At 35.4% G+C, this 57,144-nt stretch carries 74 protein-coding genes (1 of these 74 cut by a window edge); 14 read left to right on the plus strand and 60 right to left on the minus strand.

What is annotated here, in order from left to right; translation table 11 throughout:
• Both PSR14_RS23890 and PSR14_RS23895 read right to left on the minus strand, forming a co-directional pair.
• Positions 1–400, minus strand: the 5' end (the start) of a protein-coding gene (locus PSR14_RS23890) for a helix-turn-helix domain-containing protein (RefSeq protein ID WP_169509423.1). Its footprint begins 464 nt before the window's first position; only the first 400 of its 864 coding nucleotides appear in the window; the start codon lies at positions 398–400; its stop codon lies off the left edge, out of view.
• Positions 401–415: 15 nt separating this feature from the next.
• Positions 416–535 (minus strand): DUF3961 domain-containing protein, encoded by a 120-nt coding sequence (locus tag PSR14_RS23895; protein WP_127057650.1) that lies wholly within the window; start codon positions 533–535, stop codon positions 416–418.
• A gap of 134 nt (positions 536–669) precedes the next feature.
• On the opposite strand from PSR14_RS23895, the gene PSR14_RS23900 reads away from it, so the two are divergent.
• Positions 670–888 (plus strand): helix-turn-helix domain-containing protein, encoded by a 219-nt coding sequence (locus PSR14_RS23900; protein ID WP_169509422.1) that lies wholly within the window; start codon positions 670–672, stop codon positions 886–888.
• A 44-nt stretch (positions 889–932) separates the two neighbouring features.
• Here PSR14_RS23900 and PSR14_RS23905 read toward each other — a convergent pair whose 3' ends face one another.
• The 4 genes from PSR14_RS23905 to PSR14_RS23920 all read right to left on the minus strand — a co-directional run bounded on the left by PSR14_RS23905 (position 933) and on the right by PSR14_RS23920 (position 3,279).
• Entirely contained in the window at positions 933–1,550 is a 618-nt protein-coding gene (locus PSR14_RS23905) for a replication-relaxation family protein (RefSeq protein ID WP_169509421.1), read from the minus strand.
• A complete protein-coding gene (locus PSR14_RS23910; RefSeq protein WP_038357138.1) occupies positions 1,492–2,673 on the minus strand; it encodes an FtsK/SpoIIIE domain-containing protein in 1,182 nt (393 codons plus the stop codon). The genes PSR14_RS23905 and PSR14_RS23910 overlap by 59 nt, the downstream gene beginning before the upstream one ends.
• Positions 2,674–2,791: 118 nt before the next feature.
• Positions 2,792–2,974 carry a hypothetical protein gene (locus PSR14_RS23915; RefSeq protein ID WP_001982935.1) on the minus strand — a complete coding sequence of 61 codons (183 nt, stop codon included), beginning with the start codon at positions 2,972–2,974 and terminating at the stop codon, positions 2,792–2,794.
• 2 nt (positions 2,975–2,976) lie between these two features.
• Complete coding sequence (locus tag PSR14_RS23920; protein ID WP_169509420.1) at positions 2,977–3,279, minus strand: hypothetical protein; 303 nt, start codon at positions 3,277–3,279, stop codon at positions 2,977–2,979.
• Between the two features lie 158 nt (positions 3,280–3,437).
• Here PSR14_RS23920 and PSR14_RS23925 point away from each other — a divergent pair, with 158 nt between their 5' ends.
• Entirely contained in the window at positions 3,438–3,632 is a 195-nt protein-coding gene (locus PSR14_RS23925; RefSeq protein WP_169509419.1) for a helix-turn-helix transcriptional regulator, read from the plus strand.
• Between the two features lie 57 nt (positions 3,633–3,689).
• Positions 3,690–4,019 carry a hypothetical protein gene (locus PSR14_RS23930; protein WP_169509418.1) on the plus strand — a complete coding sequence of 110 codons (330 nt, stop codon included), beginning with the start codon at positions 3,690–3,692 and terminating at the stop codon, positions 4,017–4,019.
• Positions 4,020–4,057: 38 nt separating this feature from the next.
• Here PSR14_RS23930 and PSR14_RS23935 read toward each other — a convergent pair whose 3' ends face one another.
• From PSR14_RS23935 to PSR14_RS24145, 43 genes are all read right to left on the minus strand, one after another.
• On the minus strand, positions 4,058–5,113 hold the full coding sequence (locus PSR14_RS23935; protein ID WP_169509417.1) for an N-acetylmuramoyl-L-alanine amidase: 1,056 nt from the start codon (positions 5,111–5,113) through the stop codon (positions 4,058–4,060).
• Entirely contained in the window at positions 5,110–5,349 is a 240-nt protein-coding gene (locus tag PSR14_RS23940) for a holin (RefSeq protein WP_169509416.1), read from the minus strand. The genes PSR14_RS23935 and PSR14_RS23940 overlap by 4 nt, the downstream gene beginning before the upstream one ends.
• A complete protein-coding gene (locus PSR14_RS23945; protein ID WP_044798117.1) occupies positions 5,349–5,585 on the minus strand; it encodes a hemolysin XhlA family protein in 237 nt (78 codons plus the stop codon). The genes PSR14_RS23940 and PSR14_RS23945 overlap by 1 nt, the downstream gene beginning before the upstream one ends.
• Positions 5,586–5,623: 38 nt before the next feature.
• On the minus strand, positions 5,624–9,616 hold the full coding sequence (locus PSR14_RS23950; protein ID WP_406644069.1) for a phage tail spike protein: 3,993 nt from the start codon (positions 9,614–9,616) through the stop codon (positions 5,624–5,626).
• Complete coding sequence (locus tag PSR14_RS23955) at positions 9,613–11,103, minus strand: distal tail protein Dit (protein WP_406644070.1); 1,491 nt, start codon at positions 11,101–11,103, stop codon at positions 9,613–9,615. Before PSR14_RS23955 ends, PSR14_RS23950 begins: the two co-directional genes overlap by 4 nt.
• Positions 11,104–11,117: 14 nt before the next feature.
• Entirely contained in the window at positions 11,118–14,972 is a 3,855-nt protein-coding gene (locus PSR14_RS23960) for a phage tail tape measure protein (protein WP_406644071.1), read from the minus strand.
• A 222-nt stretch (positions 14,973–15,194) separates the two neighbouring features.
• On the minus strand, positions 15,195–15,512 hold the full coding sequence (gene gpG / locus PSR14_RS23965) for a phage tail assembly chaperone G (protein WP_169509481.1): 318 nt from the start codon (positions 15,510–15,512) through the stop codon (positions 15,195–15,197).
• Between the two features lie 49 nt (positions 15,513–15,561).
• On the minus strand, positions 15,562–16,170 hold the full coding sequence (locus PSR14_RS23970; protein WP_169509480.1) for a major tail protein: 609 nt from the start codon (positions 16,168–16,170) through the stop codon (positions 15,562–15,564).
• Positions 16,171–16,530, minus strand: a complete 360-nt coding sequence (locus PSR14_RS23975; protein WP_169509479.1) for a DUF3168 domain-containing protein — start codon at positions 16,528–16,530, stop codon at positions 16,171–16,173.
• Complete coding sequence (locus tag PSR14_RS23980) at positions 16,527–16,964, minus strand: HK97-gp10 family putative phage morphogenesis protein (protein WP_098639025.1); 438 nt, start codon at positions 16,962–16,964, stop codon at positions 16,527–16,529. Before PSR14_RS23980 ends, PSR14_RS23975 begins: the two co-directional genes overlap by 4 nt.
• Positions 16,957–17,280 (minus strand): phage head closure protein, encoded by a 324-nt coding sequence (locus tag PSR14_RS23985; protein WP_169509478.1) that lies wholly within the window; start codon positions 17,278–17,280, stop codon positions 16,957–16,959. The genes PSR14_RS23980 and PSR14_RS23985 overlap by 8 nt, the downstream gene beginning before the upstream one ends.
• The gene (locus PSR14_RS23990) at positions 17,277–17,567 is read right to left on the minus strand and encodes a head-tail connector protein (RefSeq protein WP_098345856.1); all 291 of its coding nucleotides are present in this window, start codon (positions 17,565–17,567) and stop codon (positions 17,277–17,279) included. The genes PSR14_RS23985 and PSR14_RS23990 overlap by 4 nt, the downstream gene beginning before the upstream one ends.
• Before the next feature lie 17 nt (positions 17,568–17,584).
• Positions 17,585–18,763, minus strand: coding sequence for a phage major capsid protein (locus tag PSR14_RS23995; RefSeq protein WP_169509477.1), 1,179 nt, complete (start codon positions 18,761–18,763; stop codon positions 17,585–17,587).
• A 38-nt stretch (positions 18,764–18,801) separates the two neighbouring features.
• Entirely contained in the window at positions 18,802–19,422 is a 621-nt protein-coding gene (locus tag PSR14_RS24000; RefSeq protein WP_001982892.1) for an HK97 family phage prohead protease, read from the minus strand.
• Positions 19,385–20,683 carry a phage portal protein gene (locus PSR14_RS24005; RefSeq protein WP_001983089.1) on the minus strand — a complete coding sequence of 433 codons (1,299 nt, stop codon included), beginning with the start codon at positions 20,681–20,683 and terminating at the stop codon, positions 19,385–19,387. Before PSR14_RS24005 ends, PSR14_RS24000 begins: the two co-directional genes overlap by 38 nt.
• A gap of 15 nt (positions 20,684–20,698) precedes the next feature.
• Entirely contained in the window at positions 20,699–22,396 is a 1,698-nt protein-coding gene (locus PSR14_RS24010; protein ID WP_061129384.1) for a terminase large subunit, read from the minus strand.
• Positions 22,393–22,878: a phage terminase small subunit P27 family gene (locus PSR14_RS24015; RefSeq protein ID WP_042513014.1), complete on the minus strand. Its 486-nt coding sequence runs from the start codon at positions 22,876–22,878 to the stop codon at positions 22,393–22,395. Before PSR14_RS24015 ends, PSR14_RS24010 begins: the two co-directional genes overlap by 4 nt.
• 100 nt (positions 22,879–22,978) lie before the next feature.
• A complete protein-coding gene (locus tag PSR14_RS24020; RefSeq protein ID WP_169509476.1) occupies positions 22,979–23,362 on the minus strand; it encodes an HNH endonuclease in 384 nt (127 codons plus the stop codon).
• A complete protein-coding gene (locus PSR14_RS24025) occupies positions 23,362–23,628 on the minus strand; it encodes a hypothetical protein (RefSeq protein WP_169509475.1) in 267 nt (88 codons plus the stop codon). Before PSR14_RS24025 ends, PSR14_RS24020 begins: the two co-directional genes overlap by 1 nt.
• Positions 23,621–23,965 (minus strand): hypothetical protein, encoded by a 345-nt coding sequence (locus tag PSR14_RS24030; RefSeq protein ID WP_169509474.1) that lies wholly within the window; start codon positions 23,963–23,965, stop codon positions 23,621–23,623. Before PSR14_RS24030 ends, PSR14_RS24025 begins: the two co-directional genes overlap by 8 nt.
• A 31-nt stretch (positions 23,966–23,996) precedes the next feature.
• Complete coding sequence (locus PSR14_RS24035; RefSeq protein WP_406644243.1) at positions 23,997–24,149, minus strand: hypothetical protein; 153 nt, start codon at positions 24,147–24,149, stop codon at positions 23,997–23,999.
• 14 nt (positions 24,150–24,163) lie between these two features.
• Positions 24,164–24,418 carry a hypothetical protein gene (locus PSR14_RS24040; protein ID WP_169509473.1) on the minus strand — a complete coding sequence of 85 codons (255 nt, stop codon included), beginning with the start codon at positions 24,416–24,418 and terminating at the stop codon, positions 24,164–24,166.
• A 19-nt stretch (positions 24,419–24,437) separates the two neighbouring features.
• Positions 24,438–24,629, minus strand: coding sequence for a hypothetical protein (locus PSR14_RS24045; RefSeq protein ID WP_001982927.1), 192 nt, complete (start codon positions 24,627–24,629; stop codon positions 24,438–24,440).
• Between the two features lie 105 nt (positions 24,630–24,734).
• Positions 24,735–25,136 carry a hypothetical protein gene (locus PSR14_RS24050; RefSeq protein ID WP_169509472.1) on the minus strand — a complete coding sequence of 134 codons (402 nt, stop codon included), beginning with the start codon at positions 25,134–25,136 and terminating at the stop codon, positions 24,735–24,737.
• 13 nt (positions 25,137–25,149) lie between these two features.
• Positions 25,150–25,374 carry a hypothetical protein gene (locus tag PSR14_RS24055; RefSeq protein ID WP_169509471.1) on the minus strand — a complete coding sequence of 75 codons (225 nt, stop codon included), beginning with the start codon at positions 25,372–25,374 and terminating at the stop codon, positions 25,150–25,152.
• A 132-nt stretch (positions 25,375–25,506) separates the two neighbouring features.
• On the minus strand, positions 25,507–25,722 hold the full coding sequence (locus PSR14_RS24060; RefSeq protein WP_169509454.1) for a hypothetical protein: 216 nt from the start codon (positions 25,720–25,722) through the stop codon (positions 25,507–25,509).
• 6 nt (positions 25,723–25,728) lie between these two features.
• Positions 25,729–25,953 (minus strand): hypothetical protein, encoded by a 225-nt coding sequence (locus PSR14_RS24065; protein ID WP_169509470.1) that lies wholly within the window; start codon positions 25,951–25,953, stop codon positions 25,729–25,731.
• 119 nt (positions 25,954–26,072) lie between these two features.
• On the minus strand, positions 26,073–26,468 hold the full coding sequence (locus tag PSR14_RS24070; protein WP_098756281.1) for a sigma factor-like helix-turn-helix DNA-binding protein: 396 nt from the start codon (positions 26,466–26,468) through the stop codon (positions 26,073–26,075).
• A 173-nt stretch (positions 26,469–26,641) separates the two neighbouring features.
• Entirely contained in the window at positions 26,642–26,764 is a 123-nt protein-coding gene (locus PSR14_RS24075; RefSeq protein WP_169509469.1) for a DUF3983 domain-containing protein, read from the minus strand.
• Positions 26,765–26,916: 152 nt separating this feature from the next.
• A complete protein-coding gene (locus tag PSR14_RS24080) occupies positions 26,917–27,105 on the minus strand; it encodes a hypothetical protein (RefSeq protein ID WP_169509468.1) in 189 nt (62 codons plus the stop codon).
• 704 nt (positions 27,106–27,809) lie between these two features.
• Positions 27,810–28,121, minus strand: a complete 312-nt coding sequence (locus PSR14_RS24085) for a hypothetical protein (protein WP_169509467.1) — start codon at positions 28,119–28,121, stop codon at positions 27,810–27,812.
• A gap of 210 nt (positions 28,122–28,331) precedes the next feature.
• Positions 28,332–28,682, minus strand: coding sequence for a BC1872 family protein (locus tag PSR14_RS24090; protein WP_169509466.1), 351 nt, complete (start codon positions 28,680–28,682; stop codon positions 28,332–28,334).
• A gap of 285 nt (positions 28,683–28,967) precedes the next feature.
• A complete protein-coding gene (locus tag PSR14_RS24095) occupies positions 28,968–29,414 on the minus strand; it encodes a dUTP diphosphatase (protein ID WP_369008972.1) in 447 nt (148 codons plus the stop codon).
• Positions 29,415–29,568: 154 nt separating this feature from the next.
• On the minus strand, positions 29,569–30,045 hold the full coding sequence (locus PSR14_RS24100) for a hypothetical protein (RefSeq protein ID WP_169509464.1): 477 nt from the start codon (positions 30,043–30,045) through the stop codon (positions 29,569–29,571).
• Positions 30,042–30,788, minus strand: a complete 747-nt coding sequence (locus PSR14_RS24105) for a sigma-70 family RNA polymerase sigma factor (protein ID WP_169509463.1) — start codon at positions 30,786–30,788, stop codon at positions 30,042–30,044. Before PSR14_RS24105 ends, PSR14_RS24100 begins: the two co-directional genes overlap by 4 nt.
• Positions 30,781–31,008: a hypothetical protein gene (locus PSR14_RS24110; protein WP_169509462.1), complete on the minus strand. Its 228-nt coding sequence runs from the start codon at positions 31,006–31,008 to the stop codon at positions 30,781–30,783. Before PSR14_RS24110 ends, PSR14_RS24105 begins: the two co-directional genes overlap by 8 nt.
• Entirely contained in the window at positions 31,001–31,888 is an 888-nt protein-coding gene (locus PSR14_RS24115; protein ID WP_169509461.1) for an ATP-binding protein, read from the minus strand. The genes PSR14_RS24110 and PSR14_RS24115 overlap by 8 nt, the downstream gene beginning before the upstream one ends.
• A gap of 11 nt (positions 31,889–31,899) precedes the next feature.
• Complete coding sequence (locus PSR14_RS24120; RefSeq protein ID WP_169509460.1) at positions 31,900–32,673, minus strand: conserved phage C-terminal domain-containing protein; 774 nt, start codon at positions 32,671–32,673, stop codon at positions 31,900–31,902.
• Positions 32,674–32,833: 160 nt separating this feature from the next.
• Positions 32,834–33,487: a hypothetical protein gene (locus tag PSR14_RS24125; RefSeq protein ID WP_169509459.1), complete on the minus strand. Its 654-nt coding sequence runs from the start codon at positions 33,485–33,487 to the stop codon at positions 32,834–32,836.
• Positions 33,488–33,554: 67 nt separating this feature from the next.
• Positions 33,555–34,301 carry an ORF6C domain-containing protein gene (locus PSR14_RS24130; protein WP_169509458.1) on the minus strand — a complete coding sequence of 249 codons (747 nt, stop codon included), beginning with the start codon at positions 34,299–34,301 and terminating at the stop codon, positions 33,555–33,557.
• Positions 34,302–34,318: 17 nt separating this feature from the next.
• On the minus strand, positions 34,319–34,474 hold the full coding sequence (locus tag PSR14_RS24135) for a DUF6906 family protein (RefSeq protein ID WP_169509457.1): 156 nt from the start codon (positions 34,472–34,474) through the stop codon (positions 34,319–34,321).
• Positions 34,475–34,547: 73 nt separating this feature from the next.
• Positions 34,548–34,706: a hypothetical protein gene (locus PSR14_RS24140; protein ID WP_169509456.1), complete on the minus strand. Its 159-nt coding sequence runs from the start codon at positions 34,704–34,706 to the stop codon at positions 34,548–34,550.
• 95 nt (positions 34,707–34,801) lie between these two features.
• Complete coding sequence (locus PSR14_RS24145) at positions 34,802–35,029, minus strand: helix-turn-helix transcriptional regulator (protein WP_044798152.1); 228 nt, start codon at positions 35,027–35,029, stop codon at positions 34,802–34,804.
• A 169-nt stretch (positions 35,030–35,198) separates the two neighbouring features.
• On the opposite strand from PSR14_RS24145, the gene PSR14_RS24150 reads away from it, so the two are divergent.
• A complete protein-coding gene (locus PSR14_RS24150; RefSeq protein WP_000394560.1) occupies positions 35,199–35,549 on the plus strand; it encodes a helix-turn-helix domain-containing protein in 351 nt (116 codons plus the stop codon).
• 331 nt (positions 35,550–35,880) lie between these two features.
• Here the strand turns inward: PSR14_RS24150 and PSR14_RS24155 are convergent, their stop codons facing one another.
• From PSR14_RS24155 to PSR14_RS24185, 7 genes are all read right to left on the minus strand, one after another.
• Complete coding sequence (locus PSR14_RS24155; RefSeq protein ID WP_257230189.1) at positions 35,881–37,140, minus strand: AimR family lysis-lysogeny pheromone receptor; 1,260 nt, start codon at positions 37,138–37,140, stop codon at positions 35,881–35,883.
• Positions 37,141–37,273: 133 nt separating this feature from the next.
• Positions 37,274–37,441, minus strand: coding sequence for a LuxR C-terminal-related transcriptional regulator (locus tag PSR14_RS24160; protein ID WP_000659485.1), 168 nt, complete (start codon positions 37,439–37,441; stop codon positions 37,274–37,276).
• Positions 37,442–37,606: 165 nt separating this feature from the next.
• On the minus strand, positions 37,607–38,911 hold the full coding sequence (locus PSR14_RS24165; RefSeq protein ID WP_113732772.1) for a purine/pyrimidine permease: 1,305 nt from the start codon (positions 38,909–38,911) through the stop codon (positions 37,607–37,609).
• 30 nt (positions 38,912–38,941) lie between these two features.
• On the minus strand, positions 38,942–39,841 hold the full coding sequence (locus PSR14_RS24170; RefSeq protein WP_000198921.1) for a DMT family transporter: 900 nt from the start codon (positions 39,839–39,841) through the stop codon (positions 38,942–38,944).
• A 245-nt stretch (positions 39,842–40,086) separates the two neighbouring features.
• The gene (locus PSR14_RS24175) at positions 40,087–41,331 is read right to left on the minus strand and encodes an amidohydrolase family protein (RefSeq protein ID WP_001181865.1); all 1,245 of its coding nucleotides are present in this window, start codon (positions 41,329–41,331) and stop codon (positions 40,087–40,089) included.
• A 13-nt stretch (positions 41,332–41,344) separates the two neighbouring features.
• Positions 41,345–42,595: an amidohydrolase family protein gene (locus tag PSR14_RS24180; RefSeq protein ID WP_000114203.1), complete on the minus strand. Its 1,251-nt coding sequence runs from the start codon at positions 42,593–42,595 to the stop codon at positions 41,345–41,347.
• A 109-nt stretch (positions 42,596–42,704) separates the two neighbouring features.
• Complete coding sequence (locus tag PSR14_RS24185) at positions 42,705–44,270, minus strand: glutathione ABC transporter substrate-binding protein (protein WP_001211304.1); 1,566 nt, start codon at positions 44,268–44,270, stop codon at positions 42,705–42,707.
• A 334-nt stretch (positions 44,271–44,604) separates the two neighbouring features.
• Here PSR14_RS24185 and nikC point away from each other — a divergent pair, with 334 nt between their 5' ends.
• From nikC to PSR14_RS24225, 8 genes are all read left to right on the plus strand, one after another.
• The gene (gene nikC / locus PSR14_RS24190) at positions 44,605–45,504 is read left to right on the plus strand and encodes a nickel transporter permease (protein WP_000453816.1); all 900 of its coding nucleotides are present in this window, start codon (positions 44,605–44,607) and stop codon (positions 45,502–45,504) included.
• A gap of 15 nt (positions 45,505–45,519) precedes the next feature.
• Positions 45,520–46,440, plus strand: a complete 921-nt coding sequence (nikB, locus tag PSR14_RS24195; protein WP_000928487.1) for a nickel ABC transporter permease — start codon at positions 45,520–45,522, stop codon at positions 46,438–46,440.
• 14 nt (positions 46,441–46,454) lie between these two features.
• Entirely contained in the window at positions 46,455–47,471 is a 1,017-nt protein-coding gene (locus PSR14_RS24200) for an ABC transporter ATP-binding protein (RefSeq protein ID WP_001034321.1), read from the plus strand.
• A 1-nt stretch (position 47,472) separates the two neighbouring features.
• Positions 47,473–48,459 (plus strand): ABC transporter ATP-binding protein, encoded by a 987-nt coding sequence (locus tag PSR14_RS24205; protein WP_000102013.1) that lies wholly within the window; start codon positions 47,473–47,475, stop codon positions 48,457–48,459.
• Positions 48,460–48,528: 69 nt separating this feature from the next.
• The gene (locus tag PSR14_RS24210) at positions 48,529–49,302 is read left to right on the plus strand and encodes a sensor histidine kinase (protein ID WP_000958967.1); all 774 of its coding nucleotides are present in this window, start codon (positions 48,529–48,531) and stop codon (positions 49,300–49,302) included.
• On the plus strand, positions 49,299–49,994 hold the full coding sequence (locus PSR14_RS24215; protein ID WP_001101757.1) for a response regulator: 696 nt from the start codon (positions 49,299–49,301) through the stop codon (positions 49,992–49,994). Before PSR14_RS24210 ends, PSR14_RS24215 begins: the two co-directional genes overlap by 4 nt.
• Positions 49,995–49,997: 3 nt before the next feature.
• Positions 49,998–51,302 (plus strand): hypothetical protein, encoded by a 1,305-nt coding sequence (locus PSR14_RS24220; protein WP_000740013.1) that lies wholly within the window; start codon positions 49,998–50,000, stop codon positions 51,300–51,302.
• Positions 51,303–51,531: 229 nt separating this feature from the next.
• Complete coding sequence (locus tag PSR14_RS24225) at positions 51,532–51,717, plus strand: PspC domain-containing protein (RefSeq protein WP_000038791.1); 186 nt, start codon at positions 51,532–51,534, stop codon at positions 51,715–51,717.
• 70 nt (positions 51,718–51,787) lie between these two features.
• On the opposite strand, the gene PSR14_RS24230 is transcribed toward PSR14_RS24225, so the two are convergent.
• Positions 51,788–52,360, minus strand: a complete 573-nt coding sequence (locus PSR14_RS24230; RefSeq protein WP_000658051.1) for a helix-turn-helix domain-containing protein — start codon at positions 52,358–52,360, stop codon at positions 51,788–51,790.
• Positions 52,361–52,460: 100 nt separating this feature from the next.
• On the opposite strand from PSR14_RS24230, the gene PSR14_RS24235 reads away from it, so the two are divergent.
• Together PSR14_RS24235 and PSR14_RS24240 are read left to right on the plus strand one after the other, a co-directional pair.
• Positions 52,461–53,426: a multidrug resistance efflux transporter family protein gene (locus PSR14_RS24235; RefSeq protein WP_001201653.1), complete on the plus strand. Its 966-nt coding sequence runs from the start codon at positions 52,461–52,463 to the stop codon at positions 53,424–53,426.
• A gap of 143 nt (positions 53,427–53,569) precedes the next feature.
• The gene (locus tag PSR14_RS24240; protein ID WP_000913198.1) at positions 53,570–54,235 is read left to right on the plus strand and encodes an MIP/aquaporin family protein; all 666 of its coding nucleotides are present in this window, start codon (positions 53,570–53,572) and stop codon (positions 54,233–54,235) included.
• Positions 54,236–54,294: 59 nt separating this feature from the next.
• Here PSR14_RS24240 and PSR14_RS24245 read toward each other — a convergent pair whose 3' ends face one another.
• From PSR14_RS24245 to PSR14_RS24255, 3 genes are all read right to left on the minus strand, one after another.
• Entirely contained in the window at positions 54,295–54,726 is a 432-nt protein-coding gene (locus tag PSR14_RS24245; protein ID WP_000512998.1) for an Rrf2 family transcriptional regulator, read from the minus strand.
• A gap of 118 nt (positions 54,727–54,844) precedes the next feature.
• Complete coding sequence (locus PSR14_RS24250; protein WP_001225004.1) at positions 54,845–56,065, minus strand: ABC transporter permease; 1,221 nt, start codon at positions 56,063–56,065, stop codon at positions 54,845–54,847.
• Between the two features lie 2 nt (positions 56,066–56,067).
• The gene (locus tag PSR14_RS24255) at positions 56,068–56,952 is read right to left on the minus strand and encodes an ABC transporter ATP-binding protein (protein ID WP_000058124.1); all 885 of its coding nucleotides are present in this window, start codon (positions 56,950–56,952) and stop codon (positions 56,068–56,070) included.
• Positions 56,953–57,144: the final 192 nt, after the last annotated feature.

Consider the following 57,144-nt stretch of genomic DNA (forward strand, 5'->3'; position numbering starts at 1 on the left):
CTGCATCTTGCCGCTGTGACATTTTCGGTAGGACATTCGGTGTGACACTATATTTTTTTAGAAGGACATAGACGTTATGTCCATTTCCTCCTCGTAATTTCCCTTCCGTTCGAATTGTTTTATGTCTAGTTACTACCTCGAAATCCTCTAACACTTTTAATACCCTACGAACAGTTCGATCACTTATATTTAATGCCTCTGCAATTGTTCCTACCTTCAGGAAAGATACACCTGGAATCTTGCAAGAATGTCTTGCTAAAAATTTCAATACTTTTATTGCTGACTCCGATAATTTATGTGTGTGTTTGTATAAAAAAGAACATATTGCTTCATTCATCTCTTCTACTGATTGAAATGATTGTAGTTCTTTGTATTGTGTATAATTTGCTGAACTAAGCATCTTCTTACCCCCCAGTTATATAAGTACAATGATCATATTAATTACAATTAAAATTGCAGAAACTGTGTAGAAACCATAAAACCATACAAAATCTGATTTGCTTTCTAAACCAAAATAATCATTGAACTTCTCCAATTACATCGAACCCCTTTCAATATTTGTTACCACCAATATACATTATCCACTATTGGATAGTCAATGCAGGATTGAAAAAAATATTGATTATTGAATATCACTTATTGCATAATGGATATAGAGGAGTGATTATTTTGGAGAATGTAACATACATAGTTAAACCACGTTTAGGAGAAATACTGAAAGAACGTCAATTAACTCAATCTCAACTTGCAGAATTAGCAAATATACCTCAGTCTTCAATATCAAGATTCGATAAAAATGAACAGCACAGAGATATTCATTTGGTTGCAATAAGTCGCGCTTTAAAAATATCTATTGATGAACTGTTTGAAATTAAGGAAGTGAAGTAAAAAAAGAGCTAATCATTCGAAAATGATCAGCTCTTTTTTCATCATTAAGTAGTAGCGATTACATATACTTTTACAAACACATTATATTTATTTGCCAGTTCTTCTAATTTCTTTTCTCTATATTTTGTAATTGTAAAGAAATGAATAACTGGCACTTTTCCGTTATGCTTCTGTTTATAAATCTGCGTTAACTCTTCATATTTTTTTAATTTTTCATCGTTTACTATCATTTTCTGAGTACGATCTATTTCTACAGCGTGAAGTATTCTTTCCTCATCACGGAATTTAACATCTGGAATTATTTTTTTCTTTTTATTATCTTTTATATATTTAATTTCAGTTTCTACTTGCCAATCATCTGGACAATATAAATGTAACCAAGCCTCATTACGTAAAAGAGCGTGTGCAACTTTACCATGATGTACAACTTTCCCTTCACCGAACAATTTATGTCCTGACTGGTTTAAATAATATACATGCTCTTTATTGTAAACTACCTTACTTGTATAAATAGATAAATCTTTCAGAATTCGGTTTGCATTTCTTATTCCACCCATTTCATGAATACTCATTAAATGCCTTCTCGTTGCAAACTGTAGCTTTTTAATCGTCGCAAGTATCGCCATTTGACGGTTGATTTGCATATGCGTTTGCATCCTCATGTTTCTCCACCTCATATCCTTTTAAATGCTCCCACATCATCTCATTACTAATGTAAGGCACTTGTATTTCTGTAAGTCTATCGGTTTTGAAAATCGCGCGTCCGGGAATGCTTTTTATCGTTTCTAATCCCGCTTCATCTATAACAACACTTGATGCTGTTTGAGTCGGTAATCTAAAGCCTAATTTCGCATCACTATTTTGTTTTACTTGGCGCGGTAATGTATCCCCTGTCGGGTACTGTGTACAAAAAATCAATCTAAAACCTAAAGCACCACCTATGCGCGCTATATGAGAGAGCATTTGTTGACACGCTCCTAATAACCTTTGCTGTTCTTTTTTCATACTTTTATCTGGGCAAAGTTCTGCCCCTTCATCCACAATGATAAAATAACGTTCTTTAATATTTGTTTCTACAACATTCGTATAATGTCTACATTTCATATATTCCATTTTCTCTTCCATCTTCTTGAGAATATTAGTTAATATCATAAAAGCTTCTGCGGGCTTTTCAGCAATAGAAACTACCTGTTTTAAATTCTTATACGGCCCAAACTCCAAGCCACCTTTTAAATCAATAATGTATAAATTAATATGTTCTGGTTGTGCTAAAGTAAGAGAAGTAACTACATTTTTTAAAAATACCGTTTTACCCATCCGCGTCAGACCACCTAGTGTCATATGTGGTGTTTTATCAAAATCATGATAGATAAGTTTTTCTAAACTTTGGCCCATTGGAACACACCAGCTTCCTTCTGCAACCAAACCTTTAGACCATGACCATTTTTTCGGTATATCCCTATGAAACACACGAATATTTAGCTTGTAATTATCATAATCAATTCGGACAGGTTTACTTAGCCCTTCAGAGACAACATCCTCTACCTTCTGAATAATTTTACTCGGCATTCCCACAGGCAACCTATATATATAAGTTGTACTTCGATCATCCTCTTTTTGTTCAAGAAAAACTGGATACTGTAATTTATCTTCTCTACGTATCGCAATTCCGCTTACCTCAAAAAAAACTTGTATTTTCTTTCGATCACTCTCTCTTCCTTTGAGCCTTTCGCCAACTATGGCGAAAATTAAACCTGCGAATGGTACTGATAACAACTCCAGCATATAATCACTCCTTTATATCCCTCTTATAGAGGGTATATATCCCTGTTTCAGGGAATACGTGCATACAAGCTAAACTCCTTATGACATAAAGAATGAAAAGTTTCCACATCGTATTCCTTCATAGAAATAAAACGAGAACATAACGTAGAAGGTATAGAAACGAGCCTGTAAGTGTTGTGTACAAGGTGACACGTGGAAGCCAATGTGGAACACTTTTCCCCATTTTTTCTGCTGCCTTCATTGCAACTACCGACAACCCTGTTGCCGTCCAAATAATTATCGCTTCTCCAGCAAGAGTCATGCTTATTCCTCCTCTTCCTTTTCACGAAATGTAATACCCTTTCTTGTAAGGACGACATCATAACATTCCGTTAGAATTTCCCAGTTCAAAATATCTTCTTCCTCACCATATAAATCCTCTTCGACTACCTGCGATAAACTAAAATATCCTTTGTACTCTTTGTTATTAAAAACTTTATGGTTTCTCATGTGATTTAAAATTGATTCAGTTTCTGCTCTTGATCTTGATTCATTGTACATATCTCTTAATTCTTTTGAAGGATGTAAATATGGAGTTGTGTTTAAGTGATTATACTGCCAACGCATGTAACCATCTCCCTCTTGATGTCCTTAGTTCCACGTGGAATTCCTTGTGGTTTTGATATAGGTATATGAACTAGAAAACAAAAACTTGTTTGTCCAACAACAAAAAAATCAAAAGGTTTTTCAAAAAATTGATTGAATGTTTTAAAGGGAGGGATTTTATGGAGTGCAAATTAAAAATGATTTTAGCCGATAAAATGATTAAACAGTCTGCATTAGCAAAAAGAGCTGGCATAACAGATCAAACATTAAGTATGATAGTTAGAGGGAAAAGCGAACCGACATTACGAGTTGCTATGCGTATAGCAAAAGCACTTGATATGCAAGTTGAGGATATATGGAAAGACATTGATTAAGTTTTTTGCCTTTTTGTATTGTTCGGTATGATTTATTTAATTTAAGGAGGCTATTTTATGGAGTTACGTAAAACTGCTGACGGAGAAACCTTTATTATCGAATTGCAGGAAAAGAAAAGTTCTACCGGTAATCAAATAAAAAGATTTATATACTTCTCAATCGGCATATTAGGGTTGCTTATCTCAGTAGCTTTATTCTTTACTATCATCGGAATTTTACCTGCTATCGGATTAGCGTTTTTCTCAGTTATTTTCATGTACAAAGCAATGGGGAAACAACTTGTGAAATGTCCTAACTGTAGTAAAAAACAACCAGTTGTACATAAAGCTGAAGCTTTTATTTGTCATAGATGCAATAAACGTAGTCTGATTGAATGGAAACAATAAAAAAAGAGGGATTCCCAATAAGTTGGGAATCCCTCTTTTCACTTCACATACACATAGGCTTCACTTGCTGTGATATAGTATGTTGTTCCTTTACTATTGTGCACTTTGTATTGTGGGGAACCATTTACCATTACCGTTGCGTCAATCGTAAATCCTAATCCTACATCTACAGTACCTGCAACATACTTATCTTCCCACGATGGAGCGCTATAAAATCTGAGATTACTCACTTTCGACACTACACGTTTTCCAGCAACTGGACTTACAGATTCTTTCTTTTCAAATCGGATATATGATGGATTATATTTTACCCACTGATTCCAACCTAAATTTAGCCATCCGCCCTTTTCTCCCCAAACCTTATAAGCCTCTGGTTTATTTAATTGACGAATAACAGAATAGCTTGCATCTGGGCCTTTGCGTAGATTTACATTATATCCTTCAATATAAGCTACACCTTCTACATTGGCTGTTGGTTTTTCCGCTGGTTTAGAAGGTTGTTCAGGAATAGAAATACCCGTGTTATTATAAGCACGTTTTACATCTGCTCGGAATTGAGCTTCAGATATACCATGTTTTTTTAGATAATCCAGTGGATCCGTGTGAGTTGTTCCACCAAGATATTTCCTTACGTCATCATGTGTCCATAATCCTTTTTCTACTGAAAGTCCACGATCACGTAAAATTTTTGCTAGTAATTTTACATACTTGTCATAGCTTCGCTTAAACTTGCTATAATCTGAAGTCTCACAAAGTTCAACGTGTACAAAACGTGCGTTAGCAGCTGGTCCAGCGCCATACGCAATATAACGTGTATCTGCAATTTGAATAACTTCATCCCAGTCAACTGCATAATGTACAAATGCACTTCTCCAAGTACGCGTTTCATAACGTTGGATATTGATTGCTGGAGCTTCTGGAGTCGCTGTACTATGCGCCACTACACCTTCATAAGCTCCTACCCCATTTCTATATCCTTGCTTCGGCAAATCAGGAATGATCAATACTCTGTCAGCAACAGCACTTGTTGTAATGGATAACGCTAAAATAGCTGCAAAGACTACAGAAGAAATGTGTTTTAACGTTTTTTTCATTTTACATCAGCATCCTTTTTTATAATTTTTGTGTGGTCAAATAATCCACTTGCTGACAGTCCGATGATGATTCCTTGAAATACATTTGTTTTGATGTCTCCGTCCAAAAACAAAACGCCTAGCACAATGCCAAGCGTTAAATTCAATAACGGAACATATTTTGTTTGTAACCCGATTGTTTTTACAATTTGCGATAGCCCAACAACAACGCCAATTATTACAGCAAAACTAACCATTACATACCACCTCCTTTCAATAGGAAAGTGAGAACGGCTCCAATAATTCCCCCAACAATTAAACGTAAAATCCAAGTTGTATTGGCGCTGATTTTATCTAATTGTTTATTGATATTAATAATGTCTTTTTCGTTACCTGTCGTTCGAATTTCTAAGCTTTTCATTTCTAAACGAATGTCCTTGATATCTTGCTTTATTTCTTGAACATCGTTCCTCACATCTTGTAACCCTTCCACTTTGATCACCCCTTTTTAGGCAATAAAAAAAGACCAGCTTATAGCTGCTCTGGTTTCTTATCAATTAATTGTTGTAATAACTCTTCTAATCGGACTATCCGATTTTCTTGATTAGCTACTTGTGATTTTAGATTTGCTATTTCTACCTCCTGTTCTTGTACTGTTGCATCAACTTCTTGTAAACCTTTAATTCCAATGGATGCGTATGAATACAAGTGAATTCCTTTCCCGCTTTCATCCACAAACATTTCATCACATTCATCTACGATTAAACCGTAGTATGTTTTAATATCTTCTATTGTCAATGGTGGATCATTGGGGCTTTTCTCTTCTCTCATTTTGTAAAGCTCGTTTACCGCATTCTTATAATTAAATTGTCTAATTTTAAGACTTCTAATTTTTTCTAAGGCGGAAAAAGGAATATCACGGATATTAGATTTATACTCCCGTAATGAAGGAGTCATAAAATTCCCTTGAACAGCACCCCAGCCATTTTGAGTAACAGGGGATTTCAATTGAATAACTCCTGTATATCCCGCTGCACGGCTATTACGTATAGTTACATTAGGTAATCTTAAATCAGAATCTGTACTATTATCTTCAACGACTAACGAAGTTTGATACAACCCCGGTTTCCCTCTTCTGAAATACCAACTTCCATTTCCAGCGTAAAAAACATGGTAATCATTAGCGTTTAGAACACTTAGCCCGTTTCTTTGCAACTCCCAATACACAGACTTTTGGACTGCACCATCAACTATGCCATTGCTAATACCAATGCTCGCATAAGCCCCTGACCATCCTGCACCTGCTTGAGACATAAACAAAGTACCTTCTGGAGCGTTAGTCTTTTCATCTGAACCTAAGATGAAAGTCGGTTGGACTGCACCATCTGATCTTCTGTAATGCCCCAGAAATGCTCTAGCAACTCCTCTTTCATAGAGACGTATAAATTGATCATCTAAACTAACATAGTTATCCGTATTTGATGTTCTAATTTGGCAACCGCTCAGCAATCCAGCTTTAATCCACTCGGCATTAACTTTACCAACTAAATCTATTCGTGCAGCATTTAATTTAATGTTTTCTTTACTCATGTTAATGGCTGCTATTACATCATTTTCTTTTACAGATATGCTAACGCCCTTTTCAGTTAACTGAAGACGAGTTTCCATATCCCTTACATAAGATGATGTGGCAAATTGCCCATTTGCTTGCTCTTTTGTATATACCTCTATCTTTTTAGCAGAAGCATTGATACCCTGTTCATTGATAGAAAAGCGATTATCAATCAAAGTCATTTTTTGATTAAATTGCTCAGTTGCAAGCTTATTGGCTAATTCATCTAATAAATCTTGTTTATTCTGATTAACTGTTTGCTTCAACTCTGGAATCTTAAACCCCGCAACATAATCCTCTACTTGTTTAAGCTCAACTTTACCTTCAAGTGCTTTTGCAGTATTTTCCCATCCAGCTTTTGCCTCTTGCAATTGTCTTCCTTGTTCTGTCTGCGTATTTTGTATTAAAGAGACATTTTGTTTAATGGAAGTTGCATCTTTTTCTACAGTAGCAACACGATTCTCAAATCCACTTTGATTATTTTCTACTTTTGTTATTGTTTCTTTAATTCCATCTACACTTTTTTCAATCTCGATTGTTTTAGATTGAAAAGTTCCTTGTGTTACTCCATCTTCAGGAGCAAGATTCCAAGATTCAAGTAAGTCTCCGAATGTAACCATTATTCCTGTAAACGTTGCATCTACAGTTATCGTATTGGCAGTTGCTATATTTACACGTACCTCTTTCAAAGTACCTGTATATTTAGTCGTATCAAATTTAACTGAAATTCGTTTCCAGCCATTTGTTACCTCTTTTTGTGGAAAAATAGAATAATAATTTTGCTCTTTTCCATTTTGATCATAAGTAAACCGCATGTACAAACGTGGATACTCAGATGTAGAGGTTACTGTTTTTACATCCACATAGCAGGAAGCTATCCCTTTTTTATTTATAAAAGGTTCTGTTTGTAACATCTGAGTGACAAAAGCGCCATTACTTGTTAACTGCAAACCTTTCTTGATTTCTGGAACACTTGGGACTGTAACATCGACAATTTTAGTAGTAACCGCATTTGTGATTCCGCTCCAGCTGTATTTATTATTCGAAAAATCTGAGTTAATTACATAGTTTCGAACATTAACTTCTCGTGTCTCTAAACTTGTAAGCTTTTCGGTGATTTTTCCAGCCTTCTCTTCTATTTCAGTAGTGGTTTTCTTTAAATCATTTGTTGTTTGCTGTACATCAGAAATAGTCTTCTTTGTACCTTCTACAGTTGATTCAACTGTATTTAATTTACTACTAATTTCAGTATCTTTTTTCGTTAACGATTCAATAGAAGTTTTAAATCCATCTGAAGTTTGTTCTATTTGATTCACTTTTTTATTAATATTGCCTTGTTCGTTTTGCACATCAGAAATTGTCCGACTAACACCTTGTAAGCCTTCCTTCACTTCGTTAAACTGCCCTGTTGCTTGATTCTGTGCCTCTTGAACCTTTTGATTCAACTCTGTTTTTGTAGATTGAATATCTTTATTAACCTGTTCAAGTGTTTCTTGTTTAACCGATTCAACATCGGGTACAACCGATTCCCACGCTGTACCTGTCCATATTTTTAAAATACCGGGCTTTCCATTACTAATATCACGCCAAAGCGTTTTAAAAGGTTTAAGACCTGTTGTTGGCGGATTCTTGGATTCTATAATTTCAACAGTATTATTTTTAATATTCTCTTGTACTTTTTCAGCTAGTGCTTTTGCTGCTTCTGACTCCTTCTTTGCATTACTAGCGGTTTCATTAGCATCTTGAACCAATTTATCTAGCTGATCAATCATTTCTTGTTTATTACCAAGCGAACTAAGAATACGATTGTAGATTTTTCTTAGTTCCTCATTTTGATTAACTATCTCACGATAATCTCCGAATTCATATTTATCTTGTGTTGGATCTGTAAAAGATTCATCTCCAGCTATTACTCGCGCTTCAAGATATAATTCTGGTGTAAACCCTGTATCTTTAATTTTGATCGTGTCGCCTTCATTAATTAATTCGTGTTCTAGGCCGAAAATACGACCAATCGATTGTGCTTCCACTTCATAAGAGATTGAGGAATTGACACGTTTTTTCAATTCTATTTCCATAAGCGTCAGTAAACGTTTTGGAGTCATGTCTAATTCTTCTGTTTCTGGTGTATAAAAACCGAATTTATGTTGTCCGTGTTCATTCCATCTTTGAAATGCATCTGCATCTACGATATAGGGTAGACCTTTATTAATGCTTTCAATAGTGATTACCTTGTCACCTTCACCTTTTACAAACCCAACTAAAGCAGTACAAATATTACGTGTATGTTCAATACGCGTAACACCGACTAAATCTTTTCCTAATTCTATTTCTTTGCCTGTATCATGCCCGCGTTTTTGAATCATATCTACATACCAACCGATGATTCTTGAACCTTTAATCTCAACACGATATCGAATTTCCAGTTTAAATAAAGATGCAATCTTCTTTAAAAAAGTCAGTGGGTCAATATATTCATCGATGGTCATTGTATGAAATCCAGCATATTCAGTAATTCCGCGTTGCCACTTCATACCTAAGAGCGCTAAATCAATAAACTCATTAACCGTCTTACTCTCTATCCGTTGTGGTTTTATAATTCCTGATTTAGCAATTTGAATCCAAGCTCCTGAAGCATATGTGGTAATAGATCGTTTATCCGAATTTTTTTCAGTCTCTGTAATAACATATGGTACGATTCTTCCATCGCGAACTTCTTTTAAAACAAGATTCTGTTGTTGTAACGTAACTGCATGGTCTGTTCCATCAAAAGCGGTGAAATCCAACATGTCAACGTTATTTTTTAGTTCCCAATGCCGTTTGTCATCCCAATAGTCCTCTGGCTGGATAGCCGCGACGATTTGATCCGTTTTAAAATCCACAACATGCAAAATCCCGCTTGGTGTTCTCATCTATATCTCTCCCTATAACTGATTGTTGCATTTACATCAGGTGGCATGATATCGATACGATTTTCACCACGTATTACGATAGGAAAATTACTAAAGATTTCTTTTATATTGATTGCTTTCTCCCCATTGATCGTGACAAGACTTTTCTCAGTATCGATAACAATTTTATCTCCAGTATCAAAGATATATGGTTGTGCATTAGATGGAACTTTGTTTACCTTCCAAATCTTTAAATCATCAATTTGTATTTCGTTAATAGGTTGATGATTATCCCACTTACAAATCGCAATCATAACTTGTGCAATTTTACGTTCTGTCATCGGATTTCCTGTTTCATCAATCCAACGTTCTACAAGTGAAGCACCATCTTTTTCTGTACCATCTATAAACTTAGCCACATATACAGACCACACCTTACCCCGCCTAGCAATACGTAAACGTCCTCGGAATTGGTTAAATGTAGTCGAATAGAATCCACTTGTATCAACTAATTTTCGAAAACTATTGGGTGTTCCGCTATTTCCAATTGTCATATGTGCCCTTGTAATTTCAGCAGTCGCATATAGATCATTCATATTGATGCGGGATACCACATTACTCGTCTCATCTAAAAGAAGAACTTCAACACGTCCCATTTCACCTATGTTTTTGGACTTTAAAGTCACCCATGCCTCCATTTCAAAGTCTTGTAATGGGCCGCCCGGAATATTTTTCTTGGCTATGGCACCGTAGAATCCTTTCTCTTTTCCGTAATCTTCACAATACAGTGCATGACCTGCCCTTGATTTAAAACTACCTGTCCCTTTCATTTCCTCGAATTGTCCAGTAACAGGTGTCCATCCTATAGGGGTAGCCATTTCGTCCCACATGACTCTTTCTCGTTCTTGTACGGTGGTTTCTTCCACAGTCAGAGGATAGCCTATTCTAAAATAATCACGATTATGCGGATACTCTCCAAACCATACATCTAAAAAGGTACTTGGTTTTTTTACAGTCATCTCAATTAACGCTGGAGCTTCTACACTTCCTTTATTAGTAAAATAAGAAGTTGTTTCTGTAGACCACTCTTGCGTAAATTTGTGAGTATTTGTTTTCCCTAATTTATAAGGCATTGGACAAACAAAAGTAATAACCCCTCTACCTCTATTGACTATTTCGTCCAAATCGACAGAACCATCAATTAATGCTAAATAAGTCCTGTCTAACTCATCATCAAAAATAAGTTCAGCAGGTTGCTCTGTATATAACCAATCCGCTAAATCTTCTTTTAACTTTTGTAAATCTGCCATATCTTTTTTCGCTTTAATAACAAGAGGAACGTCAATACGACGTTCCTCCGTTTCTGTATTAAGTAAAAGAGCCCCTGCGCGATGAGGGACTCTTACTAATCTTCTTTTTACTGGAGCCCATGAAGGACGTTTTCTTCCAACTAGCATTTGAATATAATCTTTTCTAATATTATTAAAAGTAAAATTAAGTTTCCCCAACGTGTTCACCACCCTTAAAATTCCGCTCTTCTTTTTTGTTCACGATCTTGAAGCTTTGTAGTATAGGTGTAACTTCCGTTTGCAAGCTCTTTTCCATCTAAAACATTAGTCATGTTTACGGTTAAATTCAGTTCTTGTTCTCCAGCTGGTCTATTTGGGAATATTGTTTTTGCTTTAGGTGAATTGTTATTAGATAATTGCGGTTGCGCATATCCGTTGAAGTCGCTAAATGATGCACTACGTGGGATACTATATTGATTCGTTTGGAATCCGAAATCAAAAACAGATGGCATGTTCCCCATTTGTTTCTTAACGGTTCCAACTACATTTTTGGCTGCATCGACAACAAAACGTTTGCCTTTATCCATCCCAACGCCAACGCCCTCAGGAACTGCACTACCCAAAGGGATCATAACCTTACTTGGGCTATTTATTTCAAGCGCTCCAGAAATAGTTTTCTTAATATCACTTGCAATTTCCGCAGCCTTACTAAACAAGCCTCCTGAAGCGTCATCTATTCCCTTGCCAAGCCCTTCTATGATTGATTTACCAATAGAACGTAAATTTATAGAACTGAAAAACTTTTCAACTGTATTCCATTTTTCCTCGATCCCGCTTTTCACTTCGTTCATCTTATCTTTTACCGCTTGGACTTTTTCGCCAAATTTTCTCGAAACTGTATTTTTTATTTCCTCTACCTTGTTGCTTGCAGAGTTTTTCATATCTTCATATTTGTTGGTAACATCTGACCACATTTCTTTCATTTTTCGAATAACATCATCTTTCATAACTTGATATTTCGATTTTACTTGACCAGTTTCCCAATCTACCTGATTTGCATGTTCACCAGCTTGCGCTTTTGCTTCACTCACAATTTCTCGATGTTTATCTTTTGCTGTAGAAACTGTGCTATTATATTGACGATTCGCTTCCGCGATAGCTGCATCAGCTTCTTGTTTATTAAGTGTTCCTGACTCGTCTCGTAGACGTATCGCATACGCAATTTTATCATCGCGAGTCTTTTTCGCATCTTCAATAACCTTATCTCTTGCTTTGGCGCTATTTTCAACAACTTCAGCTGCTTGTCTAGCTGTAATTTCGCTAGCTTGCACACGCATATTTTCATAAATAACTTTTTGTTCCATTTGATTTTTAGACATATGCTGGATAGCTGTTCTATCCATTTCATCTTGTAAAGCTTGTAAAGAAATTCTTTCGGATGTAGTAAATTCACGTTTCTCATTTGCTGCTGTTTGAATAATTTCTTTAATTTTGTTTTCTTTTTCTTGTGTTTTTAACTTTTCTTGTTCGTAATGCTGATTCATTTGTTCAATCCGCTTATTTTCTTCTTCAGCAGTTAATACATAAGAATCTGCAAAAAACTTTTTAAGTCCCTCAACTTCTTTTTGTTGTCTTGCGTTTGTTTTTTCTATAATTGTGTTACCTAACTTGTCGTATTGACTAATTAGTTTCTGTGACTGTTCTTCTGTTATTACTTCATGATTCAATCTAATTTCAGTTAACTTTTGTCTAATACCATCAGACAGCTTGAAATACTCACCAAGGACTTTCTTTGTGGAAGAACTTACTCTCCCTTCTGTATTTGTAGCAAAGCGATCTACTGAAGCGATACTATCTTCTGTTGCTTTTTGATATGCTTTATATGCAACAACTCCAGTCCCGATAAGAGCGGCTGCTATTAAACCAACAGGCCCAAGAAGCACTCCTAATGCACTTCCTAAAAATCCAACCGCAGCACCAGCAAGACCCGCAGCGCCACCAGCAATTCCTAATGATGTTGCTAGCGCTCCAATCCCTGACATAACCATTCCAACTGCCGCTAAAACTACACCGATTGCAGCAGCAACAGCTGTTAAAGCAAGAACAATACCACCTGTAATTGCAATTGCTTTCTGTACGGGACCAGGTAATGCATTGAATCCATCTACAAGCTTTTGCAGGCCAGCAACAAAAACACTAACTACTGGAGCTAGCGCATCACCAATTGTCTTTTTCATTGTAGAAAATGCCGAGTCTAATAATGTAAGTCGTCCCTTTAAAGTGTCAATTTTAGTTGCCGCAACATCAGCTGCCGTAACTTTAGACATGGAATCCCACATCTCATTAACACCTTTTGCTCCTTCTTTAAAGAGAATAGTCGCACCACGTACGGCATCCGAACCAAATAATGTTTCTAAAGCCATGCTTCGTTGCTGGTCTGTCAAACCTTTCATTGATTCATGAAGTGTCCCTGAAATATTTTCTAGACTTTGAATATGCCCCTGTTGATCGTAGAATTTTGATGATAAAAAAGCTGAACTTGTTGCTAATTCGCGGAATGTGGTATCGCATTTATCATTCCATTTCGTTACTCCTTCAGTTTTCATTACATATTGTTCTAAAGCTACTTCTATATCCCCTACATTTCTGGAAGCTGGTTGAATACCGTTTTTTACTAAGAAATCAAATCCAGCTTGTGCATTATAAGTGATAAGACCCAAATCTCGCATTTTGTTATATGCTTCTTTTGTAGACGGATTTAGTCTCATTAGCATTGTTTTTAAAGATGTTCCTGCATCAGAACCTTTTAAACCGTTTTGAGCAAATACCGCTAAAGTTGTAGCTGTATCCTTAAACGTCATTCCAGCTCCCGCTGCTACCGCTGATGATGCCGCTAAACCATATTTTAATTCACGTACATCTGTTGCCGATGCGTTTGCCGCACCTGATAGAATATTAGCTGCATCCGCAACTGAAAGGTGATCAGCTTTAAATGCATTTAGAGCAGTAGAGGCAATCTCTGCCGCTTCCCCTAACTCTAATTCACCGGCTGTCGCTAAATTAAGAGCTCCCTCTAATCCACCATTAATAATATCCGTTAAACTAACACCAGCTTTAATTAATTCTTCGATCCCTTGACCAGCTTGAACACTGGAGTATTTCGTTGTTTCCCCCATGTTGACAGCTAGTTCACTTAATTTCTTCATCTCTTCCCCAGTAGAACCAGATACAGCCTTAACATTGGCCATTTGTTGTTCAAAGTTCATTGATTCTGTAATTGCCGACTTTAAACCACGCCCTATTGCATACGTCATTCCACCAAAAACAATACCGATTTGACTTCCTGCGTTTTGCAAATGATTGCCCAGCGTTTCCATACGATTCCCGAAATTTAGTAGTCGATTTCCTTGTTGCTCGAGTTCATGATTTGACTGACGTAATCCTTGTTCAAATCGATTTAATTCAGCAGTGGCTCTATGAATTTGTTCTGCGTAACGTTGCGCTGACTGACTCGCTTCTCCTTCTTCGGTTTTAGCGCGATTGTAAGCTGACTGAAGCTCCCTAATTTTCTCCTTTTGCTTATCTATCATACGAGATAGAACATCAATTTTCGCTCGCGTCTGTTCAGTTGCATTGGTGTACCCATGCATCCCTGTTGTAACCGCTTGGAATTCAGCTTGTAAAGATTTCAATGAATTATTTAATTTATCGAGTGCTGTTTGTTGAGCCTGACGATTCACTTGTTTAAGTTCATTCTCGAATCTATTTAAATCCGCAACAGCTTTATTAACTTGTGCAGCGTACCGCTGAGTTGCAGCATCATTTTCTCCTAATTTAGCTTTATTCTGATCATAAGCTTGACGCAATGCCTTAACTTTTTCTTTTTGAGCTTCAATAAGTCTGGTGAGCGTATTTAATTTTGCTTGTGTTTGCTGACTAGCGCTAGCAAAACCGCCCATTCCTGTACTTACAGATTTCAACTCATTCTGTAACGTCCTAACTGCACGACCTGAATTTGAGATGCCTTGTCTGAAATTTACGTTATCAAGGGAAAGTCTAACGACTAGATTATTTATTTCATTCGCCATAGTCTCACCTCCCTCGTTAAATAATGTTTTCCGCTGGCACTTCTATTTCATTTGAATTGGAGCCTTCGTAATTTTCATTTCCGTTTTCATGCATTTTTCGATTAAGTCTCAAATAATGCCAAATATCCATCTCATTATCAATGTGATGGTGTTTGTACCCTTGTCGCAATAAAGAGAGGTAGAGCTCGTCCATAAACTCACTGAACGTTAGCCCTCCTCCCTCTATGCGTTTGGGTTTTCTTCTTCTCCTGATCCAGTATTACCCCCTGCTGCTTCCACTGTTTCATTTATAATTGCGTTAATTACATCTGAAGTTGTCGATAAGAATTTACGGGCATCAACACCATCCCAATACTGATCTAATGTAAATTGACCATCATAAACTTTCACTACGAATTGAACCATTTTATCCATATCTTCTGGACCAGGATTGTTTGGAATTTCAGCAAGTTCAGGAGCCTGACGAATAAGGCGGGCTGGAATAAATTCTGGCATATTAAAAGTTTGTTTTTCTTTATTAATCATTAATGTTAATTTCATAGTTTTTCCCTCCTAAATTTAATAAAAAAGAGAGAGCTTTTGCTCCCTCTTACTTTCCTGCTGGTGGTTGAGCCACAGGTTTCTCATATACCTTTTTAAACCAATTATCTCCAATAGCTTTTGTAAACGTAGGTTCATCTTCATCCGCTGTAAATTTAGTTCTATCATCAAAATCACGTTCGATGAATGAACCTTTTAATTTTGTTGTTTGGAAGTTTGGCTTATCTTTTTTAGTTTCAGCTTCTTCCTCTTCTTGAGAAAGCTTCCCTTTTAATAACCAAACATATCGGTATTTTCCGTTAGCTTTTAAAAAACGCCATCCAATTGCTAAATACGGCTTTTCACCCTCTCGCTTTTCATCTAAAACACCATCTGTAACTTCTGGGAATCCCTCAATATCTGCCTTTGTTGATAATGACAGACCTCGAACTTCGATTTCTACCTCAACCTCACCATCAGACTCAGCAATTTCCGATTTTTTATTGTCGCTCCACATAATCTCAGTAGCTACTTTTTTAGATGTTTTGACCTTTACTGCACCTTCCATTTTTTTAACCGTACTATAGTCAACACCTGTTGCATCATCTTTCAATGACTTTGCATAAACTAGGCTATCCACACCGACAGTCGAACTAATTTTAATAACTTCTCCAGTCATCTATAACTCCACTCCTTTTGCGAATCGCATCGCATAATGAAAAATTTGTGTATCATCCTCATATAAATCAGCAACCGCATAACGCGAGAAACCAATACTTTTCATAATTTCATTCACTTTTTTTTGGATTGCTGTTGTACTACCTTTTGACCAAATATCAATTTGAAATGTAATTTCACTTTCGCTTTCCTCATTATCTGCAAATCCATCTGGCCTATTATCTAATTCGAAATACGTAATTCGCGGAAACTCTTCTGCTTTCTTTGCTTTACGGTAATAAATTCGTTTTCCACCTAACAATGAAACAAGCTCTTGATCATTCTCAAGAGCTTGTAAAATATCAGGTCTTAAATTTATCAAAGATTCAACCTCATTTCGTTCTTCAAAATATCTGTCATAGCACGTACAGCTTCCGCTTTCGAAGTATTAAAACCCGGCTCTATAAATGGATGTGCTGGCATTTTTGATGTACCCCACTCTAAAAACTTTCCATAGAAATATGGAGAACGGTCTGCTTTGTCTATTCCAATCTTGATTGTTTTAACACCATTTTCCATTCGTGCCTTCGTAACTCGTATATTATCAAGCAAATGTTGGCCTGTACGCCAAGGTTCACTTTTGGACGGTTTCTTAGGACTTGAACTCCTCGGTTCACTTCTTTCTGCAATCGCTTTTCGAATTTTCTCACCACCAGCTGCAAGAGCTTTATCTTCAATTTCCTCTCCGCGTAACCCCATTTGATTTAATTCAGTAACTAAACGATCAAATCCTAATAAATCTATACCATCAGCCATTCATTTCACCACGTTTCCACATGATTAATAAAGTATGACCTTGAGTCGGAATGACAGAAACAATATCATAAATCACGTTTTTGTACTTAATTTTCATATCTGCACTTACATCATCTCGATTTCTGATTTCTGTTTCTCCTTGAACCTCACTATTAGCGGCCGCTGCCTCAAAGTATTTCCTTCCTTTTAAATAAACGAAAGAGCCCCATACTGTAAAAGCATCTTTATAACCATCTATTGAATCACCGTCAGGCCCTTTTGCATTTTCATCCTTTACTTGAAATGTAAGCCTTTTATCTAATTTTGCAGGATTCATTTTCTTTCCTCCTGAGGCTCTGGAGCATATTGAAGCTGTAATATCATACTCTGAACAATGGTTCTGATTTTTTCACTGGCCTTTTCTCCTACAAGTAGTCGGTTTTCATACCAATCAGCCACTAGAAATAAACAAAGCAACTTAGCATCTTCATTTGTTTGAGTAAATGTTTTGCCAGTTGCTTTGTAAATATATAATTCAGCCGCTTTAATTAACATAGTGATAGTTTGGTCATCGTCCCCATCCACTCGAATCCATTCTTTAGCTTCTTCTAAGGTAACAAGCATTCAAATGCCTCCCTAGTTTACCCTTGAGGTTGTTCAACAGGAGCGCTTAAATCGATTTCTCCGTAAACTGCTGATTCATTATCCCACATTTGTACATCATCACGTTGAATTGCACGTAAATCTAATGTATTACGAGTAAATGCTTTACCACCTACATCTGTAGAAGCTAGTTCCATATCTTCACGTTTAAATAAAACAATAGCTTCCTTTAAATCCCCGATAATAAGTGGCGCTTTTTTATTTGTAGTTCCCTTTGTTTTTAAAAAACGATTTGAAACAACAACGACTGGATTAGTACCAGCAAATAGTTTTTTGTTTTTTTGCGTTGGGTCTGACTGTAAAATATATTTTCCATCTTTATCTTTTAATTTGTCTAAGTAATTAAACCCATCTTGATTTGTAAGTAAAATTGCATTCGGTGAAATCGCTGGGTCTAATTTAACATTTAATACATCTTTAATGTCATCCAGAGATTTGATTGCTTGCTTTGTTAACTTTTCGATTACGTTCAAGATTAACACATTACGTGTAACCTTAGATTTTTTACCTAACCAGTTAATTACATACTTTAGGATGTTTTGATCACTATCTTGAAGCAATGAACGAGATAACGGTAAAATACCCGCTCTGTCCTTCACTGCATATTGTACATTTGAGAATTTCGGGTTATCAGTTTCTGGAATTTCGCCCATTTCAGTGATTTCAACAAACGGAATCATTTCTGAATTTTTCTCTAACACTCTTGATCCTGAACGTGTACGCACTGGCTCAACAGTCACATATTGCTCAAGTGCATCAAAAGAACGAGATAATTCATTGATTTTTGTTTGAATATCTTGAGGGATAACAAGCCCTCCATCTTCCCCAGTTAATCCAGACATTGCGCGTTTTTCTAAATCATCCTCAAGAAATTCACGTTCTTCAGCATTTAATGGTTTATTGCGTAATGCTTTCATAAACACATCGCGGTATTCCATTTCACCATCTACATTACGTGTTTCAACTTCTCTTCCATTATTTCGTTGTTCCGTTTCTGCTTCATCTAATGAGCGTTGTAAATCAATTTTTTTCTGAAGTGATCGCACTTCTTCCATCATTTGTTCTGCTTCTGCCACTTTATCTTCTCCCATAAGAGAGCGCACTTCTTCCTTTTTCCCTTCTAACTTAGCTAATAATTCACGTAATTCTTTTGACATTCAAATCACTCCTTAAATTTATCAATAAAAAAAGAGCCTTATATAAGCTCTAGTTCGATTTGTAGTTTTCTTTTCCTAAACTCATCAGCTACTCGCTTTTCTCCAGCTTTAAAATCATCCAATGAACGTACACTTACTTCATTCGTTGGATATGCAGGGAATGCAACCGGTGATATTTCATATAGTTCAGCATTCAAAATCGAACGCTTATAAAGCTTTCCATTTTCACGTTCTTCCGATGACCATTTGTCTTTTGTAACCTTCATCCCAAAAGAAACTCCATCAACATCTCCACGCTTAATTAATTCCCATGCGTCATTCCCGACAGTTGTATTAGGAATATCTAATTCAAATCGTAATTCTTTCTTGTCATTTTCGATTCGTAAAGTTTTACTTTTAGTATTTCCTAATACTTGAGATGTGTCGTGAGACCATAAACCTACAACATCACGAACTTTTAAACTTTCATCAAAAGCTCCCTCAGCAATCTCTTCTACGAAAGTATCGCCCCACCAGTCACGCATTTCGGCACTTTCATTGTTATATTTTATCGATCCCGAAATTGTTCGTTTTCCCTCGTCCTCATTAACTTCACGGACTTCAATAGTCATGGGCAAAGCTCTAATTTCCTTCATTTCCTTCTTTGCTGACTTCTCCATTAGTATCACCTCCCTTCAAATATGCCTGTCCAGCCATATCAATCGGCAACATATTTCCATTAACAAGTAAACGATCCCCACCAGCTTCTGGTGGTAAATCTTCTTTACTTCTAGCTTCGTTAGGTTTAAGGAAACCGCCTTGAATACCCGTTCTGTAAGCTTCATATCTCGTTTTGATATCCGCTCTTAAAATAGCGTCTACATTGAATTTTGAATAAAACCCCTTATCCAACTCACTGTCTAAAAATAGCTTATACGTCATTTCTTGCTCATACATTGTTAAAGTCGCTTGTAATGTATCGGTATAGAATTGTTGTTGCTGCTGCTCAATATTATTTAAAGTCGCTTTACTCAAATCGTTTAATTGATGCATTTTAATGCCGAATGCAGTAGCGATTTGCCTAATAGTAAGTTCGGTATTTTCGAGAAATTGAGCATCTGACATATTTAATGAAATAGGTTGAAATTGATATCCTACTGGCATTAATGCAATACGATGGCTATTTTGAAGACCGCTAGACATTGATTCGAAATTTTCTCGGAAAACCTTTTTCGCATCTTCATTTAAATCACCGACATATTGAACTAATCCCTTTACCTGTAACCCTTGTTTGTAAAAGTTATTTATGAATTTATCAGCTGAAGCTGAATTTTCTAATGTAGACTTTAAATATTCCATTGTAGGAACACCGACAAGACCATCAAGAGTTATTCCGTTTTTAAAGTGCAGTATCTCTTCTGGTTTTAACACTCTTTGTTGTCCACCCGTATTTACTACATACCACATTTTAGTTTTGGAATTTAATAAACCAACGTCATCAATGTATACTGTCACTTTAGAAGCATCTATCGGCCATAACGCTTGGACTTTACCTTTTCTATCAAACTCTATGTTAGCGTAGCTATTGCCATATAAATTTTTTTGAGCTTCTAATGATCCGAAAAAGTTCATGCTGGACATATACGGGTTAGGCCTTAGTCTCAGTAAATTGTTGAGATAATGCTTTGTACCGCGTTGGATTCCATATTCATCTTCCTGATAAATTTTCAATGGTAACTTTGATACGGATTCAGATAGTATTTTGATACAAGCAAAGACTGTAGCAACTTTTAAAGCATTTTTTCCTTTAACGCTAATAGTACTTGGAGAAATCCCTAGCCATTCTAATAATTTTTCATCGTCTTTATTCAACTCTATTACCTGCGACGTTTGGCGTTTTTCAAAATTAAAGAACTTTTTAACAGAATCCACTATCTTCACATGTTCACCCCCTCCCTAGTTCCATAACTTGCCTAGAAAGTCTTTATTGGCAAATTCAGATACGTCAAACCTAACACTCGCTCCATACATAGCCCTAGCAAACGCATTTAATACCGCTGCTGCTGGATCAATACGATTTTTACTTATTTTTTTCGAAATCATAATGTTTTCCTGATCATCCATTTTAACAACAGCATTATTAAGCGCCCAAAAAAGGACTGGATCTCCATTATGTTTAACTTTCTTTTCGTATACTTTTTCTCGAAAAGTTTTAGTTGGAATGGATAAATTAGCAATCCTTTGAGGGATTTCTACACAAACGAACCCTTTATTCTCTAAATTTTGCGCTAGATGTAACGCATTCCATTTATCGTAATCAAACTCTTGAATTTCTTTGTCTTTTGAAAAGTTTTCTATCCAAGACTCAACAATTGTATAATCAACCATTTCACCGGGCGTTAAAGTCAAATATCCTTGTTCGGCCCATAAATCATAGCGCACCTTATCTATAGCCATCTTTTCTTTCAAACGTGCTTCAGGCATAAATGAATGTTGTCCAACAATAAAATCACCTTCATCGTCCATTCCAACCCAACCGACACTGGTTAAATCCGTTGTCATTGATAAGTCGCCACCTATCCAAAGAGTTGCACCTGAAAAATCAAGGTTATCTACTTCACATTTTTGCCATTTTGACATATCCATGTATCCGTTGTCCTTTTTATCGACCCAAATATTCATGTTTTTGGTTAAAAAGGCCCTCATCTTTTCAGGTCTATCAAGAGCAACTTTCAAATCTGAACGTATACCTTCCAAACCTTCTTCATATGTAGCTACGATTGGGTTTGCTTTTATCCAATTCGACTCATCTTTGATATCATCGTTCTTTTCCAATTCACAGATCATAACGAAATAATCATCGTTTTCTACATTTTTTGACGGGTCTAAGATGTCACTGACATACTCATACTCTCTATAACAAGGTCTTGATAAGTCGAAACCAGCTGTTGTTATGATAAACATTAACGGCTCTTTCCTTGCCACCATACCAGACGATAAAACGTCATAAATTTCATCAGTTTCATGTGCATGATATTCATCGACAATTCCAAGAGACGGGTTTTTACCATCACCAGTTTTTCTAGCTTCTTTTGAAAGTGGGACTACCACTGAACCATTCTTAAATATTTCAATGGTACTATAAGCTTCTTTCCATTTCCCTTCTAACAATTCACTAGAACTAATCCCTGTTTTTACAGCTTCATAAACTTCAGATGATTGGTCTCTTGTCCATCCGGCAATATAAGCACGTTGTTTTTCATCTCCAAGAAATGTACAAAAAGCTGCTACAATAGCAAGAAACTGAGATTTAGCATTTTTACGCGCTAACTGAATAAAAGCCTTTCTAAATCGTCTAGCTCCATTTATTTTCTTTTTGAATCCGAATATATTAGCCGCTAGAAACAATTGAAAATCAGTTAATTCTACGGATTCACCTGCCAAAATCCCTTCAACATGCTTAAATTCCTTTGCAAACCAGTAAAAATCCTCCGCTATCTCTCCATCAAAATAAAAAGGACTGTCTTCACTTTGACACTCCTCATAATCCCTTATAAATCGTTCGATGGCCCAACGATGTTTTTTACAACTATTTATTTTGCCACTTAAAATATCCTCGCAATATGCAAAAACCCGTTCCATTATCCAGTTCATATACGATCACCAAAACGCTTTTGCGCTTCACTTTGCTTTTGTTGTGAAGTATCTGCTTCTGGAATAACTAATTTTAAGCGGGATGTAATGGTCAAACCCAAATCACTAGCTGAAGAACGGCATTCATTAAATAAAAGATTTTTACTTCTTTGCATTTGAGAATACAATTTAAAGTCATCTGAAGCTTTTGTTTTTCTTAACAGACGAACCATTTTTATATACTGGTCTTTAGAATCAACGTACCTTGCCAAACTGTCTACATCTAAGTTACTGAAAATTTTCAATCTGACTAATTCAGCAGCTAAAGCATCGAATTCCTTTTTTTGTGCTGCGGTCAAATAAGAAGGAGCTTCAATTTTATCAGTATGCCCTCGTAATGCTTCTTCTTGTTTTTCTCGTCTGTTTTTCTCACTTTTTGTAATGTGATTTGATCTACCTTTTCCCTGTATAACAGAGAGTGGTTGTTTATTTCTTCCAGCCATGATTACACCCCCTTAAAAAAATATGCAAAAACGGATTTTTCTGCGAAGTTGAGGGGGCGGCGGTACGGGAAGACCGCCCTGAATGTTTTTCGACCCACCCCTACCCGTATTTCTTTTTGTCTTCTGCTGTTTTTCTGTTGTGACATGGATTACAGAGTGATTGTAAGTTTTCTAATTTTAATTTTAAACTTGGATTAACTTTTATTGGAATGATATGGTCAACCATATCTGCAACTTTAATCTTTCTGTTGTTCTTACAATGTAGGCACAAACCTGTGTCTCTCATTAGTGCCTGCTCTCTTAACCTTTCCCATGCCTTTGATTTATAGAAAGCCGTGCTCTCTTTGTCCCGTTTGAATCGGTCATAGTATCTATTCTTATCCTGCTGCGTTTCCTTTTCTTTGTATCTATGTTCCTCACAATATCTTTCACGCGTGAGATTATAACAATGGAATTCGCAGCATGGTCTAAGCGGCTTCTTCATCAGCGTTCACTTCCTCCGAGCTCATCTCCCTTGATTATGCGACCTTGAATTGAATTAGCTGTATGATTAACTGTAGACTTCGATAACAATTTACCACCACAATAGAGTTCCACTGTATCGGTTCGATTTGTGAACTTATCCATAACCTTTTCTAATTTATCCAGCGCATCTACACATTCATTAGCTGCCTGAGTTACTTCTTTAATTCCTTCTAATGCTTCAGTTGTATCCGTAGTTACTTCAATAATTAATTTGTTATTAGCCATTTTGTGAATCCTCCTTTGTTTTTACTCCCTTGATATCAGTTGCTCTAATTTTAAAATCATCCGTTGTCTGTTCAACTATAGATTCAAGAGTTACTTTTCCATCTAATGAAATACTAACTTTAGAATCCATCCCCACCGATTTACTATCGTTAATCTTTTTAATTAGTTCAGATTCTTTGACTATTTCTCGAACATTAGTTATACCAGCTTTCGTTGCTAGTTCTGCTTCTAACATAGTTACTCTTCGAACCAAATCTACAATCGTTTGTTCCAGACCAGTAACTTGAATTTTCAATTCAGCAATTCCAAATTTCATTTCGTTGTTTTGATTATCCATCATTCATCCTCCTCCAAAATAAAAAGCCCCATCACTTGGCGCTTTCTTTTTTCTTATTCACCTGTTGAAACGTCATTGGCCCGTTACAATGAGGACATTTCAAACCGTCACGTATCTTATGAGAAGTCTCTTCAAATCCGCAGTTTCTATCTAAACACCAATGCTTTGTTAATGGCATTTTCAAACTCGCTTCACCTCTCACTTTCTTCTTTCAAACCTCTTCCTTAACCGTTTCATTTCATCTTCAATAGCAAGATTCTTTTTATTGATCCGCTCATGACACTTTGCTATATCTGCTTGATACTTACGAATCTTATCATTCACGTACGCAGCTATATGTTCATGATTACAATGAGGACAAATAAAGAAACACTTCTCAATACGATTAGGGAGTTGTGTTACTTGCGGCTGCATGTCATAACTTTTATCACACTCAGAGCAATATACTTGCATTCCCTTTCACCTCATTGATCTATTGATTCTTACTTAATGAATCAATTAATATCTCACGTGTTAATTCGAATGACTGCTCTTCGTTAAATCCAGCTTCTTTAAACTGTGTAAAGGCAGCGAACATCATTTTAGCGGCCAAAGCAAAATCTAGCATAGCATTTCCTACTTGTTCATTTTGCATATCGTTTACAATTTTATTAAACCCGTTCATTCAGTGACTCTCCTTTTCATATTCCTTTTTTAATTTCTTTAATTCACGTTTGAACTTCCAGATAAAACACTTATCTTTTAACCTATTAACAAATATGGACAACATCTAAACTTGTTCCTTATTTGCAATAGGATGATTATGCTGAATGGTCTCGGTATTTAAACGTTTGTTATCGGCTGGTACATGTTCAATATGAATGTATGTCCGATTAATTTTATCAATCGATTGAGATTCCCAATCAAACGTAACACGTAACTTTCTATCTATCTGTTCACCTTTGTAATGAACTATCGGTTTAGCATCTATATCTGTTAATGTAATTGTTAGTAAAGGTTCTTTATTAGACTGTGTATTATCTAGTTGTTTGTACTTTCCTAGCTTCCAGACATCTACAAACGCACCGTTACATTTTGGACAAACAGTTAATTCTTGATATTCCTCTTCTGGTGATTGATAAGTTTTAATTTGATAGTCACAAACTAAACAACATCTACGAATATTACCCATCTATCCTCACTCCTTATTCTTCTAATAAACTATGAATAAGCTTGTTTATTGCACTTACACTAGCTTCTCTCATCTCATTTATTGTTGTATTATTAGCGATTTGTTCAGTTGTTTCAACGAATTGCTCTAATGAATGTTCACTCATACACTTCTCAAGATAATTCCCGAACTCGTCTTCACCTAATGCCACGTTAAACATACTAATAACAACAGCTATCTCAGTCTTAGTTAATTCCATCATCTTCACCTCATTTAAAAGAATATTCCGATTATATATTTACAAATAAATACAAATTGTTATAATAAAGTTAACATTGCCACTCGGAAAAGTAATTCGCCCCCATGCGAGTTGCTTTTCCTTTTTTTATAGCTATTGTTTTAAAAATTCATCTATTGTTTTATCGAGCAAACTAACCATCGCTTCTCTCTTTTGCTTTGGTGTTGTGTTATCTTCCAGCTCATTAAAGATAGGAAGCACACTTTCTAATTTCTGTTTATCGATACGCTCATTTACAAGATCTGTTCCTAACATTGAAATGAATGTACCAACTACAACCGCTTGTTCTTGTTTAGTTAGTTTCTTCAATTCTAATCACTCCTGAATCTTTTTCATTGTTTCTTCTGCTACCAATTCCATCACACCACTATCTATTTTCTTCACTAAGTACTCGCCTTGTATCCCTAAATGCGGATACACCACTTTTATTTTATCGCCTTTTTGTATGACATTTCGGCCTAGCACATCTGTCTTCGCGTCTACCACAAGCACTTTATGTTCTAAATTTTCTAATCGTCTCGATAACGCTTGTACATCCATCGCCTAATCTCCTCCACAACTAAAAAGAGCAACCGTGCACCAGTTGCCCTTCTGCTAAAATTGTATGCTATCAATATAAATCATTTTTTCAACCGTTTCGATTCATTTTAGGAGTGAACCTAAATGACACCTTCTCGCTCCACGAACTTAATTAATCTAACGAGTTCAGCATGTTTCTTTTTAATATGACTAGAACTATAATTTACTACCTCTGCTATTTCTTCTAACGTCATACCATCCACATACTTCAATTTAAGTATTTGATTTTCTAAACCTCTAAACTTACTAATTAACTTTTCTAATTTATACATATCGTTCATCTTATGTGCTAATTCGTATTCAATCGCTTCAATACGGTTTTCAACTTTAGCACCTTCAGATTCTGCCGTTAAACGTACTTCTCTCAAATCACCACTGACCCAGCGTCTTAATTCAGCTTTTGTCTTATCTAAGTTGTATTCCAGATAGGCTATGTCCTCTTCTAATTTTTGGTAATCTCTCAGCCAGTTAAACAAATGATGATTCACCTACTTTCATATTTCCAAATCAACAACCACATTTCTGATTGTCGATAGGTGTCAAAATGTCTCGTTGTTTATTCCTACAACTTGTACATATGTTTTGCTATAATGGATTTACATTGCCATCTGGAAAAATGACTTGTCCCCAACGAGTTGCTTTTCCTTTTTTATTTTATGATTCCTGATTTTACAAAAATATTTCTCCAAGCTACAGCAGTCCGTTCTTTATCAATTTTCTTTTGACGATTCAAAAATGCTTTTTTAACATGTTTTTTCTTCCAATTTCTCATTTTTATACTTCCTTCCTTAATAAATCCACTCTAATTTTCGCCCAACGTTTATAACAGGCTTGTACGCTCGAATAAGAGTTTTTTCGCTAATAAGGTCTTATGATATTCAGAAAGTTGTTATCGTCTCAAAATAAGCAATTTGAGAAGGGATTTCATTCGAACTTTTGTTCTTCATTAATATTTATCTCACTAACTTCATTTATGATGACCCCTCTGTCTACTAAATCATCCTCGGTTCTTTTTAAACGTTTAACTGCATCAATAATCTTTTCCGCTGACTCCGCTTTAATGACTACTTCATATATTTTCAATTCTGTAAAAGTCACATTAAATGTTTTCATTTTACATACTCCTTTTGTAAAAAAAATGTTTTTTATTTAGCCTATTTTCACTTCCACATAATATTTTTGATTCTGCTTATAATATAGCTGTAACTAAAAGTTACATATCATTTACTTGTAGGGCCTAATTTTCTTTTGTGCAACGAGCAGTTAGTTTTATTAACTAGCTGCTTTGTTGTGTTGAATGAAGTTTTTATTTTTTGCATACCATTTTCGCTTCTGCTCATACTATAGTTGTAACATTACGTTACAGTGTATTGTGGGTATCGTCATTGTTGGACGATAAAGCAGTTAGTTCATCGATCTAGCTGCTTTATCATTTACTAAATACAAAATAGCGTTTTTGTTCAATTATCACTCTCACTTCTTTGTGTTCTTATAATTGATACGAAACATTGCATATTTCGACATTTTTCTACACAAATAGTCAAATATGTTGTATTATATAGTGGAAGAGTAAGGTAAGAGTTACTCTTTGCCATTTTAGGAAAGGGCCTGCTATTTATAGCGGGTCCTTTTTGTCTAACTACAACTAAAATAGCCTTTTCATTCAGATTAATGACCATAACAGTTGGACACATTTTCCAGTATTTTTACCAATAAATTCATGATATGGTTAATTAGTCGAGTACGTCATTACTTGGCACTTACCCTTAGAAGCCCCGTGAATAAACGGGGTTTCTTTTATTTAAATAACGATTTTGTTATAATTTATAATCTTGTGCTGCCTGCCTTAAGAATTTTCTTACCGCGTCCTTTTCTCTTTCCTTTGGGTTAATTACTAGCTCATTCACCTTAAATCCTAGTAATTCAGCCCCTTCTATATTCCCTCTAAGCAAGTTGTGTAAATTATGACTATAATACTCATCCGTTACCTCAATCACTAATTCAAGTTTACGCCCAGCAGGAAATGTAAGTAATTTTGTAGCTGCTCTATATGTTTCATCTTCTTCCATTCGTTTATTGTGCCGACGTAGTTTTTCTTCGAACTCTTCAGATTTACTAATCTTTATCATTCCATCTCACCTTTCTCTAAAATAAGAATTTTGTTTAGTTATCATTTGATTAATCATATTTAGATTTTATTAACATACCTTAATATTAATCAGGAATTACACTACCCCCCAGTAGATTTGTAGTTCCTGTAATTGAGCCTATGGCTCTGATTAGAACCTGTTATAAACAACAGGTTCTTTTTATTGTCATTCTTTATCTCCGTCAAATAACTATTTTGTTAAGTTCTTATTTTTAGCTTCAATCGCCAGTAATGCAGCCTTACAGATAGCCATCGGTGCAGTTTCACAAACGGCACTTACCTCTATATCATCTAATTGGAAGTAACATTTTGTTTTTAAAGAAAATGATTCTGGTGTAGTTAACTCAAACCAAAAATCATAGTCCTTTCTCATTTTCTCTACAACTTGCCATGCATCTCGGATATCATTCGAAGGGTTCCACGTTTGTTTTAAAGTCCAGTTACTATTTTCATCAAACCAAGCTGTTACATATTTCATTTTTTGTAAATGCCATCCCATTACTTTCTCTGCAATTAAATTGTTAATTTCACTACTTTCCATCTCTCAATCTCCTTTTCGATTAAAATAACGCTTTTGTATTAAATCTCGAACATTTAATGGATCCATTAACTTATAAATTATTACTAATAACGAACATTCAACGGATCCATCAGCTGATAATCCAAACAAAATACCGAACATTAATCCATATTGTTTGCTTCTCTCCAATTATCTTGTTCAGCTTGAGCAATCATTTCCTGTTCAGCTTCAATTTCTAATCGTTCTTGCTCACTCCACTCTCTCAACATCTTTATCCCCCCCTTTTTCTATAAAATTCAAATTGTATTAGTATCCATTACTTTGGCGTTCATGATTAATCTTGTTTTTCTCAATGTACTCATATTCAATTTCTTCTAGCGTAAATCCCAACAATTCCCCTAAACCAAGATAATGAGCTAATAGAACATCTGCCCTAAATGCTGTTGGCTCTTCTTTTAATCGTATTGCTAGATGATACAATTCGAAAAACTGCTCTGTAACTGTCTCGCAACGCATAGAAGCAGGGAAGTTGATTTCCGTTTTCAAATCTATGCAAAGCCCAATTGCAAAATGTAGTCCGTCCACATATTCCTCAAGTAAAGGGTTTTTACAAACTTCTACTTCATAACCATCATCTAGTACTATGATTTCCCCTGTAGGTATGCTAGTTCTAGGTTTACGATCATTGCTCCAAAACTTAAATACTCTCCATTCCTTCATGCATTCGCCTAATTCATCTAAAAACGCTAGTATTCTAAATTCGAATACTTCTTCTCTAGAAAGATTTTTTTGACTCTAAAACTCTTTTATCCAAAACGTTCTGCATTGCAAACAACTTTTTAATATCCATTAAGAACACTCCTTTTTTAATCGATGACTAGGCAAAATGCCCATCCACTTTCTTTCGTTAAAAAAATGCAAGTTGTCCATCTGGCCGTTGTAATAACTTAACCTCTTCTTTAGTTTTTTCTTCTATATGATGACTTTGAACTGGTACAAAATCGGTAAACCAATGTAGCGGAAAACAACCACAAAATTTCTTGCGTTCCCGATCATGCCAAAAGTAGCAATGTTTCCCTCTCGGCTGTACGATGTAATCTTTAAGTGGTTTATCTTTATACCCCTTTTTCCGCCAGATCAACTGAGCCCTATAGAATAAGCTTGTATTCAACTCAGGCAGATTGGGTTGAGGTTCTGGTGTCCATACTTCCTTTTCCGTAATTTGAAACCTTTCAGTTGGATAGCAGCCGAAATGCGCCCCTTTACGATTAAATTTGCTTACATAATAATGATTCGGTTTAGCCGGAAATAAAAAGAATTCTACTTTCTCCTTTAGCAAATCTGAGTGATCTACAGCAATACAAACGCCTTTTGTAACACTCAATCTTGAAGACCTCCTTCTTTACCAAATTGAGCAGCTCTTTGATTAATCTTTGCTAATATACGGCTAATCTGTACCTGACTGTATCCCATTTGATTTGCAATATTTTGCTGCGTCATATTTTGTAAATGCATATCTAAAACAATGTATTCTTTAGGAGCCAATGCAGCTTTAAATTCTCTTATTACAGCTCGATTAATGGTGGTTTCTTCAATGTCTTCCACTTTAGTATCTTCTAGCATTTTTTCTAATGTTACATCCTCATTAGATCCAGATGCATATACTACCTTATTGAGAGAATCTGTACTTGGTTGATACTTTAGGGCCATCTTTACTAAAGTTACTGGCTCGTTTAAAATGTCCGCTATCTCTTCTGGCCCTTTATCTGATAACTGTTGATTTAAAATTTTTCCTTTTACGCTATATACACTTCTTTGCACTTTTACTTTTTGATTGTCTCGAATCGCTCTCCCTATTTCCCCGATAATTTTAGGAACAGCATATGTTGAAAATGCACATCCGAATTCAGGATTAAAATTATCTCTTGCCTTTATCAAACCAATCATTCCAAACTGAGTTAAATCTTCAATATCTAAATTAGTATCATGTTCTATGCTGGTCTTTTTTTTCGCATATCTTTTCCACACGCAATGATGTACAAGCCTTTCATATTTCTCCATAAACTCATCATCTGACATTCCGCGAACATCAACTATTTCCTTAGCTTGTCCCTTTTCTCTAGTCATTTTTGCTCTCTCCTTTATCAAACTTAGGAAAGTGCTTTTCTTGCAATCTAAGTAAAGCCTCCGAAAACTCTTCTTTTGCTGATTGTTTATTTTCGGCTAACATTGCTTTAAAATCATCCAAAAAATCTCTTACTCTTTCATCGGTTTTCGCTCTGATTAACAGCTCCCATAACAACTCTTTCAAACCTTCAAGTAGTTCCCCGTTTTTATTATTAGCCATTTCTCGCACTCCCTGCCGTAATTGGAATTTTATAACACCCTTCTCTTAACCGATCTAAAATACGTCCACCTTGTAAATGACCTAAACGTTCCTGCAATTCCTCATTGCTGCAGTTACTTGTAATGATCATTCGTCTCCATGTACTGTATCGATAATCAACGATTGTATATAAAAACTCAGCTGCAAATTCAGAAGGCTTTTCTGCCCCTAAATCGTCGAGTACTAACACATCACATTTCATGAGTAATGCCATAATTTCCGCTTTACTTTCCTTATCACTGCTAAATGTAGACCGTATCCTATCTAACAGTTGTGTCACGTTATACACAATCACTTTAGGCCCCATACTCTCTAAAGTGTGTTTAATCGAATAACAAAGTCTTGTTTTTCCAGACCCAAATCCACCTTGTAAAAACAGCCCTTTTTCTTTCTTTTTTGAGATATTTTCAATAAAGTACCTTGCCCCTTTAACTGCCTTCTCGACACCTGTTCTCATTTCAAAATTTTCAAGTGTAGCATCAATATATCTTTCTGGTGTTGGCATTAAATATCGATTTTGTTCTCCTTGTTGCATTCTCTTTTGTGCTGCCTCTACAACATCCTGATATCTTATCTCATCTTGTTCCGCAGATGGTTTCCTAAAGCATTTAGGGCATACCGGTTGCACTTTCCCAGTCGAATTCACACCTGGTACTTTTGCCCCTTTTAAATGTTTTAATAAGTAAATAGGCAACTGCATCATTGGAATGAATATTTTACAAGTCTTACACCATGCACCTTCTTCAAGTGACATAGCCTTCATTAATTCCTCTACACTGACTGAGTTTCTTACTTCCCGTTCGCAACTAAACACTCTTTGAAAAAGTTCTTCTCTCCCCATTTAGCACACCCCTAGAATGGCAAATCATCTTGTTCCTCTGCTTCTTGTTGGAAATGTTTCAACCGTTCCTCAGCAGACATTTCCGAATGTTGCTTTGTTTTTGGTTTGCTATTTAAGTAGCTTTCAAACTTTGTTCCAAATAGCGTTTCTGGTCTTAAATATTCATCCATGTTAGGGTCTTTAAACCAATGGGATTTCTTTATATCAATAACCTTCTTAAAATGTTCAACTGCATAGCCTTCAGCTAGTCTTGCTTTTATTAATGTTTGAGTTTTCTTAGTTGAGGTACGATAATTCTTTTCACATGTGGAGTTGAGATAGTTTACTATCTCGACTATATATTTTGTAATCTCTGTAGATAGTCTCTGTGTATTCTCTGGTATTGGTTTGGTCAACTTGTCCGATAGCACCTGGTCACTTTTACCACTTCTTCTGGTCAGATTGTCCACATCGTTTACCGTTTCAAGCGAATGCAATTTATCATAATCAATGGTGTACCATTTGGTTTTATCAAATTTCATTTTGTTATAATTACCTGTCAATAAAACATTTGTTTCTTCTAAGTTTTTTAAAATACGTCTAATTGTCTTCTCGCTCCAAAATGGAAATTGTTTGGACCATTCAACAACACTGTTATATATCCAACGTCTTTCATCATAAAAATGATTAGAGCGATTTAACCAGTAATGTATCTGCTGTAAAAAGACTGCTTCATTTAACCCGATACTCTTTGCTAATGATGGAAGAACCAGTAATGGTTCTTCGTTTATGATTAACTTACTCATATAGAACACCTCTTATATTTAAGGGGCATAATCATGCCCCTCTTTTCATAAACTGGACATGTATGTTATATTTCTAATAAGTATATTTTTATAAGAATTTTTATTTAGTAACTTGTTGGCGCAAGTTACTTTTTTTGTCTATAAACCTCCATAACATCAATCATTGAACTGGCTTTAAATATCTTGGTCTAGATTTTTTAATTTCTTGCGTCTCACCAGTACGATTATTTGTTAACTTTTGTTTACCTTGGAGATCAGTATGCATCGTATAAGTATCCATTCCTGCATCCTCAAAAAACTCTTCTGCTAAAGACTTCTTCCCTTCCGTTTGCCTTAAAGTACTGACAACTTCCATCGAACTAACTACAAATTCAGTAACATCTTCCCAATTATGATAGTCCCATAAAAACTCTGAAACGTTATCTCCAATTTTCGTATCAAGCCCCATTTCACCGATACTTTTCATAGTTGAAAAGTAATCTTTCATTTCATGTTTCCCCCCCTTATACTCTTTAGCTATTGGGAATATAGATATGAATTCTCTAGGTGTTAGAAAACCTATCAATTCTTTAACATAAACAATTAAATCGAATTTTGCTTTCACGTATTTATGGCCCTTCAAATCGTTTGGTACATTGTTAATGAACCTCACACCAGTAAAGATTGCCTTTTTGTACACTTCTTTACTTACTAACTTTGTAAATTCTTTTTGGTTCTTTAACTCTTGTACTGCCTTCATAAACATTCTTAGATATATCTCAAAGTAATCTGGCTGGTCCTTTTTTACTCCCTCAATAACACGTAACTGATCCATTACTTTCGCCACCTCGTTTTCTATTTTTCACTCCTCAAATATGAGGAATAAGAATGGTATTGCTTAACTACATTTCTGTAAAATCCATTTGCGCATTTACAAAAGATATTTCCTCACTTAATACAATTGGGAGTGTATATTCTTCAACTATTTTCACTGCTACATTTAAGTGACAACGCTTAATTGCTTTATGACTTTTCACTCCGAATTCACGGTATAGTTGGTTGTAGATATCACGATAAACCTTCCCTCTTAACCCGCGATCTCTATAGGCATTCGACTGTTTCCCGCCTAGCAATACGACTCCTTGACGTTTTACAGCATTAGAAATTTCGTCACATTCGATTGCAAATAACGGGGTATTCTCTCTCAAGTCTTGTACATCTGACTTTATCTCTTCGATTTCTTGTTGTTGACCTTCTAGTGCCTGGAATGTTAGTTTTAAAACATCCATTGGCTCAGTAGGTAGTTGTTGTTGCTCTCGTGCATTGAAATAGGTTTCTTCCAAGTAATCGAATTGTTCCCACGCTTTGTCTGTATCGAGAATCTTACAATGCCTATTCGCCCCTCGTTCTGTCCACAAATATAATTGATTTACGTTGTTTGGCACGAGCTGAATATTATTCAGGTCGCGTTTAAAAGACCGTAATTCTTCACCTTCTAAGAAAAAATAGTGCTTGCCTTCAACGAACTTTGATTTATGATTACTGAAATTTTTTTGCACATTATTAACATCCGTTTGATAGATGAATGCTAATTGCTTAGTCGTTAAAATCCTTTCATTGTTGAACTCCAATACTGTTAACTGATCCATCTTATTACCTCCTAAACTTATAAACTTGGAATTACTCGAGTTGCGCTAGTATAACGGTGTACTAAATGTATTTCTCCATCCGCTTTCTTGAAAACCAACCAATTATCAGGATTTAAGCTGTATGATTTAAGGTGTATTTTTTCACGCTTAGTTAACTTTTTACCGTTTTTCATCCAATCACCACCTTTCGAGCTTGTCCAATATTAGTCTCACTTCATCAAGCAAGGCCCGATGAAGCGCAAGAATTTAGTTTGCTTGCTTATCTACAGTTGATTTATTAAGCTTATTTCGAGTAACTGTAACCTTTACTCCAAAATAATGTTCATACACTTCTTGAAAGACAATTTCACGTTTTTTATTACCATAGATCCTTTCCACAATCCTTAAATTTTCCTTTTTAATCACCAACCTTATCACCTCTTAATAACACCATATGATTCATTTTCACCGAGACAACACTCAAAAATTTTATTAAACATTCCCTTAGGGAACATTTAAATCTAAAAAAAATCGACCTGTTCCTCAAACAAATCAACTACATCTGATTTCAATACATTCGCCATTCTAGAAGCTAAGTTATAAGAAATTTTCTTCTTATAATGGTGGTTATTAATGAGCTTGTAACAATAACTACAAGAAATACCAAGTGCATCAGCTAATTCGTGATATTTATATCCAGAATTTTTAAATGCTGTTTTCAGTTTTGTTTCTTCTACATTTGTTTTCATTTGATGACTCCTTCCTATATCTGTGTAAATTACCTTAACATTCCCTGAGGGAAAATTCAAGACATATTTTTTCGCATTTTATTAAATAATCGACTGTTTTATATCATTGATTTTCCCTACAGGAAACATTATAATAAACTCAACAAACCACTTATATGAGGTGATTATTGTGGAGTTTAAAGATCGACTGCGTCAATTACGAAAAGAGCGTAAGTTAACTCAGACCGAGGTCGGCAAGGCAATTGGCGTTACTGCTGGCAGTGTTTCTAAATTCGAAACAGGTCTTAAACCAGCTTCTCGCGAAACCGTGGAACGTGCTGCTAATTTCTTTGAAGTACCTATTGATTTTATCTTAGGAAGGTCTGACTCTCGCGAAGTAGATGAGGATTTTAACAAGAAATACCACGGTATAAAGTCTCGATTAGAACAATTACCTGAAGAACATCAAGAAATCGTTCTACAAAATATGCTATCGATCATGGAAAGTCTTGAAAAATTAAATAATCCAACTGAAAAATAGTGGTGGCAACTGGATCATCACTATTTTTTAGTTTGTTTTAATATTAAATGCTGTTTCAATGTATCGTTGTATATCTTCTTCATTTTGAGAAGCTTCAGCAATACATTTTAGGAACGATTTTAATATCTCTTCTGTCCCCATAAATATATCCCCCTTCCGTTCTCTGTAGGTATATAATAACATTTCCCCACGGGAATATTCTGAAAAGTACATCACTTTTCGTTTTTTCATTTTAGTTGACCAAAAAGAAAAAGACTGAGATTTTTCTCAGTCTTTCATTCCAACGATTTAACCACCGGGCTTAATCGTTTCTTGCATATATGTTATCGTTTCATTTTGTTTGTAGTGATCTGGTTTCTCTGTCGTATATCCGCTCCACACTGTGAATACTGTTAATGCAATTAAGATTGTAGAAGCTATCTTTTTCACTGCAAAACACTCCCTTTCCTATGTTCCCCTTAAAATTCATCATCGATTTAATTAACCCCGATTGATCTCCTCTTTTGTAAATCTCTTTTGCAACCAAACTTGTAAAAAAATAATTAGATTGCAGCAGAAACTTTTGAAAACATTCATATATCTCATTCGGTGAATTGCTTACAATTCCTTTATAGTATACCAGAAAATCCTCTTCTTCCCCATCATATAGGGATTCTTGAAGCAATTTTAACATTTGAGTATCTGGGCTATTTTGAAATTGTATCAAGTGAGGGTCTGAATCCTTTGCTAAAGGTTCGCCTAAATATATCTTAGCAAAATCTAAATTATAACGCACCTCTTTTTCGTATGTTTTGTCTCCTACCTTTTTAAATAGCGTGTAACTATCCTCAAAGTAGTTGAGGCTCTTTTCCTTGTCCTCACCTAGATAAGACATTCCTAGTATGTACAATGCGTCTGAGATGGTCTTTTCGCTGATATTAGCGTCTATTATCATATTAGCAAATTTTCTAGCTAAATCTAAATGATTATAGTGTAAATATACTGGGGCAAAAATTTCTGCCACTCGATATATATAACATTCTTTAATATAAGATTTTCTATCGCTATCAACAGCCTCAACCTGAGCTTCGATCTCTTGGATTAATTCCAACATTAAATTGTACTTCTTTAAGTGGAAATAATTGTAACATTTCATTATATCCATAAGAATGTTTAAAACTTTATCTTTGGGTTGTCCAACTTTTTTCAGTTGGTTAACTATTTCCGTCCCATGAACTTCTCCGATGATATATTGATACAAGATTCCATATACAGAAACATATTCACGTATAGTTCCTGATTCATCTTTATGCTTTGTAAGTAATTTCCCTAAAAGATTAATATTCCGTGTTACACAAGCATATTCAAAACTTTGTTTTATGGCCTCAGTAGTATCTAGTTCTAGACACCATTCGGCCATTGTTTCTTTGAATGTTTTATCTTTCTCACTTAATATATGTGACAGCTTAACGAGCTGACAAAATCCAATTGCGCCTTTATTTTTAAATTTTGACATGTATTGTCTAGAAACTCCGATTTGTTCTGCTACATAGCTTAGGCTTAAATCTTCCCGATCTTCAATTATTCCGATAATCTTTTTGTGAAATCTCAATTGAAAAGCCCCCTTCATCTCAAACAAATAACGTCTTCTCCCTGTATTTACAAAATATTCTACCATATAAATGAGAACATGTATTCTCCCATTCTTCTGAAAAATATTGAGAAAGTTTTTATAACTGTAATTACTAGTTACAATTGTACATTTCATTTGAGATGTGGTTACGAACTGTCTTTTCACTGATAAAAAGTTCACCTGCAATTTCCTTCGTTGTTTTATCTTGAACCAGTAATTCAAATACTTCTCTCTCTCTCTTTGTGAGTAAAGGTTTAGATTGATACGCTTTTTCCTTCAACTGGTATAACCCTCCTTGCTTAAGCCAGAGCTGTGTATGTGTAAGTTGGGTGTTTATTTAGTCAAGATATTGTATGAACGAAATGTGCGGGTGGTGAATGAAAATGGGCTTTATTTCACATGTTATTTTAGACTTTTATACAGTGCGTTCACTCTTTGTATCCACTTACTTTTCGGTACGCCATATTTGTTCTAGTAATATGCTGACAACTGTACCTACGAACAAACCATTTCCAAATATATATTGTATGACAGACGGCAAGGACTGGAGCGCTCCAGACGGTAAAAACATAACGCCGCTACCAAATAATACTGCAACGCCTAAAATTGTTACATTCCTTTCATTAAGCTCCACTTGTTTTATATTATTTAACCCAATTCCAATTAACTGTACGAAAGAAGCCATTAAAACCGCAGATGCGACAGCGGATGGTAAAGATGCTAAATAACGAATAATACTTGGGAACAGCGACATTACGACTAGTAACATACATGCTAGTAAGAACGAACGTATATATTTTTGTTTCGTTAAACGTATAAATCCTGCCGTTGCCGGTAACGGCACGACACCTACAGTTGAAAATATGGAAGAAATGATATGTGAAATGCCTCCAACCCACGTTCCATCCTTCAACTGTTTCTGTTCAATAGTCGCTTTTTGAATGGTAGCTTGATTAATCGCTATAATAGCTGCCACTGTATTTGAAACTAAAATACATACCATAACGAAACTTGATACTGCCATACCTGTATTCCATTTTGGAAGTCCCCAAGCAAATATTTGCGGAAGTTGCACAAAATGAGTTACTTGAGATAGAATCGTCACTTTTCCTGCAATGAGAAAAAGAATCCACCCACTAATTAATCCTATTAAAACCGCATAACTTTTGACAAAACCTTTCCCAAAATTAGATAGTATAATAACGAAAAGAAATATACTAAACGCAATTATCGCTGTAAATGCATCAATTTGAGAAACAGTAGCAGTAATTCCTAGCATTCCTTTTAAAAATACACCGCTTAATTGTAAGCATAATAAAAGTAAAAACGTCCCTGTCACAAGTGGCGTAAATAAAAATAAAATACGTCCGATGAAACCAGTTACTCCTAGTCCTATTAAAATAACACCTGAGATTATCATTCCTAATTCTAAAATTTGCAATGTACTGTGTAATTGATCTTGCCCGACCGTTGCGTAAGCAAGTACGGTAAATACGCCAACCCATGATCCAGCTGGTCCATCTGCAATTGGTAGTCTATGTCCAAGCCACCCTTGTAAAAAAGAAGATATACCAACTACAAAAAATGTACGCTGCATTAAATAAAATATTTCCTCCGTCGTAAGATGAAATAATCCGCCAACGACAATTGGTAATGCGATTGAATTCGCTAATAAAAAGATAAACCATTGCAAAGTTCCCATAATATGATTTTGGTTATGTTGATTGTCCAAATTTTTCATCCCTTCCATACATTTCACATAGAAATACACACTATACTATTACGTAGCTTTTCGAAACAAAACTTTTTGTCCCTTCGATTTCTTCCCGTATCCAAATGTCGCAGTGTACACTCCACAAACGATAAAAACAGCTCCAATTATTTGAATAGCTGTTACACTTTTCTGCAATATAATATAGCCTACCACCATCGTAACGAATGGTTCTAAATTTAAAAACATGGCTGCTGTTGATGCTTGTGCTTTTCTCAATTGATTATTCCAAGCCAATGTACAAATTCCATGCATAAGTATTGCTGTCACAATAAGAAGCGACCAACTCTCTATAGAGTATTTCAACGTTATGTGAGAAAAGGTAAAAGCAAGAAACGGTAGCATAATTAAAAAACCAAAAATTGAAGAAAAGAATGTAATCAAAAACATATCTTCTCTGTTCCCCAATTTCCGAATTAAAACGATAGATAAAGAAAAAGATAGCATCGTTATAAAAATCCATATTAACCCTTCTGAAAAGACAAACCTCTGCCCAACACCAATTACAAAAAACACTCCAAAAGTAGCAATTCCCCCTCCTATTACTAACTTAGCTGTTAACGGTTCGTTTAAAATAAATACCGCTAAAATAGAAGTCATGACAGGAGTAAGTGCTAATATTAGCGCAGCTGTTGTTGGATCTGCTGTTTGTAACCCTTCATAAAAAGACCATTGATTAATCGCGACACCTATGACTCCAATTAATAATACACCTTTCATTTCATTCTTTTCTATATATAAGCCTTTCTTACACATAATAGCGTACGCTAGAAAAAACAAATTAATAAATAGTAAGCGAAGTGTCGTTAACAACACCGGATGAAATGTATTCACTAAAATCGCACCAAATATAAAATTACTCCCCCAAACTACTACACATATAAACAGTAATATATATGTACGTGTCATCTATTCCCCTCCTTTTCTCGTAAAAAAGAAGGATTCCTATTCTTTCATTAGGAACCCTTGAAAAAATATATATAAAGTGAAACTTTAATCAGTGGGGGTTTTGTTCATCCCCCACTGATTATTAGTTGAACCAATCGGACTTTTACGGACAGTTGATCCCCCACCTAACTTCTTTGCTTCCGCTGAATTTTGAGGTGGGGGTCTTACTGCCCGTTAAAGCGGGATAAATTAGGGAGATACGTAAATTAAATCAATACGCCTTGAACATGTTGCAAGGAACCTGCTACTATTTTTCCACCTTTCATCACAGCAGGTCGCTGTGCACGTCTAGCTATCGCTTCTGCTGAACAAGTAGCTTGTAAGAAAACAAAATCAGCTTTATCTCCTACTTTAGGCCAAACTTGATTTCCGTCTTGATCCAATGGCGTTTTTCCACCTGTAATATAAGTTAAAGAAGAAGCTAAAGACTTTTCATCAATCCAGCGATACTTTTCCGCTAAACGCCCTACTCTTTCAAAAATATCAGCATTTCCAAATGGTCCCCATGAATCAAACATACTATCGCAACCTAAAGAAACGGAAACACCCTTTTCTGTAAGTAATGGTACTGGCGGCATATTTCTGTTAATTGGTACCGTCGTAATAATAGACATTCCTCTTTCAGCTAATAAGTCTGCCATATCTGCTCCTTCTTCTTTAGATACATCTCCTAGGCTAAACGCATGACTGACCGCAACACGTCCGTCCCAACTAGCCTCCTCTGTATACTGAGCTAACTTTTTAATTGTATAAATACCTAAATGCCCTGCATCATGTAAATGCAAATCAACATCGGCATTTGCTTCTACAGCAATTTCCATCATATCAAAAAGTGATTTTTCAATATTATTATCTACAGTAGCTGGATCTACACCACCTACTAAAGTTGCGCCCATTTTCATCGCTTCTCTCATAAGAGAATGCGCTTCTGTACGAAGTAAACCATGCTGCGGGAATGCTACGATTTCATATGTAAACGCATCTTTCATATTCTCTAAAGTTTGACGTACAGATTCTAAGTTTTTAAGACCGATATACGGATCAATATTTACATGCGTTCGTATATGAGTCGAACCAGCATTTAAAATGTTGCTTAGTAATAACTCTGCTCTCTCTCCAGTTGTTTGAGCTAAAATTGGTAACTCTTGCTGTTCTAACTCTAATCTCTCAATAATATTTTTTACTGGTGTACATGCTTCCCATGGACCACCAAGTCTTGTCTTATCAAGGTGAAAATGATTTTCCACAAACGACGGAAGAACAAGCAATTCTTTCGCATCTTTCATTTCATATTCCGTTTGAAGCGGTACATCCGCAAGTACAATCTTTGCAATCTTTCCATCTTGTATAAGTAAATGATGCAAAGCTGTTTCTGTACCTGTAACTACTTCATTATTAAACTTGTAACCTGTTTCTAATCGTACATTCGTTAACCAATACACATTTTGCATTTCAATCATCCTCTCAAACAAGATTATTTATAGCCGTTTTTTCCAAACTACCAGCAACAACATTCCCTTTATATAAAACCGCACAGCGCTCTGTTTGTCTTGCTACTACCTCGGCTGAACATGATGCTTCTGTAAAGACGATATTTGCTTCATCCCCAATTTTTGGCCATTGACGATTTCCTTGATCATCTAATATAGATTTCCCACCCGTAATAAACTGAAGTGCTTTCCCTAAAGAGCGCTCATCAATCCATCTAAATCTCTCCGCTAGACAATTTGCCTTTTGCAACATATCTCCTGTCCCAAACGGAGACCAATGATCAGTTATACTATCATTTCCTAGCGAAACTTTTACACCTTTACGATTTAATAACGGAACTGGAATTACATGTCTACTAATTGGAACTGTTGACGTTATATCAATACCTAATGCCGCAAGTCGTTCAGCCATTTCCTCCGCTTCTTCTACAGATACATCTCCAAGTCCAAGAGCATGACTAATCGTAACTCTTCCTTGCCACCCTGCTTCTTCTGTTAGTGCAGCTAATCTCTTCATTGTAAATGTTCCAAGTTGATCCGCATCATGTAAATGAATATCAATGTCTGAATCAAACTCTACTGCAATATCCATAATTGTATTCAATGATTTTTCAATATTACCATCTACTGTGGCTGGGTCTACTCCACCTACTAAATGAGCTCCCATACGCATAGCATCTTTTACAAGCCCTACGGAATTACTTCTTAACAAACCGTGTTGCGGGAATGCTACAATTTTTGCTGATAACTTATCTTTATATGTTTCCAGTGCCGCAATCGTTGCTTCTAAATTCCCAAGACCAATTACAGGATCAATATTGCAATGTGTTCGAATATTTGTCGCTCCATTTTCAAGAAGTAATTGCAACATTTTCTCCGCTCTACTCTTTGCAGTTTCTAATTGCTTCGGAAGAATAGTTTGCTCCTCATGAATACGAGTGAATATACTTTTTACTGGTGTACATGCTTTCCATGGTCCACCATAATACGTTTTATCAATATGAATATGCATTTCTTCAAATGCTGGTAATGCCAGTAAACCATTTGCATTTACTACTTCACCATCTTGCTCTGATACAATTCCAGGTAATATGTTCGTAATCTTTCCATCTTCAATAAATAAACTACAAATTTCTGTTTCTGTACTTGTAATTCGCGCTTCCTCATATACGTACCCACATTCAAGTTTTACATTCGTTAACCAATATTGTGATTTCACACTCACTTTGTCAATCTCCCTTCGCAATATGATTTTTCTACTTACAAACGAAACAAAAACAGATAAAAATTTCTATCAGTGTAAAATCATTTTTACACTGATAGAATTTTCTATTTTACTGTAGTTCTACACCTTCCAGTCGCAAATACCCAGATGGATCAATCCAAAATCCTTTTATATTTTTCGTAGTTGCCGCAATATGATTAATCCCTCGAATTGGTACTAGTAAAGCATCCTTTAATTCAATCTCTTGTAACTGTTTGTATAATTCTTTTCTCTTCGTCTCATCTTTTTCTTTTCTAGCTTCTTCTATTAATTTATCTACTTCCGGATTACTATAGAAAAATTGGTTACCAGTTGCTCCGTGTGAACTAGAATGGAATAAATTATATTGATTATAGTCACCATCACCTGTTGCGTTTCCCCATCCTCCAACAAACATCGCATGTTCTGATTTATTCGTTGCAGCTAAAAACGCACCATATTCCATAACTTTAATTTCTACATCAACGCCAATCCCTTTTAATTGAGATTGAATTACTTCCACTAACGCCATTCTAACTTTGCTGTCATTCGTCCAAATTGTTGTTTTAAATCCATTTGGATAACCAGCATCTGCTAATAATTTTTTCGCAGTATTAATGTCATACTTATATCCTTTTACGTCTTTCGTATAACCGAACACTTTAGGAGTCATTACGGAGTTTATTTCAGTCCCAACATTGTTATATACCCCTTTTAAAATCCCTTTCGTTTCAATTGCATGTGCAATCGCTTGACGAACGAGCGGGTTGTCAAATGGCTTTTTCTGTACATTAAATCCAATATATTCTACACCTAAACCTTCATTTTCAATTAACTCCATAGATGGTGAATTTTTCACACGTTCTACTTCAGTTACAGGTAAATTCTCTGCAATGTGAGCTTCACTAGTTTCAATCATTCCAATACGTGTTGCATCTTCTGGTACTACTTTGAATACCACTTCATCAATCTTTGATTTTTCACCCCAATAATTTTTATTCTTTTCAAGGCGAATTTCTTCACCTGGTTTCCATGATTTAAAAGTATATGGACCTGTCCCAACCGGATGCTGCGCTAAGCCTTTCCCTTTTTCATCAATTGCCTTCGGACTTAAAATACTTCCTTCATTACTTGCGAAAATAGATAAAAGAGGTGAGTATGGGTATTTCAATACGAACTGTACTGTATATTCATCAATTACTTTTATTTCTTGAATCATGGAATAAACAGTTGCTCGATTTGAACCTACTTTCGGGTCTAATACACGTTCAAAGTTTTTCTTTACTGCCTCAGCATTAAATGGTGCACCATCTTGGAATGTCACTCCTTGTTGCAACTTAAATTCCCAATTTAAATCATCAATTTGTTTCCATTCCTTTGCTAACATCGGCTTAAAATCCATGTTTTTATCTCGCTGTACAAGATTTTCATATACTTTATGGTACACAACACTTGCGGAAGGGATGTTTGTAATAAAATGCGGATCTAAATTATCAGCATCTGACAGTCTAGCAATTGTTAAAACACCGCCTTCTTTTGTTCCATTGCTTCCTGATCCTTCATTTCCTGTCTTCGTATTAGATGAACACCCCGCTAGAAAAACTGAAAGACATAAAATTGTGATAAAACAAATCACAAGTCCCCTTTTGAATCTCATCGCCCTTCCCCCTCCACTTTCTTTTATCTCTACATCCTAAAGTGAAACCTTACATCTAGCTTTCTATCCCCTACTTTCTAATAGCAGATCATTCCACCACCCTTTCTTTTTCAATTTCGTCTATGTATTTGTAATTATAAATAACTTTGCGAAAAAAGTTTTTAAACATCTTTACTTCTATTTGCACTTTCTTTACTTATTGAATTTTCTGAATTATTTTGAAACATCTTTACTTCTATTTGCACTTTCTTTACTTATTGTTTTAAACTCGTTGACTTGTTTTAATTTTCTGATAATTTAATCATAAAGAAAGAAAGAAAGGGAGGTATAAAAAATGGAAGTTCGTCTTTCTAAAGAAGAAAATACTTCTTTGCAAACAATTCAAACGAAGAACACATCGAAATGGATCATTAGCTATCGAAAACTGAAAAAAAATAAGATGGCATTTATCGGGGGTATTATCGTTCTTTTCTATATTTTAATAGCTATATTTGCCCCATTGTTAGCACCCTACAATCCATTTGATATTCAGTTAGTTAACAAATTACAACCACCATCTATGGAACATTGGATGGGAACAGATGATAAAGGCAGAGATATTTTAAGCCGCCTTTTACACGGGACACGCCTTTCGTTACTTGTTGGATTTTCTTCTGTATTTATAGGGGCATTGTTCGGCATTATTCTTGGTATCATTTCTGGTTATTACGGTGGATGGTTTGACACAATCATTATGCGAATCATTGATATTATGCTAGCTTTCCCTGGTATTTTACTTGCTCTTGCCATTGTAGGCGCACTAGGACCAAGTCTTGTGAACGTAATTATCGCTATTGGCTTTTTCTCAATCCCTATGTTCGCTCGTATCGTTAGAGCTTCTACATTAACAGTAAAAAAATTAGAGTATATCGATGCTATAAGAGCACTAGGGGCAAATGATTTTACTATTATTATGAAACACATATTCCCTAATATCTTATCACCTATTATCGTCCAAGCTACTTTACGCTTAGCTACAGCAATTTTATCTGCAGCTGGATTATCATTTTTAGGACTTGGAGCGCAACCACCTTCACCTGAATGGGGTGCCATGTTAAGTAATGGGCGCGACTTTTTATTTACCGCACCACATATTGCAATGTTTCCTGGAATCGCAATGTCTACACTCGTAATCGGTTTAAACATGTTTGGTGACGGATTACGTGATGCACTAGATCCGAGACTTAAAAAATAGAAAGGGGCATTATACATGCTAATGTTTATTTTTCGTAGAATACTACAATTAATTCCCGTTCTTTTCGGCGTTGTATTCGTCGTTTTCTTAATTATGCAAATGGTACCCGGTGACCCAGCTCTCCTTATCGCTGGTGAAGGAGCATCAAAAGAAACTGTCGAGCAAATACGCCATCAATTAGGATTAGACAAACCCTTTATCATGCAATATTTCTCTTATATCGGAAATATATTACAAGGAGATTTCGGGGTTTCAATTCGTTCTAACCGCCCAGTGTTAGACGAAGTATTAATCCGCCTTCCAATCACTATTGAACTCGCACTGTGTAGTATCGTCATTACAGTTGTAATTGGGATGATTGCTGGTATCATCTCTGCTACAAAGCAATATTCTTGGACAGATGTTTCTATTATGATTATCGCTTTGTTAGGTGTCTCATTACCAAGCTTTTGGTTTGGACTTATGCTCATTTTCTACTTCTCTGTCCAAATTCAAATATTCCCGGTTTCTGGTTGGGGAACTTGGATGCACATGGTTTTACCAGCACTTACACTTGGTGCATCTGGCGCAGCAATTGTAGCACGTATGACTCGCTCAAGTATGCTTGATGTTATACGCCAAGATTATATACGAACAGCAAGAGCAAAAGGGGTAAAAGAAAGAGTTGTTATATATAAACATGCTTTGAGAAACGCATTAATTCCCGTTATTACTGTTGTTGGATTACAATTTGGTGCCCTTTTAGGCGGTACAGTTTTAGTAGAATCAGTTTTTGCTATAAATGGACTTGGAAGATTGATCGTAGACGCCATCCGAATGAGAGACTTACCAATGTTACAAGGAGGCGTATTAATCGCCTCGGTCATCTTCGTTCTAGTCAATCTTATTGTTGATATTTTATACCGTCATTTCAATAAACGTATTGAGCTTAATTAAGGGGGTGCACAAACATGAATAAAAAGGAAGAGGTATTACAAGTTAAAGATTTAAAAACACATTTCTTTACAGACGAAGGTGTAAGCAAAGCGGTTGATGGTTTAAATTTCTCTGTTTCTAAAGGAGAAACACTCGGCATCGTAGGTGAATCTGGTTGTGGGAAGAGTATCACTTCTCTATCCATTATGAGATTAATTGACCGAGAAAGCGGCAGTAAAATTGAGGGGAGCATTTTATTTAAAGGAAAAGATTTATTACAACAAAACGAAGCTGAAATGCGTGCAATTCGCGGAAATCAAATCTCAATGATTTTCCAAGAACCAATGACATCTTTGAATCCAGTATATTCTGTTGGGGAACAGATCGCAGAAGCAATTCGTATCCATCAAAAATTAAATAAAAAGGAAGCTTGGAATAAAGCCGTAGATATGTTGAAACTAGTTGGAATTCCTTCTCCTGAAAAGCGTGCAAAACAAGAGCCTCATGAACTAAGCGGAGGAATGCGACAACGCATTATGATTGCAATGGCACTTGCTTGCAATCCAGATTTACTCATTGCAGACGAACCAACAACTGCTCTTGATGTAACAATTCAAGCCCAAATATTATCACTTATGAAATCACTTCAAAAACAACTCGGTATGGGAATTATCATGATTACACATGACTTAGGAGTCGTGTCAGAAACATGCGATAGAGTCGCCGTTATGTACGCTGGAAAAATCGTCGAATATGCAGATATCGAGCATATATTTACTAGTCCAAAACATCCTTATACAATCGGACTTCTTCAATCTCTTCCAAGACTCGATACAGACCAAGAAGAGTTACAAACTATTCCTGGATCCGTACCGAGTCCATACCATATGCCGAGCGGATGTCGCTTTGCTGATAGATGCACACATGCAAAAGAACTATGTCACAATACTCTTCCAGAACTTCAACTCACACAAGATGGAAGTAAAGTTCGATGCTGGATGTTTACAGACCTTTGGGATAAATCATCTTCAGAAAAATTGGAGGTATTATAATATGTCTACTGCTACGCAAATAAATAAAAAAGAGTTATTACAAGTACAAAACTTAAAACAATACTTCCCTATAAAAAAAGGAATTCTAGGACGCTCTATTAACTATATTAAAGCGGTTGACGATATTAGCTTTACAATTTACGAAAAGGAAACTGTTAGTATTGTTGGTGAATCTGGTTGCGGAAAATCCACCACTGGGCGTGCAATATTACGCCTTGATGAAGCAACAAGTGGAAAAATTATTTTTCAAGACAAGGATTTACTAGAATTAAATAACTCAGCAATGCGAAAGGTTCGAAAAGATTTACAAGTTATTTTTCAAGATCCCTTTGCTTCTTTAAACCCTAGGCAAACTGTAGGGAGCATTTTAGAAGAAGCTATAGCCATTCAAAACGTATGCCCAAAAGGTGAAAGAATGGCGAAAGTTATTGAGCTGCTCGGGAAAGTTGGTCTTCCACCTGATGCAGTGAAGCGCTATCCACATGAATTTAGCGGTGGTCAACGGCAAAGAATCGGAATCGCACGCGCCTTAGCTGTTAATCCAAAACTCATTATTTGTGACGAGGCTGTCTCCGCCTTAGATGTTTCAGTGCAAGCACAAGTTTTAAATTTATTAAAGCAGTTGCAACAACAATACGGGTTAACATATTTATTCATCTCTCACGACTTAGCTGTCGTTCGTCACATATCAGATCGCATCATTGTAATGTACCTTGGTACCATTGTGGAGATTGCCGATAAACATTCTCTTTTTAACAATCCGCAACACCCTTACACAAAAGCGCTTCTCTCAGCAATTCCTACCATTAGTGCAGGAACGAAAAAAGAACGCATTGAACTTAAAGGAGACCTCCCCTCTCCTCTAAACCCGCCAAAAGGCTGTCGTTTTCATACTCGTTGTCCGTATGCCATTGAAAAATGTGCTACGCAGCAACCAAGTTTTCAATCTATAAGCGAAGGTCATAAAGTAGCCTGTCATATCATTTGATCCGAGTCTGAATAATAGAAACATTTACAACGCTTTAGTATAATAATAAAAAACAAGATTGAGGTATGTATGTTAACTTATGAAGCATTTGCTGTATTAATAACTATACTTGTCTTAGCTCCAATTTTTGGAGCTATTATTTTATTATGTTTATTTATTTTTGAAAAACGAATCGATTTACTAGAAAGTGAAAAGAAAAAAATAGCACTGGAACGAGAGTTGCAACAGTCTTTATATCATCAACTTACGCAACAAATTCAGCCTCATTTTTTATTCAATACATTAAATACAATTTTGAGCTTAGCTCGTCTACAGAGAACAGATGAAGTTGTCAAATCACTCGAGATCTTTTCTCTATTTTTGAAAGGAAAATATAAAACAACAGATTTGTTAATTCCAATCTCTGAAGAACTGGCTTATACGAATTATTATATTGAGATTCAAAAAATGCGGTTTCGCTCGAGACTTTCAATAAATATTACTTCTTCTGAAGATTTACAGAATGCTTATATTCCACCTTTCGTTATTCAAACGTTAGTTGAGAATTCTTTTAAACACGGTCTTGAAAAAAAAGCTGGTCAAGCTATTTTAAATATTCATCTACACAATACAAATAACCGAATTACACTTCTAGTATCCGACAACGGTACTCAAAACGAACCATTTACTTCCCATACGGAAGAAAGCGGATACGGACTTGAAAATATAAAACAACGATTTCAGTTATTCTTTCAAGAACAAACTACATTCTCTTTCCTCTCTACAAAAGAGAATGGCACGAAAGTAGAAATCACATGGCCTTTCATCACAGAAAAAAACACAGAGGAGGTAATACAAAAATGAACGTGCTATTAGTAGATGACGAACCACTGGAACTGGAACAATTAGAATTTCTTATCCACCGTCAGTTCCCTAATTGGACATTACATCTAGCTTTAGATGCGGCTGAAGCTTTACGTATAAATGAAAAATTCTCAATTCATTTGGCACTTTTAGATATTCACCTTCCGGGCATATCCGGCCTACAACTAGGTGAGAAATTAAAAAATAATAACTCTAACCTCGATATCATTATTGTAACCGCATATCAAAATTTCGATTATGCAAAACAATCTATTCGTCTAGGCGTTATTGACTACATAACAAAGCCAATTATAGAGAAAGAACTCATCGATATATTACAAAAGTACAAAGGAGATGCTAATACCCCTTCCTACTCACGTATTATTCAAGATACATTAGACATCATCCATGAAACTTTTCATGACAAACTACACTTAGCAGACATCGCAACTAAAGTACATACAAATCCGACTTATTTAAGCCGAAAATTCCATGAAGAAGTAGGGGTTTCATTTTCCGGATATATCATGCAATATCGGATTGAAATGTCACAGAAATATTTAATGGAACACCCACATTGGTGTATCTCTCAAATCTCTGAAAGATCTGGTTTTAATAGTCAGCATTATTTCAGCACTGTTTTTCGTAAGATGACCGGAATGACTCCGAAAGAATATAGAGGCGAGGGATAAATTGTGAAGAAAAACAACTCAGCTTTCACACCTTTACAATTAGGCATTGGAACTGGTACTGTTCTTTTATTATCTAAATGGGTCGCAAGTATATCGACGCTCGCTTTACCTGAATCGATTATTAATTATGGGCTAATCGCTGGTATTCTTTATGCGATGATTGGCCCTTTTACTCTTATTTTATTGGGGATTTTAATAAAAAAAATACGTTCTACATTCCCAGAAGGAGAATCCATTCACGATTACTTATCTTATAAACTTTCTCGCAAAGGATATATAATTGTATGCTCTTTCCTTGTTCTATTAAGTATAGAAAGTATGTTCATTCAAACGAAAGTTGCTAGTATTTTACTTAATGTTTTTTTCCATATTCCATATACATTGGGTTCTTTCCTTTTCATTACCCTTTGTACAATATTCGTAATATTAAGTAACGCTAAGCTATTTACTAAAATGGCTATTATGCAAACTGTATTAATGTTTTCTACTATGATCATTATTCCAATTTATTTTTTTGTGCAAGATGGCATTACCCATGTATACGATGGAATCCGCTTATATCACCCGTACTTGCTATTTTATGAAAATAGAAATGGAATATATTTTCTTACTGCCGGTATTCTCATTGAAACAGGAAGAGTATTAATAAGCCCTGCATCTTGGGATAAAGCTTTCCGTATTCATCCTAAAAAAATTATTCCAACTTTTTTACTATCAGGATTTATATGGATTACTATCCCTTTGGCATTCGCTTCTCTAATTATGATAGTTATCTTTAGTGGGAGCTTAGATCATTTATACGATCTTCTAGTCCAGCTTCCAAAAAAAATAGAATTTACCATTTTATTTTATCTGCTCGTTATCGGTTCGTTAAGCGCAATAACTTCTAGTTTTATTTCTTGGATACATGGATTTACTAAACTCATTCGAGATTTTATACCGATGATACCTACAAAAATAAATTTCAAATTATATACAACTCATTTTATTTCTATCACTATCGGATTTTTAGCTTTTTTCATTACAATTACTACAAACTATACGATTTTAGAAATTATTTTTTTCTTTGGTATTCTTTATACATCTCTTATCATCACAATATTATTCGTTATTTTCAGCAAGCAAAAAATCAGCATCATTATACCGCTCATCTCGATTATTGGTGCTCTTACCGGTTATGTAGTTTACTTCTTAATCGGTCCTTTAACGAGCATTTGGGTTAGTATAGCGGTTACTCTTTCACTAAGTATTTGTTTTCTGTTTTCACATTGGATACATCAACAATTCAACTATAAAATGAAACAATAATATGAGGCCTTTTTGGTAGCTTAAATTTTGCTACCTAAGGCCTTTTTATTTTTATCGCAAACTATTATACTGCGCTATAAATTAGATTTATTGTTTATATGACCTCACATCTAAATTTTAAAATACGGTTCACTTTATAAAAAAATGTCATACAACCTCATAGTCTCCTCATAGATTTCCATATAGAATAGAAGTATATAGTTTGCTATAAAAAGGAGTTGATCGTAATATGTCAAAAAAATTATATAAATCCGAAACTGATAAAATGCTATTTGGTATATGCGGTGGTTTAGGAGAATATTTTGATATTAGCTCTACTCTCATTCGCATACTTTGGGTCATTGCAGTTTTATGTTTTGGGACGGGGTTTTTAGTTTATTTTATTTGTTTATTACTTATGCCACGCTCTTACTAATAACATTCTTTCGTATATTTGAGCATAGTGTATACAAAATCCCCTATAGATTTTTCTATAGGGGATTTTTTCATGAAGAATATTTCATCGTTAAATGTAATACCGCCACTTCATCTTCTTCATTCTTATAACTATGTTTCTTATTCGCTTCAAATTGAATAGAGTCAAACTCATTTAATTCGTAAACATCGCTTTCTACTTGAATCGATACTTTTCCTTTCATTACCGTTACAAGCTCAATAGCACCTTCATGATGAGCTTCTGGTTCATATATACTATTCGACCTTAAACAAGCACGATGCATTTCCATACCCGTTTCTTTCGTATAACGGAACATTGTTTCTAAATGCCATGCTTGTCCTACGTCTACTGCAAATCCTTCTCCGCAGCGCGCAACCGCTACAGGTTCTCCAACAACCATCAATCTCGATAAAGGAATCGATAACCCTTTCGTTATTTTCCAAATGACAGCTAACGTCGGATTCGTTTCGCCTCTTTCAATCTTTCCTAATGTTAATTTACTAACCCCTGTTTTTTGAGCTAATTCTTCTAAACTTAATTTTTGTTCATTTCGAATTTGCCTTAATAACTGACCTACTTGCTGAATGACTTCTTTCGTTTGCATATCTTCATGTTCTTTCATCTATAAAACCACCTTAAAATATAAAATAGTTTACTTTTATCTAGATAAAGTATATTATACTATACATAATCATTAAATTCCGAAAGGAGTGCTATACTTCATGCGCGCAATTTTATTAGGCCTTTTATCATCAGCCTTTTTTTCCGCAACTTTTATTATAAATCGAGCGATGAATGTATCTGGAACGAGCTGGGCTTGGACAGCTTCCTTCCGTTTTTTATTTGCTCTCCCTATTTTATTCCTTATCGTTTTATTTCGCAAAAACTTAAGGGAGTTATGGGAAGAATTAAAGAAACATCCATTGGCTTGGATCGGGTGGGGTTCTGTTGCTGGTATTGGTTTCTATTCTTTATTAAGTTTTGCAGCTGTCTTTTCTCCAGCTTGGCTCGTTGCTGGAACTTGGCAAGTTACTATATTAGCAGGTTTACTACTCTCGCCATTATTTTTCGTTAAAATAGAAACGAAATCAGGTACGAAACTTGTACGCGGAAAAATTCCACTTCGTAGTTTATACGTTGCATTATTTATTTTACTTGGTGTAATTTGTATGCAAGCAACTGCAGCAGGTCACATTACAATGACTCAGTTTATTTCAGGTTTTTTACCTGTCGTGTTAGCTGCTTTCTTATATCCGTTCGGTAACCGAAAAATGATGGAACTTGTTGGTGGGCGCCTTGATACATTCCAACGTGTATTAGGAATGGCAATAGGCAGTCTTCCTATAACAATTTTACTTGGTATATACGGATTTTCTACTACTGGTATTCCAACATCAAGCCAAATGCTACAAGGATTTTTGTTAGCATTATGTTCTGGCGTTATAGCGACAATGACATTTTTCTTTGCTACTGACTTAGCCAAAGATAATCTCGCTCTACTTGGAGCTGTTGAAGCAACGCAAGCTGGAACGATGGTCTTTACCGTGCTTGGCGAAATTGTTTTCTTAAATGGTTCATTTCCTGGCGGGCTTTCCCTACTTGGAATGATTATTATTATGTTAGGAATGGTTGCAAATAGCATTTTAAACCGTTCTGTTCCAGTCGTTAAACAGAAAAAAACAGCATAAAAAAAGAGTATGGTTCTGTAACAAAGAACTATACTCTTTTTTATTGTCCCCCTATTGCGCCTTATCAGAATAGTATTTCATTAACGGTTTATACTAAAACCTATGTTATAATACGGTTCATGCGCAACAATAGGAGGTAAATTATGTTAAAAAAAGCAATCGCTGAATTTATTGGTACGTTTGTACTAGTATTATTCGGAACTGGAGTAGCTGTCATTGGCGGCGGAATTGAAGGAATTGGAACATTAGGAATCGCTATGGCTTTCGGTCTATCTATTGTGGCTATGGCATATAGCATCGGAACAATTTCTGGATGTCACATTAACCCAGCAGTATCAGTAGCTATGTTCATCAATAAAAGAATGAACGCTATGGAACTTTGTTATTATGTATTAGCTCAAATTTTAGGTGGTTTATTAGGAACTGCAACGTTAGTAACAATTTTAAAATCTGCTAAAACACCTTTAGATAATTTAGGACAAAACGGTTTTGGAACTCTTGGTTTATCTGGAGCATTTCTAGTTGAATTTATTTTAACTTTCGTATTCATTTTAGTGATCGTTGCTGTAACAGGTAAAAAAGGAAGTTCTTCTCTAGCAGGATTAGTAATTGGTTTCACATTAGTTTTAGTTCACTTATTAGGTATTCCGTTAACTGGAACTTCTGTTAACCCAGCTCGTAGTATCGCCCCAGCTTTATTCGCTGGCGGAGAAGCCCTTTCTCAACTATGGGTATTCATCATCGCACCAATTCTTGGTGGTATCGTAGCAGCTATCGTAGGTAAATTCATTTTAAATACTGAAAAATAGAATTTTCAATATTTCTGAATAAAAAAAGGCGAGCCCTCATTATGAGGATGCTCGCTTTTTTACTCTTTCATTTTAGACTTTAAATTTGTAACTAGTTGATCTACCGTTACATTTGCAAGTACATTTTCCATCGCTTCTTGTGCTTGCATTAAAATAATTTCTAATACTGATTGAATATTAGCTCCTACTGGACATTCAATGTTGGGATTTTCATGGAAGGAAAATAGCTGTCCTTCTTCTACAACTTCCACTGCTTTATATACATCAAGTAATGTAATTTCTTCTAAATCACGAGCAAGTGTCGTACCACCTTTACCAGCTTGTACATCAACAAGTCCTGCTCTCTTCAACATTCCTGTAATGCGACGAATCACAACTGGATTTGTATTCACACTACCGGCAATCCATTCAGAGGTACAGCGAGAGTTTCGATCTATCGCAAGTAATGTCAGCATATGAACACCTACTGTAAAACGACTACTAATTCCCATCTGCACACCCTCCTTTTTATTCATTCTATTAAAAGACGACTCTTATTATTATATACTATTTTTAATTTATACATAAAGAAAAAGCATGATTTCATTAGGAAATCATGCTTTTCTCTCATTATTGACGCTTTATAAATTTCGCTAAGTCTTTAAATTTCACTTTGTCTGAGTAATTCATTACACCATTTACGTAAATGCGGCTTGTTAGCATATTGACGATAACAATAGTCACCAATAAAATGACTAACGTCACAATAATTTCTACAGTGCCCGCTTCACCAGATACAAGTCTTGAAAAAGTAACCATAGGTGTAAAGAATGGAATATATGAACTAACTATAGCTAATGTACTATTTGGATCAAATAATGATTTAAGACTAATAAAAAATGCCGCCATACCTAACATTGTAATTGGGAACGAAAGAGATTGCACATCCTCAATTTTTGATACAACAGCACCAACCGCTGCATATAGCATTGCGTATAGTAAGTAACCCGTAACAAAATACACAAAGAACATACTAATTACTACAGCATCCAATTTAGAAAAATCTAGTGTAAGTCCTATTAAGGATGCATTATCTAAATCCACCCACCCTAATAAATTTGGTACAAGAAAACCGAAAGAAGCAATAACAAGTAATAGTAAAGCACTAGAAACAATTGCTAAAATTTTGGCATGTAGCATTGTTAATGGTTTTACTTTCGGAAGCATTAACTCCATAACACGAGATGATTTTTCAGATGCCACAGTTGTTCCAATTGCAGCACCAAAGATAACAATAAACATATATAAAGCAAACGAGAAAACATAACCAATTCCAAAGGAAGATGCATGATCCTTTACTGCCTCTTGCTTTAACGGAATTTCCATCTGTAACTGTTTGGCTACTTCTGCAGATACATTATTTTTTTCGATCATTACCGCTGTATATTGTTCTTTTAAATAACTCGCCATAAGTGTAGCAGTTGATTGACTTGGAAAACCACTATACATATACGTCACTTCTGGAATACCATTCTTTTCTGTAATACGGAATAAACCGTCTAGATCCCCATCTTCTACTTGCTTACGTAACTCATTAAACTTATCCTTATTTTCTACCGTTACTTTAGCAGACGGGAGTAACTTTGTTACATCACTTTCTTGCACTTTATACGTATCACTTTCTGTTACTACAGCAAATTTATCTTTTCCTTTATCGTTATCAGCTGTGAAATGATTAAAGGCAAAAAGGCCAAACACAACTAAAAACAAAATCGCACTCGTAATTAATGATTTTTTAGATAAAAATGCTTCTCTAAAATAAAATGAAAATACGTGAGAAAATTTACGCATCGTTATTTCGCCCTCTCTACAAAGATTTCGTTTAACGTCGGCTCTAACATCTTAAATTGTCGTAAGGTAACACCTTGTTCTTGTAATTGTTGTAAAATGTTTAGAGCTTCTGCATCATCTTGTACTCGCACATAAAGAAGGCCTTGTTGTTTTTCATACGATACATGTATAGATTCTAATCCCTTCTCATTCACTTCTGTATCTTCAATCGTTAAATTACGAAAACCATATTGTTTTTTAATATCACTTAACTGGCCTTTTACGACTGCTTCGCCTTTTTTCAAAATACATACATGTTGGCAAAAAGCCTCTACTTGTTCCATACGATGACTAGATAAAATAATTGTCTTTCCGCTCTGTACTTGTTCTTCAATAATGCTAGCTAACATTCCAGCATTCACTGGATCCAGTCCGCTAAATGGCTCATCTAAAATGAGAAGTTCTGGATTATGAAGAAGAGCAGCAATTAATTGAATTTTTTGCTGGTTCCCTTTTGAAAGCTCTCCTGCTGTTTTAAATTTATATTCTGGTATTGCTAATCGATCTAACCAATGATCAATAGCAAGATCTACTTCTTTTTTCGTCATTCCTTCTAATCTACCAAAATATCGCAACTGGTCTATTACTCTACTTTTAGTATATAAACCTCTTTCTTCTGGTAAGTATCCTATCGTTACCCCACTAGTCCCAAATGGTTTTCCATCCCATGTAATAGAGCCTTCATTAGGCGTTAATAATCCGAGAAGCATTTTGATTGTCGTTGTTTTTCCTGCACCATTTCGTCCAAGTAATCCTAACACTTCACCTTTTGGTAACGAAATTTGCAAGCCGTTAACTGCTTTTGATTCCCCAAATTGTTTCGTTAAGTTTTGAATTTGTAAACTCAAAGTATAAAGCCTCCCCTTTAGTATCATTCATACTCTCTTTCAAAGACTATGTTTATTCAGGATAAAATATAGCACTACACTCCATCCTCTTATTATGTAGCATCTCTCTAATCCATCATTTGTTTCATTTAGTTAAAATTGTAAATAAAATTACATAGTTTGTCAATTATTATTGTCATTTCGACAATTAAA

It is taken from the genome of Bacillus sp. A01H (assembly GCF_045277205.1).
Taxonomy (GTDB): domain Bacteria; phylum Bacillota; class Bacilli; order Bacillales; family Bacillaceae_G; genus Bacillus_A; species Bacillus_A paranthracis.

Bases quoted from the DNA above. Each gene is read 5' to 3' on its own strand.
- PSR14_RS23905 (WP_169509421.1), bottom strand. From the start codon at position 1,550: ATGAGGATGCAAACGCATATGCAAATCAACCGTCAAATGGCGATACTT.
- PSR14_RS23910 (WP_038357138.1), bottom strand. From the start codon at position 2,673: ATGCTGGAGTTGTTATCAGTACCATTCGCAGGTTTAATTTTCGCCATA.
- PSR14_RS23915 (WP_001982935.1), bottom strand. From the start codon at position 2,974: ATGACTCTTGCTGGAGAAGCGATAATTATTTGGACGGCAACAGGGTTG.
- PSR14_RS23920 (WP_169509420.1), bottom strand. From the start codon at position 3,279: ATGCGTTGGCAGTATAATCACTTAAACACAACTCCATATTTACATCCT.
- PSR14_RS23925 (WP_169509419.1), top strand. From the start codon at position 3,438: ATGGAGTGCAAATTAAAAATGATTTTAGCCGATAAAATGATTAAACAG.
- PSR14_RS23930 (WP_169509418.1), top strand. From the start codon at position 3,690: ATGGAGTTACGTAAAACTGCTGACGGAGAAACCTTTATTATCGAATTG.
- PSR14_RS23935 (WP_169509417.1), bottom strand. From the start codon at position 5,113: ATGAAAAAAACGTTAAAACACATTTCTTCTGTAGTCTTTGCAGCTATT.
- PSR14_RS23940 (WP_169509416.1), bottom strand. From the start codon at position 5,349: ATGGTTAGTTTTGCTGTAATAATTGGCGTTGTTGTTGGGCTATCGCAA.
- PSR14_RS23950 (WP_406644069.1), bottom strand. From the start codon at position 9,616: ATGAGAACACCAAGCGGGATTTTGCATGTTGTGGATTTTAAAACGGAT.
- PSR14_RS23960 (WP_406644071.1), bottom strand. From the start codon at position 14,972: ATGGCGAATGAAATAAATAATCTAGTCGTTAGACTTTCCCTTGATAAC.
- gpG (WP_169509481.1), bottom strand. From the start codon at position 15,512: ATGAAATTAACATTAATGATTAATAAAGAAAAACAAACTTTTAATATG.
- PSR14_RS23970 (WP_169509480.1), bottom strand. From the start codon at position 16,170: ATGACTGGAGAAGTTATTAAAATTAGTTCGACTGTCGGTGTGGATAGC.
- PSR14_RS23980 (WP_098639025.1), bottom strand. From the start codon at position 16,964: ATGGCTGATGGTATAGATTTATTAGGATTTGATCGTTTAGTTACTGAA.
- PSR14_RS23985 (WP_169509478.1), bottom strand. From the start codon at position 17,280: ATGAATCCTGCAAAATTAGATAAAAGGCTTACATTTCAAGTAAAGGAT.
- PSR14_RS23990 (WP_098345856.1), bottom strand. From the start codon at position 17,567: ATGCTTGTTACCTTAGAAGAAGCTAAAGAATGGATTCGAGTGGATGGG.
- PSR14_RS23995 (WP_169509477.1), bottom strand. From the start codon at position 18,763: ATGTCAAAAGAATTACGTGAATTATTAGCTAAGTTAGAAGGGAAAAAG.
- PSR14_RS24000 (WP_001982892.1), bottom strand. From the start codon at position 19,422: ATGGAGAAGTCAGCAAAGAAGGAAATGAAGGAAATTAGAGCTTTGCCC.
- PSR14_RS24010 (WP_061129384.1), bottom strand. From the start codon at position 22,396: ATGAACTGGATAATGGAACGGGTTTTTGCATATTGCGAGGATATTTTA.
- PSR14_RS24015 (WP_042513014.1), bottom strand. From the start codon at position 22,878: ATGGCTGGAAGAAATAAACAACCACTCTCTGTTATACAGGGAAAAGGT.
- PSR14_RS24020 (WP_169509476.1), bottom strand. From the start codon at position 23,362: ATGAAGAAGCCGCTTAGACCATGCTGCGAATTCCATTGTTATAATCTC.
- PSR14_RS24025 (WP_169509475.1), bottom strand. From the start codon at position 23,628: ATGGCTAATAACAAATTAATTATTGAAGTAACTACGGATACAACTGAA.
- PSR14_RS24030 (WP_169509474.1), bottom strand. From the start codon at position 23,965: ATGGATAATCAAAACAACGAAATGAAATTTGGAATTGCTGAATTGAAA.
- PSR14_RS24040 (WP_169509473.1), bottom strand. From the start codon at position 24,418: ATGCAAGTATATTGCTCTGAGTGTGATAAAAGTTATGACATGCAGCCG.
- PSR14_RS24045 (WP_001982927.1), bottom strand. From the start codon at position 24,629: ATGAACGGGTTTAATAAAATTGTAAACGATATGCAAAATGAACAAGTA.
- PSR14_RS24050 (WP_169509472.1), bottom strand. From the start codon at position 25,136: ATGGGTAATATTCGTAGATGTTGTTTAGTTTGTGACTATCAAATTAAA.
- PSR14_RS24055 (WP_169509471.1), bottom strand. From the start codon at position 25,374: ATGGAATTAACTAAGACTGAGATAGCTGTTGTTATTAGTATGTTTAAC.
- PSR14_RS24065 (WP_169509470.1), bottom strand. From the start codon at position 25,953: ATGGATGTACAAGCGTTATCGAGACGATTAGAAAATTTAGAACATAAA.
- PSR14_RS24075 (WP_169509469.1), bottom strand. From the start codon at position 26,764: ATGAGAAATTGGAAGAAAAAACATGTTAAAAAAGCATTTTTGAATCGT.
- PSR14_RS24080 (WP_169509468.1), bottom strand. From the start codon at position 27,105: ATGAAAACATTTAATGTGACTTTTACAGAATTGAAAATATATGAAGTA.
- PSR14_RS24085 (WP_169509467.1), bottom strand. From the start codon at position 28,121: ATGATAAAGATTAGTAAATCTGAAGAGTTCGAAGAAAAACTACGTCGG.
- PSR14_RS24090 (WP_169509466.1), bottom strand. From the start codon at position 28,682: ATGGAAAGTAGTGAAATTAACAATTTAATTGCAGAGAAAGTAATGGGA.
- PSR14_RS24105 (WP_169509463.1), bottom strand. From the start codon at position 30,788: ATGACTAGAGAAAAGGGACAAGCTAAGGAAATAGTTGATGTTCGCGGA.
- PSR14_RS24110 (WP_169509462.1), bottom strand. From the start codon at position 31,008: ATGGCTAATAATAAAAACGGGGAACTACTTGAAGGTTTGAAAGAGTTG.
- PSR14_RS24115 (WP_169509461.1), bottom strand. From the start codon at position 31,888: ATGGGGAGAGAAGAACTTTTTCAAAGAGTGTTTAGTTGCGAACGGGAA.
- PSR14_RS24120 (WP_169509460.1), bottom strand. From the start codon at position 32,673: ATGAGTAAGTTAATCATAAACGAAGAACCATTACTGGTTCTTCCATCA.
- PSR14_RS24125 (WP_169509459.1), bottom strand. From the start codon at position 33,487: ATGGATCAGTTACGTGTTATTGAGGGAGTAAAAAAGGACCAGCCAGAT.
- PSR14_RS24130 (WP_169509458.1), bottom strand. From the start codon at position 34,301: ATGGATCAGTTAACAGTATTGGAGTTCAACAATGAAAGGATTTTAACG.
- PSR14_RS24135 (WP_169509457.1), bottom strand. From the start codon at position 34,474: ATGAAAAACGGTAAAAAGTTAACTAAGCGTGAAAAAATACACCTTAAA.
- PSR14_RS24145 (WP_044798152.1), bottom strand. From the start codon at position 35,029: ATGAAAACAAATGTAGAAGAAACAAAACTGAAAACAGCATTTAAAAAT.
- PSR14_RS24165 (WP_113732772.1), bottom strand. From the start codon at position 38,911: ATGGAAGGGATGAAAAATTTGGACAATCAACATAACCAAAATCATATT.
- PSR14_RS24170 (WP_000198921.1), bottom strand. From the start codon at position 39,841: ATGACACGTACATATATATTACTGTTTATATGTGTAGTAGTTTGGGGG.
- PSR14_RS24175 (WP_001181865.1), bottom strand. From the start codon at position 41,331: ATGCAAAATGTGTATTGGTTAACGAATGTACGATTAGAAACAGGTTAC.
- PSR14_RS24185 (WP_001211304.1), bottom strand. From the start codon at position 44,270: ATGAGATTCAAAAGGGGACTTGTGATTTGTTTTATCACAATTTTATGT.
- nikC (WP_000453816.1), top strand. From the start codon at position 44,605: ATGGAAGTTCGTCTTTCTAAAGAAGAAAATACTTCTTTGCAAACAATT.
- nikB (WP_000928487.1), top strand. From the start codon at position 45,520: ATGCTAATGTTTATTTTTCGTAGAATACTACAATTAATTCCCGTTCTT.
- PSR14_RS24200 (WP_001034321.1), top strand. From the start codon at position 46,455: ATGAATAAAAAGGAAGAGGTATTACAAGTTAAAGATTTAAAAACACAT.
- PSR14_RS24205 (WP_000102013.1), top strand. From the start codon at position 47,473: ATGTCTACTGCTACGCAAATAAATAAAAAAGAGTTATTACAAGTACAA.
- PSR14_RS24210 (WP_000958967.1), top strand. From the start codon at position 48,529: ATGTTAACTTATGAAGCATTTGCTGTATTAATAACTATACTTGTCTTA.
- PSR14_RS24215 (WP_001101757.1), top strand. From the start codon at position 49,299: ATGAACGTGCTATTAGTAGATGACGAACCACTGGAACTGGAACAATTA.
- PSR14_RS24225 (WP_000038791.1), top strand. From the start codon at position 51,532: ATGTCAAAAAAATTATATAAATCCGAAACTGATAAAATGCTATTTGGT.
- PSR14_RS24230 (WP_000658051.1), bottom strand. From the start codon at position 52,360: ATGAAAGAACATGAAGATATGCAAACGAAAGAAGTCATTCAGCAAGTA.
- PSR14_RS24235 (WP_001201653.1), top strand. From the start codon at position 52,461: ATGCGCGCAATTTTATTAGGCCTTTTATCATCAGCCTTTTTTTCCGCA.
- PSR14_RS24240 (WP_000913198.1), top strand. From the start codon at position 53,570: ATGTTAAAAAAAGCAATCGCTGAATTTATTGGTACGTTTGTACTAGTA.
- PSR14_RS24245 (WP_000512998.1), bottom strand. From the start codon at position 54,726: ATGGGAATTAGTAGTCGTTTTACAGTAGGTGTTCATATGCTGACATTA.
- PSR14_RS24250 (WP_001225004.1), bottom strand. From the start codon at position 56,065: ATGCGTAAATTTTCTCACGTATTTTCATTTTATTTTAGAGAAGCATTT.